47 protein-coding genes and 1 riboswitch (1 of these 48 running past the window's edge) are annotated in these 57,671 nt (G+C 43.2%); of the genes, 24 read left to right on the top strand and 23 right to left on the bottom strand.

From position 1 onward, the window contains the following. Together FN961_RS04800 and FN961_RS04795 are read right to left on the bottom strand one after the other, a co-directional pair. Positions 1-1,267, bottom strand: partial view of a hypothetical protein gene (locus FN961_RS04800; RefSeq protein ID WP_143563415.1) — the 5' portion only. The gene continues 116 nt to the left of window position 1, outside the view; 1,267 of the gene's 1,383 nt are visible here — the first part of the coding sequence; the start codon lies at positions 1,265-1,267; the stop codon falls past the left edge of the window. Position 1,268: 1 nt separating this feature from the next. Then, positions 1,269-2,291, bottom strand: coding sequence for a nucleoid-associated protein (locus FN961_RS04795; protein WP_143563414.1), 1,023 nt, complete (start codon positions 2,289-2,291; stop codon positions 1,269-1,271). A gap of 1,099 nt (positions 2,292-3,390) precedes the next feature. Here FN961_RS04795 and FN961_RS04790 point away from each other — a divergent pair. Then, the gene (locus tag FN961_RS04790) at positions 3,391-4,137 is read left to right on the top strand and encodes an arginine N-succinyltransferase (RefSeq protein WP_143563413.1); all 747 of its coding nucleotides are present in this window, start codon (positions 3,391-3,393) and stop codon (positions 4,135-4,137) included. Between the two features lie 144 nt (positions 4,138-4,281). Here the strand turns inward: FN961_RS04790 and FN961_RS04785 are convergent, their stop codons facing one another. The 4 genes from FN961_RS04785 to FN961_RS04770 form a co-directional block, all read right to left on the bottom strand. Then, positions 4,282-4,527, bottom strand: a complete 246-nt coding sequence (locus FN961_RS04785) for an HP1242/YdcH family protein (RefSeq protein WP_143563412.1) — start codon at positions 4,525-4,527, stop codon at positions 4,282-4,284. Positions 4,528-4,713: 186 nt separating this feature from the next. Then, positions 4,714-5,079 (bottom strand): DUF4156 domain-containing protein, encoded by a 366-nt coding sequence (locus FN961_RS04780; protein WP_143563411.1) that lies wholly within the window; start codon positions 5,077-5,079, stop codon positions 4,714-4,716. Between the two features lie 219 nt (positions 5,080-5,298). Continuing rightward, positions 5,299-7,221 carry an alpha/beta hydrolase family protein gene (locus FN961_RS04775; RefSeq protein ID WP_143563410.1) on the bottom strand — a complete coding sequence of 641 codons (1,923 nt, stop codon included), beginning with the start codon at positions 7,219-7,221 and terminating at the stop codon, positions 5,299-5,301. Between the two features lie 178 nt (positions 7,222-7,399). Beyond that, positions 7,400-9,082, bottom strand: a complete 1,683-nt coding sequence (locus FN961_RS04770; RefSeq protein ID WP_143563409.1) for an RluA family pseudouridine synthase — start codon at positions 9,080-9,082, stop codon at positions 7,400-7,402. A gap of 478 nt (positions 9,083-9,560) precedes the next feature. On the opposite strand from FN961_RS04770, the gene gshB reads away from it, so the two are divergent. Both gshB and FN961_RS04760 read left to right on the top strand, forming a co-directional pair. Then, complete coding sequence (gene gshB / locus FN961_RS04765) at positions 9,561-10,598, top strand: glutathione synthase (RefSeq protein ID WP_143563408.1); 1,038 nt, start codon at positions 9,561-9,563, stop codon at positions 10,596-10,598. Beyond that, a complete protein-coding gene (locus tag FN961_RS04760; protein WP_143563407.1) occupies positions 10,582-12,576 on the top strand; it encodes a flavohemoglobin expression-modulating QEGLA motif protein in 1,995 nt (664 codons plus the stop codon). Before gshB ends, FN961_RS04760 begins: the two co-directional genes overlap by 17 nt. 72 nt (positions 12,577-12,648) lie before the next feature. On the opposite strand, the gene pyrC is transcribed toward FN961_RS04760, so the two are convergent. Next, complete coding sequence (pyrC, locus tag FN961_RS04755; protein WP_143563406.1) at positions 12,649-13,680, bottom strand: dihydroorotase; 1,032 nt, start codon at positions 13,678-13,680, stop codon at positions 12,649-12,651. Positions 13,681-14,017: 337 nt separating this feature from the next. Here pyrC and FN961_RS04750 point away from each other — a divergent pair, with 337 nt between their 5' ends. Continuing rightward, a complete protein-coding gene (locus FN961_RS04750; RefSeq protein WP_143563405.1) occupies positions 14,018-14,845 on the top strand; it encodes a CLCA_X family protein in 828 nt (275 codons plus the stop codon). A gap of 195 nt (positions 14,846-15,040) precedes the next feature. Continuing rightward, positions 15,041-15,271 (top strand): cytochrome c3 family protein, encoded by a 231-nt coding sequence (locus tag FN961_RS04745; protein WP_143563404.1) that lies wholly within the window; start codon positions 15,041-15,043, stop codon positions 15,269-15,271. 154 nt (positions 15,272-15,425) lie between these two features. On the opposite strand, the gene FN961_RS04740 is transcribed toward FN961_RS04745, so the two are convergent. The 3 genes from FN961_RS04740 to FN961_RS04730 form a co-directional block, all read right to left on the bottom strand. Continuing rightward, complete coding sequence (locus tag FN961_RS04740) at positions 15,426-17,594, bottom strand: cation:dicarboxylate symporter family transporter (protein WP_143563403.1); 2,169 nt, start codon at positions 17,592-17,594, stop codon at positions 15,426-15,428. A 285-nt stretch (positions 17,595-17,879) separates the two neighbouring features. Then, entirely contained in the window at positions 17,880-19,133 is a 1,254-nt protein-coding gene (locus FN961_RS04735; RefSeq protein WP_143563402.1) for a DUF5666 domain-containing protein, read from the bottom strand. 150 nt (positions 19,134-19,283) lie between these two features. Then, entirely contained in the window at positions 19,284-20,186 is a 903-nt protein-coding gene (locus FN961_RS04730; protein ID WP_143563401.1) for a LysR family transcriptional regulator, read from the bottom strand. A gap of 123 nt (positions 20,187-20,309) precedes the next feature. Here FN961_RS04730 and FN961_RS04725 point away from each other — a divergent pair, with 123 nt between their 5' ends. Continuing rightward, on the top strand, positions 20,310-20,837 hold the full coding sequence (locus FN961_RS04725; RefSeq protein WP_143563400.1) for an NADPH-dependent FMN reductase: 528 nt from the start codon (positions 20,310-20,312) through the stop codon (positions 20,835-20,837). A gap of 94 nt (positions 20,838-20,931) precedes the next feature. Here FN961_RS04725 and FN961_RS04720 read toward each other — a convergent pair whose 3' ends face one another. The 4 genes from FN961_RS04720 to FN961_RS04705 form a co-directional block, all read right to left on the bottom strand. Continuing rightward, positions 20,932-21,966, bottom strand: a complete 1,035-nt coding sequence (locus tag FN961_RS04720; RefSeq protein WP_143563399.1) for a DcaP family trimeric outer membrane transporter — start codon at positions 21,964-21,966, stop codon at positions 20,932-20,934. Between the two features lie 37 nt (positions 21,967-22,003). Next, positions 22,004-23,299 (bottom strand): TRAP transporter large permease, encoded by a 1,296-nt coding sequence (locus tag FN961_RS04715; protein ID WP_143563398.1) that lies wholly within the window; start codon positions 23,297-23,299, stop codon positions 22,004-22,006. After that, complete coding sequence (locus FN961_RS04710) at positions 23,299-23,811, bottom strand: TRAP transporter small permease subunit (protein WP_143563397.1); 513 nt, start codon at positions 23,809-23,811, stop codon at positions 23,299-23,301. Before FN961_RS04710 ends, FN961_RS04715 begins: the two co-directional genes overlap by 1 nt. A gap of 108 nt (positions 23,812-23,919) precedes the next feature. After that, positions 23,920-24,987, bottom strand: a complete 1,068-nt coding sequence (locus FN961_RS04705; protein ID WP_143563396.1) for a TRAP transporter substrate-binding protein — start codon at positions 24,985-24,987, stop codon at positions 23,920-23,922. A 364-nt stretch (positions 24,988-25,351) separates the two neighbouring features. Here FN961_RS04705 and FN961_RS04700 point away from each other — a divergent pair, with 364 nt between their 5' ends. Together FN961_RS04700 and FN961_RS04695 are read left to right on the top strand one after the other, a co-directional pair. After that, positions 25,352-26,737, top strand: a complete 1,386-nt coding sequence (locus FN961_RS04700; protein ID WP_143563395.1) for a cache domain-containing protein — start codon at positions 25,352-25,354, stop codon at positions 26,735-26,737. Further along, complete coding sequence (locus FN961_RS04695) at positions 26,738-27,361, top strand: response regulator (protein ID WP_229814772.1); 624 nt, start codon at positions 26,738-26,740, stop codon at positions 27,359-27,361. A 58-nt stretch (positions 27,362-27,419) separates the two neighbouring features. Here FN961_RS04695 and FN961_RS04690 read toward each other — a convergent pair whose 3' ends face one another. The 3 genes from FN961_RS04690 to FN961_RS04680 form a co-directional block, all read right to left on the bottom strand. Next, on the bottom strand, positions 27,420-27,794 hold the full coding sequence (locus FN961_RS04690) for a cupin domain-containing protein (protein WP_143563394.1): 375 nt from the start codon (positions 27,792-27,794) through the stop codon (positions 27,420-27,422). Positions 27,795-27,884: 90 nt separating this feature from the next. Continuing rightward, on the bottom strand, positions 27,885-29,462 hold the full coding sequence (gene lsrK, locus FN961_RS04685; RefSeq protein ID WP_143563393.1) for an autoinducer-2 kinase: 1,578 nt from the start codon (positions 29,460-29,462) through the stop codon (positions 27,885-27,887). A gap of 83 nt (positions 29,463-29,545) precedes the next feature. Then, entirely contained in the window at positions 29,546-31,261 is a 1,716-nt protein-coding gene (locus tag FN961_RS04680) for a bifunctional aldolase/short-chain dehydrogenase (RefSeq protein WP_143563392.1), read from the bottom strand. A gap of 221 nt (positions 31,262-31,482) precedes the next feature. Here FN961_RS04680 and FN961_RS04675 point away from each other — a divergent pair, with 221 nt between their 5' ends. Continuing rightward, a complete protein-coding gene (locus FN961_RS04675) occupies positions 31,483-32,775 on the top strand; it encodes a sigma-54-dependent transcriptional regulator (RefSeq protein WP_143563391.1) in 1,293 nt (430 codons plus the stop codon). A 170-nt stretch (positions 32,776-32,945) separates the two neighbouring features. Further along, the gene (locus FN961_RS04670; RefSeq protein ID WP_143563390.1) at positions 32,946-34,280 is read left to right on the top strand and encodes a metal-dependent hydrolase family protein; all 1,335 of its coding nucleotides are present in this window, start codon (positions 32,946-32,948) and stop codon (positions 34,278-34,280) included. Between the two features lie 82 nt (positions 34,281-34,362). Here the strand turns inward: FN961_RS04670 and azu are convergent, their stop codons facing one another. Continuing rightward, entirely contained in the window at positions 34,363-34,851 is a 489-nt protein-coding gene (gene azu, locus FN961_RS04665; RefSeq protein WP_143563389.1) for an azurin, read from the bottom strand. Between the two features lie 330 nt (positions 34,852-35,181). Here azu and FN961_RS04660 point away from each other — a divergent pair, with 330 nt between their 5' ends. Then, a complete protein-coding gene (locus FN961_RS04660; protein ID WP_143563388.1) occupies positions 35,182-35,529 on the top strand; it encodes a DUF805 domain-containing protein in 348 nt (115 codons plus the stop codon). A gap of 226 nt (positions 35,530-35,755) precedes the next feature. Here FN961_RS04660 and FN961_RS04655 read toward each other — a convergent pair whose 3' ends face one another. After that, on the bottom strand, positions 35,756-36,979 hold the full coding sequence (locus tag FN961_RS04655; protein WP_143563387.1) for a M56 family metallopeptidase: 1,224 nt from the start codon (positions 36,977-36,979) through the stop codon (positions 35,756-35,758). Beyond that, positions 36,979-37,353, bottom strand: a complete 375-nt coding sequence (locus FN961_RS04650) for a BlaI/MecI/CopY family transcriptional regulator (RefSeq protein WP_143563386.1) — start codon at positions 37,351-37,353, stop codon at positions 36,979-36,981. The genes FN961_RS04655 and FN961_RS04650 overlap by 1 nt, the downstream gene beginning before the upstream one ends. A 195-nt stretch (positions 37,354-37,548) precedes the next feature. On the opposite strand from FN961_RS04650, the gene FN961_RS04645 reads away from it, so the two are divergent. The 4 genes from FN961_RS04645 to FN961_RS04630 all read left to right on the top strand — a co-directional run bounded on the left by FN961_RS04645 (position 37,549) and on the right by FN961_RS04630 (position 42,526). After that, positions 37,549-38,220, top strand: coding sequence for a hypothetical protein (locus FN961_RS04645; protein ID WP_185972727.1), 672 nt, complete (start codon positions 37,549-37,551; stop codon positions 38,218-38,220). Between the two features lie 207 nt (positions 38,221-38,427). Then, a riboswitch (cobalamin riboswitch) is annotated at positions 38,428-38,641 on the top strand. A gap of 110 nt (positions 38,642-38,751) precedes the next feature. Further along, a complete protein-coding gene (locus FN961_RS04640) occupies positions 38,752-40,752 on the top strand; it encodes a TonB-dependent receptor (RefSeq protein ID WP_143563385.1) in 2,001 nt (666 codons plus the stop codon). 181 nt (positions 40,753-40,933) lie between these two features. Next, positions 40,934-41,542, top strand: coding sequence for a GDSL-type esterase/lipase family protein (locus FN961_RS04635; protein ID WP_143563384.1), 609 nt, complete (start codon positions 40,934-40,936; stop codon positions 41,540-41,542). Between the two features lie 255 nt (positions 41,543-41,797). Further along, a complete protein-coding gene (locus FN961_RS04630; protein ID WP_143563383.1) occupies positions 41,798-42,526 on the top strand; it encodes an HDOD domain-containing protein in 729 nt (242 codons plus the stop codon). Between the two features lie 98 nt (positions 42,527-42,624). Here the strand turns inward: FN961_RS04630 and FN961_RS04625 are convergent, their stop codons facing one another. Next, on the bottom strand, positions 42,625-43,530 hold the full coding sequence (locus FN961_RS04625; protein WP_143563382.1) for a LysR family transcriptional regulator: 906 nt from the start codon (positions 43,528-43,530) through the stop codon (positions 42,625-42,627). 214 nt (positions 43,531-43,744) lie between these two features. Here FN961_RS04625 and metE point away from each other — a divergent pair, with 214 nt between their 5' ends. Next, positions 43,745-46,051, top strand: coding sequence for a 5-methyltetrahydropteroyltriglutamate--homocysteine S-methyltransferase (metE, locus tag FN961_RS04620; protein WP_143563381.1), 2,307 nt, complete (start codon positions 43,745-43,747; stop codon positions 46,049-46,051). Positions 46,052-46,161: 110 nt separating this feature from the next. Here the strand turns inward: metE and FN961_RS04615 are convergent, their stop codons facing one another. Continuing rightward, positions 46,162-47,709, bottom strand: coding sequence for a glutamate synthase-related protein (locus tag FN961_RS04615; protein ID WP_143563380.1), 1,548 nt, complete (start codon positions 47,707-47,709; stop codon positions 46,162-46,164). Positions 47,710-47,926: 217 nt separating this feature from the next. Here FN961_RS04615 and FN961_RS04610 point away from each other — a divergent pair, with 217 nt between their 5' ends. From FN961_RS04610 to FN961_RS04580, 7 genes are all read left to right on the top strand, one after another. Further along, positions 47,927-48,229 (top strand): hypothetical protein, encoded by a 303-nt coding sequence (locus tag FN961_RS04610; protein WP_143563379.1) that lies wholly within the window; start codon positions 47,927-47,929, stop codon positions 48,227-48,229. Positions 48,230-48,387: 158 nt separating this feature from the next. Beyond that, on the top strand, positions 48,388-50,454 hold the full coding sequence (locus FN961_RS04605) for a protein-disulfide reductase DsbD family protein (protein WP_143563378.1): 2,067 nt from the start codon (positions 48,388-48,390) through the stop codon (positions 50,452-50,454). Positions 50,455-50,611: 157 nt separating this feature from the next. Beyond that, a complete protein-coding gene (locus FN961_RS04600) occupies positions 50,612-51,466 on the top strand; it encodes a DsbA family protein (RefSeq protein WP_143563377.1) in 855 nt (284 codons plus the stop codon). Beyond that, entirely contained in the window at positions 51,466-52,017 is a 552-nt protein-coding gene (locus FN961_RS04595) for a protein disulfide oxidoreductase (protein WP_143563376.1), read from the top strand. The genes FN961_RS04600 and FN961_RS04595 overlap by 1 nt, the downstream gene beginning before the upstream one ends. Before the next feature lie 255 nt (positions 52,018-52,272). Next, positions 52,273-52,485: a peroxiredoxin family protein gene (locus FN961_RS04590; protein ID WP_143563375.1), complete on the top strand. Its 213-nt coding sequence runs from the start codon at positions 52,273-52,275 to the stop codon at positions 52,483-52,485. Then, complete coding sequence (locus tag FN961_RS04585) at positions 52,479-53,135, top strand: gluconate 2-dehydrogenase subunit 3 family protein (RefSeq protein ID WP_143563374.1); 657 nt, start codon at positions 52,479-52,481, stop codon at positions 53,133-53,135. Before FN961_RS04590 ends, FN961_RS04585 begins: the two co-directional genes overlap by 7 nt. Then, entirely contained in the window at positions 53,125-54,825 is a 1,701-nt protein-coding gene (locus FN961_RS04580; RefSeq protein ID WP_143563373.1) for a GMC family oxidoreductase, read from the top strand. Before FN961_RS04585 ends, FN961_RS04580 begins: the two co-directional genes overlap by 11 nt. A gap of 453 nt (positions 54,826-55,278) precedes the next feature. On the opposite strand, the gene FN961_RS04575 is transcribed toward FN961_RS04580, so the two are convergent. After that, positions 55,279-56,826: a leucyl aminopeptidase gene (locus tag FN961_RS04575; RefSeq protein ID WP_143563372.1), complete on the bottom strand. Its 1,548-nt coding sequence runs from the start codon at positions 56,824-56,826 to the stop codon at positions 55,279-55,281. A gap of 357 nt (positions 56,827-57,183) precedes the next feature. Between FN961_RS04575 and FN961_RS04570 the strand changes: the two genes are divergently transcribed. Next, a complete protein-coding gene (locus tag FN961_RS04570) occupies positions 57,184-57,393 on the top strand; it encodes a dodecin (RefSeq protein ID WP_143563371.1) in 210 nt (69 codons plus the stop codon). Positions 57,394-57,671: the final 278 nt, after the last annotated feature.

The raw sequence follows: 57,671 nt of genomic DNA, 5'->3' as shown, positions 1-57,671 counted from the left end.
TAGAATTATCATTCAATGAGTTTGATAATGATTTACTATTAAAAATCTCTTCAATTTCATCTTCACATAATATTTGTTCGTATCTACTTTTTAGCTCACTTACACTTATTTTAATACTTGAATTTTTCTTGATTAGATCGGAGTGAATCATAAAAACATATATAATTGCAGATAAAATAAAGACTATTGAAATAGAAGCGATTTCTGGTGAAAATAAAACATCCGTTTTCTGCTTGCTGATAGACTTTATAACAATAACAGTGAAAAAGTATGAGAGTACTGCTAAAGCTGTATTTCGTGATGTTATTTTGTATTGGTCATATATGTCAAAAGATTTATTTAGTAAGTTAAACATGAACTCAGTTACTTTGTTTTTAATTTCAAAGTACTGTTTTATGTTCTCTTTCATATATACTTGATGGTTTGAAAATAATGACTTTAATAGATTTTGTGAGAAGCAAGTTCTGAAATCATTAGTGTTTGAAAGTGATACTAAATTTCTCAATATTCCAAGTTTGGAAGATGTGTTTGAGTCAGAGAATATCCATTGGTAAATAGTGTATAAAGTGTCAGCTACATCCACGAGTTTATTTTTTTCAGGGTTTTCTATTGAATAACTATTATAACCTTCGAAAATAAATTGAGCATCTGGATTTTCTCTAAACTTCGAACAAAATACTTTTAAACAGAATAGTGATGTTACTTGTATTATATGTCGGTGAAGTAGACTTAGTTCTGATTTTTTTAGTTGTTCTCCAAAATAGAACAGGTTCTCCGGTGTAATAGAAATGGTGTTGCAAATTTCTAAATCACTAAATAGGCGTTTTGTTCTTTTTTTATCAATGGTTGATAGTTTAATATCAATAATGCTATTATTATAGATTGATATATTCTTGTTGTTTAAGAGTGTCTCATTCCAGAATTCTATTATTTTTCTTGTTGATTTTGGTAATGTTTTTATAAATTCTTTCTGATCGATTATTATCAGGCCTGTGACAGTTGTTTTATCAAAAGTACAGGACACCTTTAGCTTTTCATCGTGATCCCATAATAATGGGTTTAGTTTTGAACTTAGTTCCCCCCAGCTGTTTGATTCGTGTATTACTGAGTTGTTCTGATAAAAAATAAATGTAACTTCATGGTTATTAGATAGGAAGTTATATTTGAAAATTTCCTTTTCAACTTCTTGAATGTTAGTGTTTCCTAAAAATAACCACGATACTGAAAATAGATCTACTCTTTCATCTACTTCCTTTACGATATTCATACTATAGCTCTATGCTTTTGAATTCATTGTTATTTGTTTTCACTCTCACGGCTACGTAATTATCTTCACCTTTACTTATATTGTATATGTTATCGGTTCCAGAACGTGTAGTTAGCTCTATATCATTACCTAAATCATATACTTTTTTCGCTTTAGCTCTAACTTCTTTAACATCAATCTCAAAATTACCATCGAATTTGGCTTTTTCTGGAATACTCTCCAATTTTTTTCTAATACTACTCATATCAACCTGAGTGCTCTGAGGTTCGAAATTCCCAATAACGCGTTCGATCATTTCTTCATGATCATAAGATTTAGATGTTTTAAAATATGAAATTAGGTTATTTCTTAGATCTCGATGATCTTCTGGTGAGTCATTTTTAACTTTAGATATGGCTTGTTCTAGTGTGCTAAATGCTTTTTGAGTATTTTCTTTATCGGTATATGTTAAATTACTCTTTAAAAATTCGTCCCACCAGTATCTTGCAATAGCACCATTAGAATCAGCAAGTAAGATACCATCTTTCATGTTGTTATCTTCAATTTCAATAAGGCAAGATTTTAATAATGCTTTTTCTTCAGGTAAGCCTAATGTGCTTTTTAAAGTATCTTTTTCAAGAAACTTTTCAAAGTCTATTTTTGACAACATTAATAATCTAATTGAGCCCATTGAAAAAATAGTTATAACTAAGCTTCCTTTTTTAAGCTCTTTCTTTAGTCGCTCCATCTTCTTGCCATATATTACCTCTGCATCAAGTAGAATTTTTGCGATATTTTCACTATGTAGTTCCCTACTTTCATTGTTAACAACTTTTTCTAGCGCTAACTTTACTGGAGAGCTTAATCCAAATGTAGCTTGCCTCTTTGAGCTACTCGTCCGAGTATTCGCTGCAACTTTTTTCAACAGTTTAAGTAAATCACCATCAGCATGCGAAGCTAGTTCGACTTTATGGCAGCTTTCTTCTTTAACATCAACATCATAAATCGAGTAATACTCAATGATAGGGGTTTGTAGAGAAGACATTTTATTCCTGGTGAACCAAAAATAACTTATTAACCAGAAGTAACATGGCTACTATTGTTAAATCTAGCTGATTTAGTGTTTTCTGGATATGTATATTCGTCACAATTTCGTGATAAATAGATAGGGGAATTTGTTTTAAATCAGTCGCTTGCGTGAAGCGTAAATGACTGGCTTACTCTTTGCGTCTTGGATACATGAGCGGCGAGCTAGTTTCTTCCCTGAACGGCGGTGTCTCTTGTCATCTGCTTATCGCATTTTGACTTTCTCTTGTGAGACTAGAGTCCTTCCTACATTCCCTTATAGGCTAAAGAATACCCTACATATTCTATGGTATTCAATGTGATAGAGTGTATTGTATTGAAATGTATGAAGATTAACTGTTTTTAGGTGATGAGTAGACTCATGTACTATAGAAAGGGGGCTAGCCAGCTTTTTTGTCTGGTAGTTTTGTATCATCTTTACTATTGGCCGTTGCCTTTCTCCGTGGGCCTCCGTGTTCTCCGTGGTGAGTAGCTTTTATCTTGGTATTTAAGCGCCCTTAATCGCTTAAGTTCAAAAGAATGGATCCCGGAACAAGCCCAGGATGACGGCAATGGCAGATGCTCAGTTTGGCTTTTACCGTGAGCGCAGCGTTCTGTTATCCGTAAGCGAAGCGTCCTAGCAGTGAGCTTGCGAACGACCTCGCAGGCACGCAGTGCCGTCCTAGCAGGGCGAAGCCCGACCTTCTCTGCTTAATAAAGGATGACAACTTCGCCCGGGCGTCATGGTGGATGCAAGGAGGATGAAGACGAGCAGTCCTCCTTGCCTAGGTGTTTGTTGGAGACCCACGACGCAGTCTAACTATAAGGATTCAAGCTCGACTCTAATCTAAATGAAGTTTGGAAAATACTCAAAGTCCCCATTAACCTAGAACCCAAAAGGAGATAATGGGAACTATCTAGCCGTTTTCGAAATCGACACTGAATATGTAGATGTGCCCCATTATGCTTATCTGCATTGTCGTTTTAGCCTGAAATGTCGTTGGATAGCACTTCACTGTCCTTTCTTTAGTGACGAGGTTACCATGGTGTTAATTTTATAAGAGGGCAGAGGAACTTAAATGCACACTTGGATCTCGAACAGAAGTACAGGATTGGCTTATCAGAGAGGTCTCTCCGGTGTGAAGGTTTTGCTGATTGTGTTGGTGACGATACTGCTCACTGTTGGGATTACTGTTTTTGTTGTCCGGACTTATATTTTCCCTTCTGAACTGACTCCTGTGACATTAAATGTGAAGGAAGAGTTGAAGCTAGACAACAAACTGCATCAACTCGGTTGGCAGCCAGAGACCAATGCGAGTTCGACCAAAGCGGCTCAAAGAGAGTCGATAAGTGGCGTGAAAACTGATACGACACAAGTCGCTAAGTCTGACATGGATGAGTTAACACCTGAAGCGTATCAGGAGTTAGATGGGGAGCGTCAGGTGAGCTTTAGTGAGAAAGAGGTCAATTCGATGATTGGCAATAACCCTGATTTTGCTCGTCGGGTGGCCATCGATTTTTCTGATAATCTTACCAGCGCAAAAATATTAGTTCCGATCCCAGAAGACTTTCCTTTTATGCCGGGTGAGATCTTGAGAGTGAATGCAGGTATTGATATTCATCTTGACGAAAATCGCCGCCCTGTAGTGGCTTTAGTTGGGGTTAGTTTGATGGGCGTGCCTATTCCGAATGCTTGGCTAGGGAATATGAAAAGGGTTAATTTAGTCGGCGAGTTTGGTGATTCTGGATTTTGGAATGCGTTTGCTGATGGTGTTGAAGACATTCAAGTACGTGATGGCGAACTCTATATAAAGCTCAAAAAGTAATATTGTATGGCAGTGAATACGGCTCGCTTATAGCGGGGTTGGAATAGTCAAAAAATTAAAGAGCCAGTGTATTCTGGCTCATTGTCTACTGTTCGAGGCTTTTGCTCGATACTTTGGCTCTAGACTTTAAGTTAGCAAGCTTGATTACTGTTTTTCAGCGACTAGACACTGGTACAAAGCATCTTTTAATACTGCCCTGTCATGTTTTAATTGATGCATCGCTTCATCATCAATGGGAGCGCCATTTAATTCGAGTTCTCGAATCTCTTTATCAAGCGCATTGTATTTTTTGGTTTGTTTTGCAAAAGATTCATTGCTTTGGGAAAGCATCACAATGAGATCTTTGTGCTCGGGAAACTCGTGGATAAGAGAGTGGTTTTCACCTAACATAAAATCCCCTTTAAATAGGTCAAAAAATTAACAGTACCCGCTATGCTAACCGCAAATCTTGCAAGCTTCAAATATATCATTTCGACAGCTAAATAACTAAAAGCCCCACTTATAGTGGGAATAAATGCTATTTATTCTGCATTTTCAAGTGACTTAGCTATAAACCAAAGGAGGCAACCTCAGGTATTAACTACCTGCATTTTCTGTTGTTGTTTTTTGGATGTTGATACATTTATAAGCATTAGCCATCATGGTCACAGAGCCGGTGAACCCTAAAGGGCGATATAGATAGATGGTATCAGCGCCAAGCAATGCGGCTTTAATGCGCATCTCATTGAGTGTTCCCCACACCATATCTCGGTCAGCATGGAGCCAGTAATCGTAAAAGTGACCTTGAGAGCCTATGACTGTTCCCTTATGCTCACATTGGCTTATAGACTCTGACACATCCCAGAGAACGTTGACTTGGTTAGAGTCATCTGTTGGGAACGTAATACATCCGCTTAAGCCTAACGTTAATAGCAAAACAGTGGCGATGGAAACAGCTTTCATACAACTCTTGACCTGACATTTTAAAAAAAGTAGCAGATAGTAATGGAATACAGATTTACTGGACATCTTTTACGCTGAGATTTGGGAGCTAGACAACATAATGACTCCCGCCTTATAGAGGCGGGAGTCGGGGTTTTATCTACCTTTTACTTTGAGTCGGTTTTTGTTCCCACCACGATTTATACCAATTAAACATGCTTCTTGCTGGTTGGTTCGCGATTACTGCATATGTTTACGTGCAAAGGCCAGACTCTTTTGGTAGAGCTCAATCTTATTCTCGATATTGACGAATCCATGCCCCTCTTTTGGTTTATAAAGCCACTCATAGCTGCTGTTACGTTGATCGAGTGCCTCTTGAAGGTTAAAAGCACTCTGTGGGGGGACGCGTTTATCTCTTCCACCAGTGACGATCATTAAGGGTGTTTGTAGTTTGTCGATATAAGTCAGTGGCGACTCTTTACGCCAGTGTTCTTCATTATCACCATATTTTTCCATTGCGCCTATTGAGACAGAGCTACCGTCCATGTAGTCAGCATTTTTCATTTGATAAAGAAGGTCATAGGCGCCATACATTGGGATTGCGCACTTGTAGAGTTCAGGTTCGATAAGGGGGGACATTAAAGAGGCGTAACCACCAAAACTGCCACCAGTAATACAGACTTTATCATCGCTGATATTCTTTAAGGCTAATGCCCATTTAGTACCGTCTATAATGTCTTCCTGAATCAAAGTGCTGCGCTTTAAATAGGCGACTTTTTTGAAATCTTTGCCATAGCCACCAGAACCTCTGAAGTTTATTTGTAGTACGGCAAACCCATTGTTAGCCCACATTTGAGCGCTCGAGTTATAGTGCCATTTATCTTGCGGTCCATATGGGCCGCCGTGAACATCAACGATGAGTGGGTGTGGAGTCTTATTGGCTTTAGGTAGCGTTAAATAGCCATAGATTTTCTGACCGTCACGGGCGTTGAAATGAATAAGTTTTCTTGCTTTCATCTGCTCTGGATAGATCCAAGGTTTCGCGCTTAACAGATAATTTATCGTATTCTTCTTTTGGTTATACAGATAAAAATCACCTGGGTTTTTATCTGTGATGACTTTCACTATCATCTCTTCATCATCGATGCTGTTAGCTCTGATACTGATGTCTGCATCTGGGAAACTGGCTGAGATTTGTTGATGAATCTTACTAAAATGCGAATCATCTAAATAATGGTATTGCATGCCGTCCATCATGGTTTCAACGGCAACAATATTTCTGCTATCTGGTGAGCGGACATAGGCGTTGATATCTACATCTGGGTGATTAAAAAGTAATGCAATCTCTTTGGTGTCGAAGTTATATTGATATAAGCCTGAAGTACCGTCATTTACCGCTTTGCTCATATAAAGAAGTTTGCCGTCATTGCTTAATGACTTATATGAGTAATCTGAAAGGGGGTCTTTTTTACTGATCTCTAGCCACTTGCCGTTAGTGTAGAAAAACCGTTTAGTTTCACCCTCACTATTTTTACCTTTGGCGATAACGGGAATGCCATCAATATTGGTGACTACGCTTATGTTCCCCATTGGTGTTGTCGCAATTCGGGTTCTTTTTTTGTTGTAGATGTTTACCTTATAAATTTTATCTGATGAGTCTCTGTCGGTGTTCCACTTTGATGAGAGAATAAGAATATGTTTGTCATCATTGGTGAGCATCTGGGCGATATAGCCCCAAGCATTTTCACCGCGTTTAGACGCTGATTTTCCTTGTTGGCTATAGCCGTATAATTGAGTTCGTTTGCTACCATCTATATTGGCGGCAAATATCTCACCTCTATAGAACTTTCTCTCTCTACCTTGAACCTCATACTGTTTGGTGTAGACCAGACGTTCATTATTGCCCCAATAAAAGTCTCCAATGTACTCTTTATGGCCAAAGCCGTAGGCTATTAATCTTTTTTTACTCTTGCGTTCAACGACAATCAAAACATTGGTGTCCTCTTTGGGTACCGTTGCAGCAAAGTATTCACCGTTAGGGGAAAGTTTGATGTTAGAGAATTGAGCTGGTTTGGCAAAGTGTTCTAAAGGCAGTACTTCTGCCACGCCTTGAAGGGAGAAAAAGCAAAGTAAAAAGAGGAGTGGAGTGATTAATGTCTTCATGGTTACTCAATTCTGTCTATTGGTAACATCAGAGTAACAATATGCGTGATGGCTAGAATAGTAAAAAATAAAAAAACGACAATGAAACGAGAATAAATCGATAAACGTGGATTATGGCAATACACGTTTATCGTGGAAGGGGAGATGCTTTTTTGCTACAGCATCTCTTCGTTCAATTTTAGAATTCGGCTTCAACGCTAAAGGTCATTAACTCTTTGGTGCTAGGGTGGTTGAGCACTAAGAGTTCAGCGTGTAAGTGTAATCTATTGGCTTTTATGCCATATAAATCGTCACCGATTATAGGCATGTTTAATCCCTGAACATGGGCACTATGAACCCTAAGTTGATGGGTTCGTCCTGTTTTAGGGGATAGATAGACCTTCGTTTTGCCATCTTTACGGCTAATAACTTGCCACTTCGTTTCTGCGGGTTTGCCATGTTCAAAGCAGACTAACTGTCTAGGTCTGTCGTCGAAATCACCGCGCATGGGCAGGTTGATAATTCCTTCGTCTTGTTCAAGCAAACCCGACAGTAGCGCGACATAGCGTTTTTTAATCGTGCGAGCGATAAATTGTGCCTGCAGGCTTTTGTTGGCTTCTTTGGTTAAGGCGATGACCATCAATCCCGATGTCGACATATCAAGTCGATGAACAATAAGGGGGCCCGTGGCGTTAGGGAATTGCTGCTTCATGCGAGAATATACACAATCTTGAATGTTTTTCCCCGGTACCGACAGAAACTCAGGCGGTTTGTTGATGATGGCCATCTCACTGTCTTGATAGATGATGTCGATGGTTTTGCCAATCGCAGGGTTGGTCAGTAATGGATCTTCATCTAAGGTCATTCCTTCAAGCATATGGCCTAAAATAGGTTTGCACTTTCCCTGACAGGCGGCATAAAAATTCTTATGTTGTCTGATTTCTGATTTAGGAGAGCTTCCCCACCAGAATTCGGCGATAGCTATGGGTGTTAAGCCCTGTTTAAAGGCGTAATGTAACAATTTTGGGGCGGCGCATTCGCCAGAACCTGCCGGTGGGGTTTGGTGAACTGTTCCCTTGAAAATCTCCGCTAAGTTTTTTCTTTCGCCTAAGATGTTTAAGAACTGGTATTGTTCAAATAATGCTTGCTGTAGAGCCGCTGACGAGGCTTTTCGCTGGCTTTTGAGCTGTTCGATTGCATCAGTTAATTGGCTTAACTGTTGTTTTGCCCAGTAAACCTGTTCGTTGCAGTGAAGAGTCAGTGCCTTTAGTTGATTTTTATCGTGCACACTCTCTTTACTCAGTTCTAGCTGTAACGCAATCAATTGCGCTTCATTAAGTTCAGCCTTAGCGGCTGTTCTGCGTACTTTGCGTGTCTTTCGCCCCTCAATGACGCTCTGTCTTTGAGCTTCAATTTGAATCTCTGCGGTATTGAGAGTTTTGGATAAGTGAATCTGGAGTTGCGCAATTTGTGGATTGGCGCTTAGCTGATTAATTTGTTCTGTAATGGCGTTTATCTTTTTCTGCCCGGCGAGAAAAAAGCTGTCTTGAGTCAGCATATCAAATACTGGCGGAACGAAATTAGGTAGCAGATTCTGGTCGGCAACTTTTCCTGAAAATGCAGATAAATAGCCTATTTCGCCAAGACTATTCTGCACCACTAAAACCCCGAACATTTTACCAATCGCTGAGTCTTCATCGCCTGTATGACCGAAATTATGCTGCCATTGTGTTTGTGTATTCAGGTGTGTTTGGAGCTCTTTTACCGCCACTAAACATAAGGGATGAGGTTCGTAATAAAAAGGAAAAGTGAAATGTTCAGGTAAGGCTAGATCGTCGATAGACTCTTTAAAATGGGTAAAACAGTTTTCAGAGGAGAGCATGGTATTATCTATAGTGATTAGCCTAAACAGCGTTAAGCTATGAGGGCAGGAAGTTGGGACGAATGTTGTGCAATTTTACCCTTTCATCCCTGAGAGTTCAATTTTGTTGAGCCTTGAATCACGGCACGCTAATTCGAATGAGTCGTATTAATGGGTGGTGTTTATTGAAGTTCTCCAAAGATTAATGTTTGTTGTACATTTGTATCAAGGTTTTTTTGTATTTAATACATGTAGTTACAGGGTTATTTTTTTTATCTAGTTACGCATTAATTTATAAGTATTTTAAGTTAATGTTTTGGTGTAAATTACGCGGCCTTATCTAGCCCTGCGTTAGCTAAATCTAATTAAAATCCGATTGTTTCAGTCTCCTATTTTTTGAGATCTCAATCACTATGTAATGTATTTGAATCCTCTAGTTACTCACTAAGCCTTTATGTGGCAAAGATCGTTAGAGCATTCGCTATCAAAGGAATTTGTAATGAACATTTTATTTCTGATGTATCCATGGAGCAGTGTTGAGCCTGAAACAGACTCAACCTTAAGAATGATCCATGAGTGTGTATCTCGAGGCCATACTGTTGCGCTGACTACGCCAGATAACTTAACCATGAGAGATTCTGAGGCGAGTGCTTTTTGTCAAATATTCAGCAAAGATGAAGCTGTGCCGAATAACATCGTCTCTTTTTACAAAAGAGCAGTGTTTAAAAAGTCACGTTTGCCGTTAGCGGGTTTTGACACCATTATCATGCGTGCTAATCCGCCTTTAAATCCAATCGCGCTTAACTTTTTAGATTCAGTTCGCGATGAAGTGTTCATCATGAATGATATTGACGGTTTACGTATTGCTAATAATAAGCTGTATACCGCTTCATTTGACGATCCAACTAACGCATTTATTCCTGTTACTCATGTTTCTAAAACCCCTGAGTACTTAGAAGAAGTACTAAGAGAATCTAAAACTGACAAGATGATCATGAAGCCACTTGATGGCTACGGTGGTCAGGGCGTTATTTTAGTTGAGAAGCACGCTCAAAAGAGTTTTCACTCTTTACTTGAGTTTTACATCAACAGTGGCAAGGGCGGCAACTACGTTATTCTACAAGAATATGTAGAGGGTGCTGATGCTGGTGATGTGCGTATTCTCATGCTAAATGGTGAGCCTATTGGCGCTATGAAGCGTATTCCTGCACAAAACGAAGTGCGCTCAAACATCCATGCTGGTGGCAGTGTTGTTAAGCATGTTTTGACCAAGAATGAGAAAGCCTTGTGTAAGCACATCGGTCCTAAATTGGTCAGAGATGGTCTGTTCTTTGTTGGTATTGATGTTATCAGTGAGAAGTTGATTGAAGTGAACGTACAGAGCCCCGGTGGGATCATGCGTATTAACAAACTGAATAACGTTAAGCTGCAAAAGAAGGTTATCGACTTCGTTGAAAGCGTTGTTAACGCTAAAGAAGTGCTAAGTCAGCGTAAGACTGAATTCAGAAAGGCGATTGACGATGCTCACGTTATCTGAATTTGAGTGTATTGAGTTAATCAAAAAGGGTGAGTGCTTTCAAGCTGAAGTTGAGGGCGGTGCATTCATCGTCAAAATCGACGAGTACTCCCCTATGGTCTGTACCGCGATTCATAACGGTCACAGATTAAGAGATGATCTCAAAAAAGCTTTTTTGCTGAGCAAAGATGAACGGTTTTATGAAGAAGACCCTTATACCGATGAGTTAGTCTCTTCATTTCCTATCGTCTTGATCGGAAATGACTCACGCTTTGAATATGATCTCAATCGTGCAAAAACCTTGTCGACTTATTATAAAACTGCATGGAATAAGCAAGTTTGGGATAAGCCCTTATCGCCTAAGCAAAGGGCGTTTAGCCATGCTAAGCATGAGTCATTTTATAATGTGCTGGAAGCCATTATTACGCGATTAGAGATGATGTTTAATAACAGCATCATTTTCGATATGCACTCATACAATCATCAACGGATTGAAAAGGACACGCCGACGTTTAATATCGGCTCAGGTCAGATTGATGTTGAGCGATGGGGCTCGATCTGCCAGCATTTTGAATGCGAGTTAAATAAGATAACCCTGCCTAACTTAGATGTTAGGGCGGCGACTGATGAAGTTTTTCAGGGACGCGGTTATCTAATTGCTCACATTAACGCTCACTTCGACAATACATTGGTGTTACCTGTTGAGGTGAAGAAGGTGTTCATGGATGAGAGCAAAGGAGAGGTGTATCCCCTTGTTCTTGAAGAGTTAAAGGCGGGTGTTAAACACGCTATTTCAGAAACTGCCGCTCACTTTATGCGTCGCTTTGGTAAGCGTAAAAAAGTGAGAAATGTGGATCTGCTTTCCTCTTCATTGGCACCTGACATTCTTAACTTGGACAAGCAGTTATATTCGCTTTGTCGAAGTGTAGAGACACTGAAATTTATTAACCCAGTTAATATTGGCAGTGAACGGAAGAAGTTCTTTAGTAAGAAAGGGCTTGTTGCACCTGAATTTAATTATAAGCAGTTGAATATCAATCCTTATCAATTCAGGGAGCAGCTGTATAAGCTTCCTGTTGAAGGTGTGATGGATGCCGATATTCAGCAACTATATCGCCATGTTATCGATAATTTGGCGACGAAGATTGAGCTTATTTCTTCGATTGGCAGTGATAACTTTGTTTACAACTCATTGAAATACTATGGTGAGCCCGATAAGAATGATTTGGCTAATGCTGAGTTTATTCTGCGTGCACCTATGATTGAAGGTGAAGAGGAAACTGAGTTACATTCGGCAGAGTATGCAGTTGATTATTTCCGGGTTAAAGCTAACGAATGGGGCTTTAATTGTAAAATAGAGCTGTCTTCTCGAATCGTTGCTAAAGCCATGGTTGATAATGATAAAGGCAGCTTACTGATCAACAAAGATGCCGTGTTTACAGCCAAAGAGTTAGTGGCATTTGCTTATCATGAGTTAGGCGTACATATGCTGACGACTGTGAATGCTAAGCGCCAAGATCTGAAGGTGTTCTCATTAGGCCTAACGGGTAACACTCAAGCTCAAGAAGGCTTAGCCATTTACAGTGAATACTGTTCGGGTAACCTGACGCTAAGTCGATTGAAGATCTTGGCACTTAGGGTTATTGCCGTTAACTTGATGCTACAGCAAAGAGAGTTCACCAGTACCTATCAGACATTGGTTCACCAATATGGTGTAAGTAATGATGATGCGTTTACCTTAACGACTCGCGTGTACCGTGGTGGTGGATTCACTAAAGATTATCTTTACCTAAAAGGGTTTAGAGATATTGTGAGTCTAAGCAAAACCATGCCGCTCGATAATTTATTGGTGGGTAAAGCAGGGTTGTTGGATCTACCGACTATCAATGAGATGGTTGAAAGAAACTTATTGATTAAGCCGACATCCTTATTTGATTTGCAGCTTAGCACGCCTCAGCCGCCGTCGATTATCGACTATCTGGTTTCAGCTATTCGTTAATGACTCTTATGAGCATAAAAAAGCCTGCAAATTGCAGGCTTTTTTGTTGGTCTAATTGTGTCGTAATTGGTATTACTTCACTTTCCAGTTGACTTGTTCACCGGCGAAGAAGGGCACAATTGGGTTGCCGTTTGGCAAGATTATCTCACTCGGTACCGTCCAGCTCTCTTTTACAAGCGTCACTGTACTGGTATTTCTTGGCAGACCATAAAAGTCAGGGCCATGAGTACTGGCAAAGCCTTCAAGCTTCTCAATCACACCTAAATCATCAAATACCTGGGCGTACAGTTCCAGAGCACTCCAAGCACTGTAGCAACCCGCACAGCCACAAGCAGACTCTTTACGATGCTTCTCATGAGGGGCTGAATCGGTGCCTAAGAAGAACTTACTCGATCCCGTTGCAACGGCTGCGCGTAAGGCTTCTTGGTGGGTGCTGCGCTTAAGAACCGGTAGACAGAAGTTGTGGGGACGAACGCCGCCCACTAACAGGTCATTACGGTTCAGCAATAAGTGTTGCGGTGTAATCGTCGCCGCGACATTTTCAGATGCTGACATGACAAAATCAGCCGCTTCTTTCGTGGTGATATGTTCAAACACGACTTTAAGAGCTGGGAAAGCATCAACGATGCGTGATAAGTTGCGTTCGATAAACAGGGCTTCACGGTCGAAGATATCAATATGTGATTCGGTGACTTCACCGTGTACCAGCAATAACATGCCTTGTTCAGCCATGGTTTCAAATACAGGAAACAGTGCATCAAGGGCTTTTACCGCTGCATCGGAGTTGGTGGTCGCACCGGCAGGGTAGAGCTTTGCAGCAACAACGCCAGCAGCTTTAGCATCGATAATATCTTGCTTGCTGGTGTCATTGGTTAAGAAAATGGTCATCAAAGGTTCGAAGTTAGACCCTTGTGGACGTGCAGCCAGAATACGGTCACGGTAAGCCATTGCCAACTTTGCATCAGTCACGGGAGGCAGCAGGTTCGGCATAACAATGGCGCGCTGAAATAATCGGGCTGTTGCTGGAACGGTTTCTTGTAACATATCACCATCACGGAAGTGAAGGTGCCAATCATCGGGAGTAAGTAGGGTGATCTGCGTCATCTATAGTTCCTATGCGTTCGGGGCAAGCCATAACTAGCTATTTTCTGCGCGATATTATGTCAGAAATAGGCTTTTCTTGATAGCTGAGATTACATATCTTGTATCATCATATAAAATGACAATCGCGCTGTGTGGGAAGTCGTATTTACTTGAACATTTCTGGGGTCAATAACATGAGCTGTAATCTAGTGTATATCGCGGCAAGTTTAAATATATTAAGAGTGAGAAACTGTTAGATTGTCTTGTTAAGAATTACTATATTAGAGTACGTGACGAGAGCAATTAACCTTGCTGAATAAACTGTAAACTTTAGTGCAAATAAAGTAAGAAGAGCCGAGTGTTAAAACATAAAGAGTATCGAAGAGAGGGGCCGGATTATCGCTTCGGTGAACAGGTTAGTTTTAACGATATTAAACACACCTTTGGGTTAAACCATATTCGGCTTGGCCGTTGGGTCGAAAAAGATGAGCGAGATAAGGCCGCTAACCTCATCTTTGATTCGTTAGCCGATCTTGCTTTTATCCTTAAGCTGCCTCCCCACGCTTTAGGGTTAAGACAAACGTTAAACCTAGCATTTGGTTCTGGTGGGCAAAAAGGCGTTCAAGCACACTATGTTCCAGCACATCGAGAATTAGCTTTAGCGAAGAATGCAGGAGCGGGGGCGTTGGCACATGAGTTTTGGCACGCTTTCGACCACTATATCTCCTCGAAAGCTTATTTCACCTCCCCTGTAGGACACTCTTTTGCCAGTAGTTGCTGGTTGGCTGATGTTTCCCAGATAAAGCACCCATTAAATCAGCGATTAGAGCAGGTATTCACTGTGGCTTTATTGTCTCATGATGGTGATGATACCCATGATTTTGTTAATCGGGCTGTCGCGTTAGATAAGCATTATGGTGGGCAATATTTTGCTAAACCGACAGAGTTAATGGCCAGAGCTTTTGAAGCCTGCATCGAATCTTATCCAGATATCAGTAATCCCTATTTAGTGAATGAAACCTTGAACTCTTCGTTAGCAATCGCGGGCGGATATCCAACACTTGAACATCGCCAATTAATTTTTCCTGCGCTTATTGCTTATTTTGAACCTTTAGGGGTAGCACTAGGGCATGAAAACCAGGCTGGGATATTGACGGAGATCACAGCTTTGAACGATGAGATATGATCTATTCAGCAAGTATTAAGATATCTATTTTTTATTAAGATTCAATTAAGTATTATGGATAAAACTAATATTAAACAGGGAGCGGAGTAATGAGAATATTTATTCCATGCTGCCATAATGCTAAAAGTAACTACCTTTAATTAGGTATGTAACTCATCTAGCCAGGGTTATCCCCCCTATCTTTAAGGAATCACAATGAAATATCTAACTCTGCTTGCTGCTACTCTTCTTTTTGCTGGCTCTGCTGCCGCTGTTGATTGTACTGATTGTCATGAACCAATCGATCAAGCTGTCCACGTAGAAGCTGAAGCGACTCTTGGTACTTGTAACGATTGTCACGGCTTCGCAGATGCACACGAAGTTGATATGGACCTACATGAAGAGTCATTGAAGATGGCTGAGTGTGTAGACTGCCACGGAATGTAATTTCCCCATCTCTGATGGTAAAAAGCGAGCCTAATGGCTCGCTTTTTTGTGTCTGGCCATAAATGTTCCAGACATTTATTGGCATTTCCTCCGTCCTTGGAGGTCAGAACACTTATGCTGTGAGCCATGGATGGAGTACGAACAGTATTTGTGTCTAATCCACCCAGTGCAAAACATCTCTGATAATCGACCAGCGGGGTTTAACTTGAGTTGCGCCTTGCCCTAGCATCCAGTAGTCATAGAGCTTATCTTGATGTCCGTCGACTTTACGTAGCTTCTGCCAGTTATTGACATAGTTGAGTAGTGATTGGTTGTTCTGTGCCACTGCATAAGCGACAGGGTAACGTACGCTATGTTCTAGAATTGCAATGCCGTAACCGGGGAAGAAAAGGGTCCAGGCTGAGCCTGCTTGAGCACTAATGATGACCGCATCGTACTTATCCCCTTTCTGCCTGAAAAAGTTTTTGTATCCAGCAATTTTGATAAATTCCAGATTAGGGAATTTCTTTTTTGCCTCTTCAATCGTGTCGCTGTGCTCTACATAAGCAATGGTTACATTCTCTAATGCTAAGATACTCTCAGTGCTTTTAAAGCGATTGACCATATGATCTTGAGTCGCAATGGCAAGGTTGAGTATGAGCACTGGCTCGGCATAGCTGAGCTTGTCCATTTGCGCGATATCCATGGCGAGCCCTGACATGGCAATATCGAAAAATCCCGCTTTGAGCGATTGCGCTAATTTGTCCTTTTGAAAAGGGATGAATTCAATTTTGACGCCTAAATCTTCCGCCAGTTTACTTGCCATTGCGCTATCAAATCCCACCAATTGTCCGGCATTATTGTAATAACTAAAGGGAACATTACTGGGGATATAGCCCACTTTAAGTGTGCCACGGGCACGAATGTCATCAAGGTTTGCAATGGGGGATGCGGGCGTCTTGCCCAGTTCTGGGAACTGTCTTTTAACTTTAGTAGGCACTTTATCGGCGACTTGCATATTGGCAATGACGCCGCTGGTGACCTCGGGACTATGAATAAACATGCCCATGCCGACACGCAATAGGACTAAAGTGACAGCGATACCCGCAGCAATCCCTAGGCTCATTTTTAGCAGTCTGGCTGGGCTAAGTTTAAGGGATTTGTGAAATAGTGAAGCGGTGAGCAGCGTGAGTGTAAATAGGTTCATCACCGCGGCAATAGAGTTGAATTTACCGGTAATAAATCCCGACATAACGAATAGCTGGAACAGATCTGACGGCAGATGAACCAGATCTAGCATGAAGGGGATAGCGACATAGACACTGCCAAATAGTGACAACAAACCACTGATGGAGAGTGAGGGGATAGTACTGATATCCACTGGAGTACCGTTAAACCAGCCTGCGAAGTAGACAAACAGAATCACCGTTAACTTACCGATATTGGGGAAGGTAAAAGCGATAGGCACTAAGATTTCAATTAACGTGGCTCCATCGTCAGTGAGCTGGTTGTGCTCCTTCAAAATCTGCTTACACTCTTCAATAATCACCGGGATAACAATGAAGATATTGCCTGTTGCGAAGGCGGTTACAATTCCGGCTTTAGAAATGCTCAAGGCCTGATGGAAAGTGATTGGGGTTAATGAGGCGATAATCCAAGGTAATACCCAGAAGGTCAGCAACAGACAAAGCACAAAATAGCTAATCAAATACACCTGCATACTGGCAAACTCATCGACGCCCATGGTGCCTGCTGCTGATGCTGACATGGCAAAAATACCAATGGGAAGCACCTTGACTAAGCCGCGCGTGATACGCGAAAAAATCTCGCTGGTGGTGTGCATAAAGGTCAGTATTTGCTGTTTATGATCCCCCTCCATACCAATAAGGGCCAAGCCCATGGCGATACTAAAAACCACCATCGCAGGCACATAGCCTGCCGCCATCGATTCGAACGGGTTAGAGGGGATATAGAGTTTAAAGTAATCGATTGTTACCGCAGGCTCTATGATACTGGTACTAAAGAAAGAGGCGGATTCTACAAAGGGAAAAGAGAGTGGCATTAACGCTATGATGGCTAAGGCCAACAGCCAAAGCAGTAACATGATCAATCCAGCTCGGCTAAAAATGAGCACTGCAGTACTTTTTTGCAGCTTGCCAATTCCCCCAATGAGAGAGACCAGAATATAGGGCAATACAGTCATCTGCATCAGTAGAATAACGGCATTACCTATGGTGCTAAGCCAGCCAACGGATTCACCGAAAAACAGACCGACACCAAAGCCGATAAACATGGCGACCAACATTTGAGAGGAGCTGGTCATAGACAATATTTTTTTAACCACGAATGAGACCCATATAGTAATTGTTAGTGTATCTCGCCCGTTTAATGCGTAAGAATAGTGGGCGGAAGCTAATGAAAGTTAACAATGTTATTTGATAAACCGTTCAATATTCTAACATGTGTTCTAATGGACTTTTAATATTAGTTTGGGAGCAGGTAGAGACTGTTATGAGGGCGAGTGACAAAGCTGAAGAGGGGAAAAGTGAAATGTGATGCTGGAAAGGTCGCAAAGTAGATAAGCGAGCCTGAACTCGCTTATCGGTAAAGCAATTAGCTTTGTTGGAATTTAATCATCCAGCTTACAATTGGAGATGTTGCTGCCGTCAAAGTCACAATCTGCTTCTATCCATTTGCCGTTATAAGATGAAAGCGAGTTGTCGCTGGTCTCATAACCCCAAAGTGAGTTGTCTTTAACTGGGCCTTCAAGTTTGAGCGTGCTCTCTTTATCTTCAGACTCAATCTCCTTGGCAACGAAACGATTATCTGCGCTGAAGTAATTACCTTCTACTTCAACCCAAGCATCATGTAGGTTGTCCCATGTTAGGCCATCATCGAATTCGGTGTTTGAATCCGTGCTGATAACAATGCCGTTGATTGAAAGTTGGTGACCATCAATCGAGGCGTAACCTTCAACTGTGAACTCTTTGCCTTTAATCCCTTGGTCACTGCCAAACTCGACTTCATCGGCATAAAGGCCGTTGCTGCGTTCAGACAATTCAACTTCAATCCAGCGGCCTGATGCTAACTCTTGACGATTACCATCATCAAACTCAGTGTTGCCATCGACATTAAATTGAATGCGTCCATTAAGCTCAACACGAGTGAAGGTGTTGTTAACCCAAGTTATCACGCCTTCAAGTTCTGCTTTGTGGTAGTCACCTTCATCTTCTATTTCAACTCTTTCGGCGATGAGGTAACCATTAATAAACTGACCGAATGCTTCGACCCAAACACCGTCAGCTAACACGTCATTTTGATCAATATCGGCATTTGAATAATCAACAGTCACATTATTGATTTTGAAATGGGTGCTGGTTAAATCAGTCACTTTGCCTTCAAGTTCAACAGCGATGGTCTGTGGTACTTTACGTACCGAGGTGACCTCTGTGCTGCCATCAGCGTGATGGTAAGTGGTGACCATTACCCAGTCGCCAACCGCAAGTCCTGCAAGGCCATTTGCAGAGTTAAGCTCTATATTGTTGACGATGAAATTATTACCATCAATGTGGCTGATTGCACCAGTAATTGATGGGTCCATCTCGATGGTTGAAAACGTGTCACCTTGGGATGTCGCTTTGATACGCATACCCGGTGCTAAATCGTTCAGGTTAAATACGTCATCCTGATAACCGATAGCAGCATGTTCAGTTGAGGCGGTATAACCGTTAACTGTGATTGTTTGCTGGTTATCAGAGACGCGCTGAACTTGACCCGTTAGTTTAGCGGGTAAGTTAACAGGGCGAGTATTGTCGCTATCACTACTACCGCCACAGCCGATTAAGAAGAGGGTGACTGAACTTGCTACGAGTGTTTTTTTCATGTGTTGATCCACTTTACAATATACTTGGCCTGTTGTTACTCAGAGCCATTTTTTTGGGGGCGGATCATCGGTGTTGAATATTAATCATTACTTAATTTAACGCCTGAAAGTCTGAAAATAGGCGTGTAAATGCGTTAAATTAACCAGAATTCATCTGTTGGAAAGATGATCTACAGTCAAATCAATAAAAGCCCTGACTTTTGGGGATAGATGCTTACGGCTCGGGTAGACGACAAAAACGTCGATATCGACCGCTGGATACTCGGGGAAGAGGATTTCAAGCTTGCCGGTTTCGATGGTGTCTTGCATATAAAACTCAGGCAATCGGCAAACGCCTAAGCCATCTAATGTCATGGCGAACTCCATCTCTCCACTATTACAGAGAACTTTCTGGCGGACATCGACAGAGAAATGCTTGCCTTGTTTGTCAGTATATTGCCAGCGAGCAGGCATTTTTAGATTGGAGTAACAGAGGCAGTTATGGTTGGCTAACTCTTGGGGGTGATAGGGGCGACCGTGTTTCGATAGATATTCAGGTGTGGCAACTGTGTAGGCTTTGCAAGTGTATATCTTTCGGCTGATGAGACTGGACTCTTCTAAATTTTCAGATGCCCTAATGACCAGATCATAGCCTTCGCTAACCACATCAACGCGGCGATCATTAAGATCTAATTCTAAATTCACATTCGGGTAGTTGAGCATATATTGACTCAATATCGGCCGTAAATAGTTATTCGCAAATCCCACCGGACTGCTTATCTTTAAACTCCCTTTTGGGCTGACATCATGCTGAGTCATCAACTGAACAGCTTGCTCTGCGTCACTGACTAATTGTAAGCACTGCTGATGATAGGCGTGACCCTCTGGGGTTAAGCCAATAGAGCGAGTGGTACGGTTAAGTAATCTCACCCCTAAGCGTGCTTCAAGTTTATTGACCTCTTTACTGATATAAGAGGTTGAATGGCCTAAGGCTTCAGCCGCTGCCGAAAAGCCGCCGCTTTTGACCACTTGGGTGAAGATCACAATACCATCAAACAGTTTATTCATAGTCATATGGAAACAGTCTTTAATAAATTAGCTTATTAATCTTTAATAGTGGTTAATATACACTGCTTCTTATTGAGTTGTCAGCCTGAAGGCAATTCGTCTTTTAAATCAAAATAAAGAGAGAAGCGAATGAAATTATTAGCCTTTGCAGCAACCAACAATTCTAAGTCAATCAATAAGCAACTTGCTACCTATGCAGCATCTTTAGTCGAAGGGGCAGATGTTGAAATTCTAGACATTAATGATTATGAAATGCCCCTTTTTAGTCAAGACAGAGAAGAGGAGTTAGGGCATCCTGCGTTAGCACAGCAGTTCTTTGCCAAATTGGGCGAAGCTGATGGCATCATCATCTCGTTTGCTGAGCATAATGGTTCATATACTGCAGCTTATAAGAATCTATTCGATTGGACCTCACGTATCGACCAAAAGGTGTTTCAAGGAAAACCTTTAGTACTGCTTGCTACTTCTCCGGGACCTGGTGGCGCCAATACTGTGCTAACAGCGGCCACGGGTTCAGCGCCGTATTTTGCCGCTGATGTGAAGGCGAGTTTGTCAGTTCCTAGTTTCTTCGACAATTTCGACATGGAAGCCGGCGCAATGCGCAATGAAGAGTTGAAACAGGCTTTGACTGAGGCGGTTAATAAGCTTGCTGACTAACCTGTGAAAAAACCGCTTAGGGGCATACTAAGCGGTAACATTAACTCTCATGTTAAAAGCAAGGTTGGGAGGCCTTGGATGAACTTTCTAGTGTTTACAGTGCATATTTGACTGAAAATTGCAGGTAAGTTGAATCTGCATCGGCATCTGTGACCTCGTAGTTACCCACTTCAACACCCGCCCAAAGTTGTGGGGTGATCTGTTTGATTAGATTGATTCCCCACATCTGTCTCTCTTTGTGTTGAATATCTGTTTCGGCATGGCCATAAAAGAGTGTGCTGCGATAATCCTCACTCCAGAAGTGGCGGTAGGCAGCATAATAGGCTGTGGTCTCTTCAGCTGCAGAAATGTCCCCATCTGGGGTGATGTCTGTGGTGAGTCCTGGAGCGACGTATCGACCTGACTTTCCAAGGTTAACTTGAAAGCGAAAGTCATCTTTTTCACCGATTAAAAACTTACCGTAAAGGTTAAAAGCGGCGGTGGTTTTATCTATGCCGTCACTGTCCAGTTGTCGAACTAACGCAGCAGCCCCAATTTCTCCCCAATCTGCTTTATGTATGTATCGACCCACAATATCGGGAATTGAATCGTTTTTGTTGTCGGCCCCTGTTGTTTCAGGGTTTTCCAATGCGAATTGAAATCCGCCATAGGTGTATCTGATCTGAGTTTGACGGATAAACGCTTCACCAATATGCGGGCCACCAAAATCCAAGGTTTCAGGGATCGCGGTGAGGGGCATAAACGTTGACCATGTTTGACCGACTAACCAATTCTCATATTTGATAAAGGCATGGCGTAGTCTAGGATCGTAATTGTTCACGACCGCCTCACTGCCATCTGAGCCATAAAAATCCATCTCCACAAATCCGCTGACTTTGCCATGGGTGTATGTGGCATTGAATCTGGACTCACGCATGTTGAAGTTCGTTTGCGATGCATCTTCGCTAGTGCTCCCTGTCGCAATCCAAAAAGGACGATAGGGCACCTCACCAGAAACATGGCGTACATCTGCTTTAATATAACCACCAAATTTAAGCTTGTTACCTTCACCGAGATCAAACTCGAATGCGCCATAGCTGGAGGTACTAAACAGGCCTAATGTGATGAGGGTGAGTGTCGAAATTTTCATATCTTTCTCCTTATTTTTAGTTTTTGTTTCACGTTTTTTAATTCAATCGACTGAGGCCAAACAGTTCAGGGAAGCAAACCAGCAGTCCCAGAATAAGCATCTGAATGGCGATAAATGGCAGTACACCTTTATAGATGTCTAAAGTTTTAATTTGTGGTGGTGCGACGCCTTTGAGATAAAACAGACTGAAGCCAAAGGGCGGGGTTAAGAATGAGGTTTGCAGATTCATGGCGATGAGAATCGCCAGCCAGTTCATATTGAGCCCTAATGACAGCGCAATTGGCGTCAAAATGGGCACGATAATGAAAGCGATTTCGATGAAATCGATGAAAAAGCCTAAGATGAAAATGGTCAGCATCGCGATAAGTACAAACGTCCACTGAGCATTGGGCAAAGAGATAAAGAACTCCTCTACAATCGTCTCCCCTCCGCTGTAACTAAACACCATTGAAAACGCTGTTGCACCGATGAGCACGGCAAAGACCATAGAGGATACTTTGACGGTTTCAAGTGCACTGTCGAAAAGTAATTTGAACTTGAATTTGCCGTAAATAATGGCCAACAGCAGGGAGCCAATTCCGCCTAGGGCTGAAGACTCTGTCGGGGTTGCGAGTCCTGTGTAGATAGAGCCTAAAACTGCAACGATTAAAAATAGCGGTGGGATGATGAGTTTAAGTGAGCTCAATACCATGGTTAAGCGAGGTTCATCTACCTCAGTTTTGATTGGTGGTGCAATATTGGGCCTTACGTTAACGATGACTATGATGTAAATCAGATAGGCGACAACCAGTATAAATGAGGGGAGAAGTGCGGCGGTAAACAGATCGCCAACCGGCAATCCCATGACATCGCCTAGAATAATTAGAATAATGGAAGGCGGGACTATTTGGCCCAAGGTGCCGGCAGCGCAAATAATGCCAGTGGCTAATTTAGGATCGTATTTGTGCTTGAGCATCACCGGCAGGGATATCACGCCCATAGCCACAACGCTTGCGCCAACCACCCCTGTTGATGCCGCTAAAAAGAGCCCGACAATGATGGTTGAGATGGCCAATCCGCCCTTGAGTCCACCAAAGAGCTTGCCCATGGATTCAAGCAAGTCTTCGGCTAAATCAGTTTTCTGTAACACTATCCCCATAAAGATAAACAGAGGGACGGCCATCAGAATGGTATTTTGCATTGTGCTCATGATTCGATATGGCATAAACGCAAATAGGTCGACGCCGAGCACCATGATGCCCACTGCTACAGACACGCCAGCGAAGGTAAAGGCGATAGGGAAACCAAAGAATATGGCGATCATCGCGATAAGAAAGAGGGCTAAACCTGTCATTATTTCGCCTCCAATGGTGAGCCGATGAGCACAGATATCTCACCCATAAGGCGATATATTCCAGCGGTGATCACAAAGAAAAAAGAGAGGGGGATGACAGACTTAATTATCCAGAAATAACGGAGTCCTCCAGGATCGGGACTTTTTTCTCCTAATAGGTAGGCATCATTTGCAAATGTTAAGCCAAAATAGATGATCAACAGACTAAAGGGGAAGACGGTGATAAGTATGCCAACCGTGTTAATGATTGCCTGAGTTTTGCGGCTCAACGTATCGTAAAATACGTCAACTCTTACATGCCCATCCTCTTTGAGCGTATAGCCGATACCGAACATGAACATGGCTGAAAAAAGGTGCCACTCAAGTTCTTGCATCGCAATTGAGACGTTATTGAACAGGTAACGCATCACGACATCATAGAAGACATTAAATAACATCAAGATCATCAATATCGCGCAGAGATAGCCAAGATAATCAAGTTGCTTACCGAGTAGAGTGTGTAGTTTTTTCATACGACTTTTCTTATATTTGTTGGCGTTAGAGTCGGCATTGAATACCGAATTGACTTGAGCAATTCCAGTTCATTAAAAGGGCTTGAAGCTGTTCAAGCCCTTAAGTCGTTACTGACTAATCTCTAAGTAGGTTTGATCTGAGATACGTGTCCAGGGACGTGCAATACCTTGATAATGCTCCTGTGATTCGATGATCTCTTTGGTGAGCGGATCAGATTTTTTGAACTGCTCTATCAATTCATCATTTGCCTGTTGGAGCTTGAGCATGACGTTGCTAGGGAAAGTTTTGATCTGGATTTCAGGGTGTTCTTTATGTATTTTTTCTAGGTTAATCGCGTTTTCATGCATTGATTGTGCGTACATGTCATAGGCTGAAGCACGCATAGCGATGACTAAGATCTCTTGCAGATCTTTTGGTAGCGTATTAAAGGCCTTTTCATTGATTAAGAATTGCAGCTCAGTTGCTGGCTCATGCCAACCTGTGTAGTAGAAGGGGGCGACTTTTTGAAAGCCCATGCGTAGATCCAGAGAGGGGCCAACCCACTCCAATGCGTCAATGGTATTTCGTTCAAGTGCGGTATATAGCTCACCTGCTGGGATGTTTACTGGACTCGCGCCCAATTTCGATATCACCTCGCCAGCAAATCCTGGGATCCGCATCTTAAGGCCTTTTAGATCTTCGACAGAATTGATCTCTTTACGAAACCAGCCACCCATTTGATTACCCGTATTGCCACCAGGGAAGGAGAGTAGCCCATAGGGTTGATAGGTTTTCTGCATGAGCTCCATGCCACCGCCGTAGTAGAACCAGGCATATTGCTCAGTTGCAGTCATGCCAAATGGCCTTGTAGTAAAGAACATGGTGTTGAGATCTTTACCTTTCCAATAATAGGAAGCGGAGTGCCCCATCTGATATTGGCCTGCTCGCACCATGTCGAAAATACCTAAAGGCGCTTTATGCTTATTCTTGGAGTCAATGGTGATAACCAGGCGATCGTTAGACATGACTTTCACACGTTGAGCCATGCTTTTAACGGTGTAGCCAAATACAGGAAAGTCTTTCGGCCAGGTTTCGGCTAATCGCCAGCGGTAGGTTTTCTCCATTTCAGCCATCGCAGCTGTTGAGGAAAACATTAGCGTGGAGATGATGAGTGTCTTAAATGCATGTTTGAACATCTTGGTGTCCCATATTTTTATTGGTGGACTGCCAAGTTAGTGATTTTTCCAAAGGCTAGATATTCGTTTTACTACTGAGTTGTCTAAGGGTTATCACGTAGATGGGGAAAGCTGTGATGGTTGTTTTTTATTTATCTTGGTCTTTTAAAGCCGATTTGACGCAGTGAGTTGAAACTTTTTTATAAGTGAAATCTGATTGATTTATCATTTTTAAAAACAGTTCTTTACCTTTTGTTAACATGGTTATGGTTGTTCAAAAATCGTTGGAATTGAGAGGGCTGAAGGGGGATGGAGTTGTAATTTACGGAGTCTAGTGCACTAATATAAAGACAATAATAAAATAAAAAGACAAAGATGGGGCCTGATGCTGGACTTCAAACAGAAGATTATTGCACTCAGTATTCTTCCGCTAGTGCTCTCAATGTTAATTATCGTTTTGGCGTTAAATTACCAATCGGAACTCTTGTCGGAGCAAAGTGGATCTTCCTACAGAGAGAAGATTCTCGAGCTGAGAAAGCAGCAGTTACAATCCAACATAGAGTTAGCATTGGGGGCGATAAGCCATATTTATCAAGCTGCAGATGAACACGATCCCCTTGCCAAAAAACAGGTCGCTGAGATCCTCAACATGCTGCAACACGGTGACGATGGCTATTTTTTTGTTTACAACGAAGAGGGGATTAATATTGTTCATCCTCGACAGCCCTATCGAGTAGGAAAGAATTGGTGGGATTGGGTTGATGCTTCAGGAAACCCGTTAATTCAGATTTTGATTTCGAATGCCGAGCAAGGCGGCGGTTTCCATGAATACCTTTGGGAAAAACCTTCAACGGGGTTAATTGCAAAAAAACTGGCTTACTCAGTCATGCTGGACAAATGGCGTTGGATGATTGGGACTGGGATCTACATTGATGATATTGATCGTGATGTCATTACGCTACAAGAAGAGATTAATGGGTATATTAATCAAACGTTTATTGTCATTTTCGTGCTTACCGTGGCGGGTGTTATCGTGGTGTTCTTTTCCGGTCTGTTCCTGCAAGCAAGTGAGCGAAAATTGGCTGATGGAAAACTTAAAGTCCTGACAAACCGGATTGTCGATAGCCAAGAGGTGGAGCGTCAACGGGTATCTCGAGAGCTTCATGACGGCATTATCCAGATGCTGGTGTCGACTAAGTATGTGGTTGAGAATGTTATTTTTAGGCTCGCTAAAGGCGATTCTGCCACTGAGGAATTGGCTCAATGCGAGCAGTATTTAGACGCCACGATCAATGACGTTCGACGAATATCAAGGGATTTACACCCTAACTTATTAGAAGACCACGGCTTATCTGCAGCCCTTTCAGCCTTGATTGAAGATTATCGAAATCGATTGAATATCGATATCTCTTTCGAACCCTTGGCCATTAAAAAATTGCTGCCAAGTGATGCAAGAACCACCTTGTATCGTATTGCACAGGAGGCGTTAACCAATATCGAACGTCATGCCAATGCGACAGCTGTGACGGTTAAAATCAATGTGAATGAGTCTTGGTTTATTCTGTCTATTACCGACAATGGCTGTGGTTTTGATACTCAAAAACTGAGTCGAAATAAGTCTCCTTTTGTGGGCATAGGATTGAGAAATATGTCTGAGCGTATCAGCTATTTTAACGGAAGGCTTGATATTTACAGCTCTTCATCTGGCACAAAAGTGGTCAGCAAACTACCCAAAAAACTACTCAACTATAGCAATTCAAACAAGAGGTAGATGATGCGAATTTTTATTGTGGATGACCATTCTATTTTTAGAGAAGGATTAATAGCACGCTTATCCATGGATGATGATTTTGTGGTGGTTGGCCAAGCTGCAAATGGCAAAGAAGCCCTTGAAAAAGTGCCTAAGCTGATGCCTGATATTGTGTTGATGGATATCAGCATGCCAGAAATGAATGGCATGGATACGGCTGAGATATTTAAAGATAAGTTTCCTGACATCAAGATCCTCGTGTTGAGCATGCATGATGATAAAGAGTACGTACTGAGTGTGCTTAACCATGGGGTGAATGGTTATGCCCTGAAGGACATCAGTGCTGCTGAGATGTTTTATGCCTTAAGAGTGATCTACAACGGCGGGATATATTACAGTCGAGCCATCTCAGATCTACTGATTAAAAGCAGTCTAGAGCCAAGTAAGAGCACGGTCTTAACCACAAGAGAGCAGACGGTGTTGCGTTTATTAGCATCAGGGTTGAATAATAAAGAGTTGGCAAGAGAGCTCGATATTAGTGTGCGCACCATTGAAACTCATCGACGAAACATAAAAGATAAATTAGCCATCAAAACCAGCGCGGGTTTAGTTCGATATGCCATTGACCACGGGCTTGATGACTAAGGTTCTTTATCGTTAACTTCATTTTATATTGCAGTGTTTAGCGGGTGATAGAAAACGATCACGCTTGCTTAATAAATTCCTGCCCGGGTTGCCAGTCGATATAAACACTGTCTTTCTCTTCCATATAGGGCGCTTTGACGAAGACGGATTTAAAGTTTTTGTCGCTTTCATTGCGAAAAAGATGAGACTCACCGGGTTCGCATCTAAGGTAATCCCCCTCTTTTATCAGCACTCTTACCCCATCCACATAGACGGCGCATTCACCCTCTAATACTAGGAATGACTCTTCCTGTTTGACATGTTTGTGGCAAGGATGAGCTTCACCGGGCGTGATGACCACAATGCCAAAGTCGACTCTTGGGCCATTGGTGACATATTTAGGACCATACTCACCGAAGCGATAGTCATGCTCTGATTCATTCGTTAAATACATAGTGGTTCCTGTTTATTTTTTTGTATTGTTGGCGGTGTTCATTTCAATGTGACTCGACACTTTGTTAGTTTTATCTTGAGTTCATTACTATTACAACCCCGGCGCTTGCCACATTGAGGTGGTTAAGCCCTGATCGACTAAACTCAACTCCTGTTGATATACCTGTAGCCAGCGCTCTTTTAATGCTTGGTAAGTGAGATAGTTATCCATATTAGGCGAGTAGGTTTTTTCCCAAACAACCAACTCTTTGGCAGCGGATTTCATGTCGGCATAGATGCCTATCCCAACACCTGCGGCCATGGCTGCACCTAGTGCAGTGGCTTCTTTAACCTTAGGTATTTTGACTTTTTTACCTGTGACATCGGCTAAAATTTGAGGCCAAAGCACTCCCTTACTGGCGCCACCGGCAAACACTAAGGTGTCATTTTCGACATCATGTTCATTGGCGATGAACGAATGAATTTTTTCAAGGTTGATGGCCGAGACGATACAGGCATTTTCCTCTAGGCTGCGAAAAAGACAGGCTCTGCTACTTTTTTCAGGATCCAAAGACAGATTAATAAAAGAGGGGGCGGCGTGGTACCAGTGGCCGTAGTTCATCGCATCAGAAAATATGGGCAGAATATTGTGGGAACCGACAGGGACTTTCTTGGCCATCTCTTCCAGTAGCGCATACACATCAATACCACGTAGCTCTGCTTCTTGCTGCTCAAGTTGGCAAAAAGTATCCCTAAACCAGCGCATGACTAACCCACTAAAAAAGGTGATCCCTTCAGCTTGTGAAATCCCAGGGATCACATGGGGGTTGATGCGAATTGACATGTCTTCTGGTGGTGGCGTCGATGACGGGATATTAACAACTTGCTGCCAAAAACTCCCGCCTAATACTGCCATGTCGCCCAGTTCCACGACCCCAAGGCCTGCTGCACCCAACTGTACATCACCACCGCCCATGACAACGGAAGTGCCGATAGTTAAGCCCGATTGGCCTGCCGCGAGCTCAGTAACCTCGCCAATTTTAGTGCCAGTTTCATGAACGGGAGGAAAGATGGTTTCATTGACTCCGACCTCGAGTGCCATCTGAGGAAGCCAGTGCCGTTCAGCCAATGAAAATATACCTGTGGTACCAGCATTTGAAGGCTCTGTGGCTATCACGCCGCTGAGTTTCGCCAAAATCCAATCACTGATCATGGTGACCGATGCCGCTTTAGCGTATATCTCTGGGTGATGTTCCTTCAGCCAGAGAATTCTTGGTAAGGCACCGAGTGCAAAAGTTTGACCTGATTGAAGATAATACTCATGTTCAATATCTGTCGTTGCTTCTTTTAAGGCATGAACCTGCTCGGCCGCCCTAGCATCGACATTGGCAACGGCCCAAACTTCTTGCCCCTCTTTGTCGAACAGCACGATTCCTTCTCGCATGCTGGTGGCGGAAATGGAGACTATCTGTTCGGGGGAGATGTCGGCATCTTTGAGCACATATTGAATACAGCGACAAAGCAGTATCCAGTTCTTTTGGCAGTCAAAGCCCATGGAGTTTTCAACTCCCTCTTCGGCGAGGTGTGACCACTCCTCCTGACCCACTGAGATTTGCTGACCTTTACGATCAAACAGTACCGCTCTCCCGCTACCAGTTCCTGCATCTATCGCTAACAGATAGGTTTCCATACTCATCTCCTAATCTACAAAAATGTCGAGGCTAGAGGAAAACGGCTCCTAGCATGTTTTATCTGTTCTTATACTGATTGGTATTAAACCTTAACTTCATCGTTATTTGGCACATATTCAGGAGACAGAATCATCGTAATGGCACTGGTGAGGTTGAATAGACCTGCATGTTTATCTTCAGTCGATCCAATATCTGTATTCACAGAAGAGTTAAGTGCGAGCACATTAATGTTCTCACTGCTCATCACGGGCAGAGTGAGATGATTGACACAAAGCACAGTAGGACAGAGTCCGTGTTCTAAAAAAGCTTCGCAGGTATTGATCAGCATCAGGTTGGTTGAATCATCGTTTAAGCAAACAAGGATATCTAGCCCGCCAAAATCAATGACAGCGGTTTCAGCTGCTTCCTGACATTTATCTAAGGTATCGAAGCCATGATATTCATTCAGATCGAGGACATTCGCGCCCAGCTTTATGAGTTGTTCAACAACTGCTTGCATGACTTCAGTGGCTGCCGGAGTGACCATCACTACCTTGCCTAATAATGGCATATTATTGTTGGCGGCTTTTTTAAGCTTGGCTTGTTCAAGCTCCCAATATTCGACCTCAAATATCTCTTGCGCGCTTAATGCCTGATATTGACTAAATTGTTCAGCCGTTAAAATCGCATCGAAGGTGTGGCTGGTGATGTCTTCAATGATGAGTGCTTCTTTTACGGTTTTACCGAATGAGATGGCGGCCTTTCCCTGCCAAATAGCAAAGTTTGGTGCGTAGTTGAGCATGGTTTGTTCATGCTGGTAGGCCTCAAAATACTCAATATACTTGCTGGCATACTCGCTCAAATCAGCTTCAATATTCTCGCCAAAAATAACAGGGACCCGTTTAGTGCGAATCACATGGTCGGGGGTTAACGGTCCACGAGTCGCGATCTCTTTTAGCTTGGGGTGGCTGGCGATATGACATGAGGGAACAGAGCTATTGAGCAGGGCCACTTGTGCTGCACCTTTTTGCGCCGAAACCAGTTTACGTATTCGAGCCAGCTCGACTAAATCGATGCTGATATCTTGTTCTGGGTAACCGTTTGGTGCCTGTCCACTTGCCTCTTCAACGGCCTCTGATTTCAGGCACAGTTGAGCTTCAATGAATTGCTCCGCTTCCGTGACTAGTTCAATGGTTTTTTCATAGGCTGTTTTGGCATCATCGCTGAAGGTAAACAGACCGTGATTCATCAGGACAATACCTTCTATAGATTGCCATTTTAGATCACGAGTCATCTCATACACTAGCTTTGCCAGTGCAAATCCGGGCATCACATAAGGGATAACGAACACACGTTTGCCATACAGCTCTTGAATCATCGCCTTGCCGTCTGGTGTATTTGTTAACGTAACGATGGCATCAGCATGAGTATGATCGACATAGGCAAAGGGGATGATGGCGTGAAGAATTGCTTCTACTGAAGGGTTAGGTGCACTTGGATCTATCATGGCTGCACGCTGATATTTGACCATGTCGCTGTCGCTAAGTGTTGGCAGCTGAGCCATCTTAAGTAGCACGTCCATCTTTACCGGTGCAAATCCTGCCGCTTCAATGGTCTCAAGATCCCAACCACTGCCCTTAACATAGAGTATCTCTTCGACTTCACCGAAAAGGTTAGTGACTTGGGTTTTTACTGAGGTATTACCGCCTCCATGAAGTACCAGTGCTGGTTCTTGGCCAAGCAGTCTAGAGGTGTAAACCCTGAACGCTAACGGAGTGTTAATTTGATCTGCAATCTCATTTTGCCACAAGCTTTGCATGGTAAGCCCTTTTAAATAAAATGATTATGACGAGCGATGCTGTCTTTGATATTGACTAATAACATAGCACATTCATTTAAAAAATTAAGGCTATTAATGGCTTAGCTTTTAGTGACTGAATATGGCTAATCTTAAGCGGATTGAGTTACGGGTCATCAGCTCGCTTTTTAACCGAAAACTGTCTCACAACTGCTACACTATCAATAAAAAAGGTAGCAGTTATGATGAGTTCGCTAGTGAATCGTTCCGTGATGCTGTGGCCTGAGTCGTTACAGACCGACGTCGATAGGCAACTGCTTGAAAGCCTAGAGCGTTTAGGTTGGCAGTTTCAGACCCGCAGTTTAAAGAAAGGCAGTACGGCTTCGGTTGGACTGGCTTTTATCGATCTTAACTCTTTGGTAGAGTCTAGGGCGGTGCTAGAAAAAGAGCGGCACTGTCAATGGATAGTGATTACTGACCAATCACATCTGAAAGAGGTTGCTAAGGGGCTCTCCTTGAGCAATGTCTATGATTACCATCATAAACCTGTCGATCTCGATATTCTATCCGCCATGATAGGCCATTGCATTGGAATGCAGCAGCTGAATACGTCAGAGCCTCAAGTGCATACAGAGGGGCCGACTAAGTCTCTAGGTCTGCTCTACGAACTTGCGTGTAAAGTGGCAAAAACCGATGTGACCTTGTTGCTTCAGGGGCCATCGGGCAGCGGCAAAGAGTATTTGGCTCGCTATATTCATAAGCACTCAGCCCGACAAACAGGCCCTTTTGTCAGCCTTAACTGTGCAGGAATACAAGCGACATTAGCTCAAGATGAACTCTTTGGTCATGAAAAGGGGGCTTTTACCGGTGCAGATCAACAGCATATGGGGGCTTTTGAACAGGCTAATGGGGGGACTTTACTGCTTGATGAGATAGGCGATCTGCCTATGGAATTGCAGGGCAATTTTTTACAGGTACTTGAGAGCAGGCATATTAAGCGTGTTGGGAGTAGTGTTCAACGGCCAATCGATACCCGTATTTTAGCCGCCAGTCACCGTAATCTGTTTGAGCTGGTTCAAGAGGGGAATTTTCGTTTAGATCTCTACTATCGACTTAATGTTATTACCTTAGAGGTGCCTCCCTTGGCCGCCCGTCAGGATGACATTTTGCCTTTAGCGCGACGTTTTTTATTGGAGTTTGAATCTAATCATCATGTTTCTAAGCAGTTATCGCGAGATGCGGAGCAACAGTTGTGTTTGCATTATTGGCCGGGCAATGTGCGTGAACTACACAATGTGATCACCCAGGCGGCTATCTTGGTGGATGGAGATATTATCTACGCCAAAGATATACAGTTTAGTACGCCGAGTGCTCGCGGCACATCGCTAAAAGAACACTTAGAGCGATCTGAGGCTGAACATATACGCTCGGTATTGTTATCGCATCAAGGCAACCGCAATAAAGCGGCCATACAACTCGGGATCTCACGTCATACCTTATATCGGCGTATTAAGCAGTTAGATATAAAAGCATAATCTCGGTGTAAATCGAATTCCTTCTAAAAAACTTAATGAGTTATCACTTGTAACTTACTCCTAGCTTTGGCAGTTTAAATCAAATCGTTTTGACATCAGTAATACCTGCCAGTGCAAATTGGCTTCACAAGCCCCTAACCGTTTGAGTAGGGGTTACCTTGGGATGGATCATGAAAAATAATAAGAATACAGAGATGAAATTCAGGTCATTGGGCTTATCTACTATTGCTTTCGCTGGCATGACCACATTGATGTTAAGCGCATCAGTAATGGCATCAGACATCACTATTATTCATGCGGGGGAATTACTCGCTATTCCTGGTGAGAAGCCGCTTAAAGAGCAGACGTTAGTGATAGAAGCAGGGATGATAAAAGAGGTTAAAGCGGGATATATAGCCGCTGATGAATTTGGTGATGACGTTAAACTTATCAATCTTAAAGAGCGCTTTGTAATGCCGGGTTTGATGGACATGCATGTGCATCTTCAGGGAGAACTAGGGCCTAAGAATGACAGTGAAAGACTGCGCATGTCAGATGCCGATGTTGCGATCCGCAGCGCTTATTTTGCTAAAAATACTTTGTTGGCAGGCTTTACAACAGTGCGTGATTTAGGGGCTAAACCGGAACAGATTTATGCCTTGAGAGATGGGATAAACAAGGGCTGGGTTGATGGGCCGCGCATTATCGCTTCTGGTGGTGTGTCCGTTACGGGTGGCCACGGTGATGTGGATGGCATGAGTCCAGATTTACTGGACAAATATACCTCTAAAACCATCTGCGATGGACCTTATGATTGTCGTAGCGCCACGCGCCGCGCAATTAAGTTTGGTGCCGATGTGATTAAAATAACATCCACAGGTGGCGTCCTGTCTGATACCAATACTGGTACAGGTCAGCAGATGGCTGATGATGAACTAAAAGAGATTGTTGATACGGCACATGGGCTTGGCCGTAAAGTCGCCAGCCATGCTCACGCGACTCAAGGCATTAATGCCGCATTGCGTGCTGGGGTCGACAGCATTGAGCATGGTAGCTATGCAGATAAAGAGAGCATCAAGCTATTGAAGAAAAATGGCGCTTATCTTGTGCCTACATTACTGGCGGGGGATACCGTGGTAGGAATGGCTAAAACATCTGACTTTATGTCCGATGCGATTAAGGCTAAAGCGAAACGAGTCGGCGCTGATATGACTGAAAACTTTATCGCCGTGCATCAAGCAGGTGTGAAAATTGCTTTTGGCACTGACAGTGGCGTGTCTCAACATGGGACCAATGCGCGTGAGGCGGTGTTGATGCATCAGGCTGGTATGTCGAATGTTGACATACTTAAATCTGCCACGGTAAATGGCGCTGACTTGATCAGTATGTCAGACAAGCTTGGTACGCTTGAAGCGGGGAAATACGCTGATATTATCGCAACGGATATCAGCCCACTTAAGGAGATTGAAGCCTTGTTAGATGTGGACTTTGTGATGAAAGGCGGCCAAGTGTATAAAAATAAGTAACTGAAGTTTGAATGAGAACGGCGATAAGTGTTATTGCTTATCGCCGTTAAAAATTCAGTTTAAGACTCTGTCTTATATAAATTTAAGCGCTAATAGTAAAGTTACCCTGCATAATCGCCCAATGGCCAGGGAAAGAGCAGAAGAACTTGTAAGCTTCTGAAGGAGACATTCCCTCTGTACTGAACGTGATGCTGGTAGAGCTGCCGCCACCGACAACCTCTGTATGAGCAATAGCTCGTGCGTCGCCTTCTTTCACAAAACTGAGTGCAGCACCGGCTCCCATACCTTCATTAGCAACTGCAGACATATCTGCTGCTTTGGTTAACACCCAATTATGCCCCATGGCGGCTTTAGGGAGTTGGCCTGCATGAGTTAAGGTCAGCGTTACCTCTTTACAGCTGGCAGGAACACTAAGTTCTTTAGTGTCGAACTGCATAGCGTCATTGGCACTGATTGCCAACTCACATTCATTTGCATTAGCCATTGCACTAAATGAGAGACCGAATAGTGTTCCCAAACTGATTAAACTCACTGCGCTGATTGTCTTTAAACGTTGGATTGATGTTTTCATGTTAAGTCCTTTCTGATTATTAGGCGTGATAAACACGGCTACATCTTAATGAATTTAAATCTTAATGAGAATCGTTAACATGTAAATTATTTGGAAAAAAGGTTATTCATGTTTGTTCCATCAAATAAAAGGTAAATGCGTTTATTAATGTTGTTGACTTGTGAGTGGTTTTGTAAAAAGCTGTGTGCATTGAAGGTTTCAATTGCAAAAGAGGCAATATGAAACAAATTTGTCTTTATTTTTGTTTATCGTTAGCTGTTTCCTCTTTGGTTTCAAACAGCCTATCGATGAAGTTAAATACCAACCTAAAATTAATTAACAAGGAATAGTATGGAATATTTTATTGGTGGATTAAAAAAGTATGCTGACTTTACTGGTCGCGCTCGTCGTAAAGAGTTTTGGATGTATACCCTGTTTTATATTATTTTTTACGCGATTGCTTCTGCGATCGATGTTGCCTTAGGGACGGTTATATTTTCAGGTGTGTATGCGTTAGCTTTACTGATCCCAACTATAGCGATCGCTGCTCGTCGTTTACACGATACTGGTCGTTCAGGTTGGTGGCAGTTGATTGGTTTTATCCCACTAATTGGCGCAATCGTACTGTTGATATTTTATGTACAGGACAGCCTTGGCGAAAACGAATATGGTGCAAATCCAAAACTCGTAGAAGAGTAATACCAATCAGTATAAGAAGTGTGGGTGTGCGCAGAGAGTACTTATTCTTGCTCACAAGATAGTATAAAAGGGGGCTACGGCCTCCTTATTATTTTTACGTTCAGGTGACATTCCAAGCTTATTACCTGATACTCTTTTTTACCTTTCGCTAGATACAGAAAAAGAGCAACGCGGCCCCTTTCCAAAATGTTACCTCTACAGGTAAGTTTATTGTTAATGTCTCATATTAATGTGCTGTGACCTTGATACGTTCCACACCAGCTTCTGGCTCATCGATAACAAAATCCAGTTGGACCTGTGCGCCTTTTGCGCCATGTGTAGATTTGTTATACATCCACTGTTGTAGGGCTGTAATTGCAGATTGATCAAATACACCGGTTGGGGATGACTTAATCACGCTGACGTTAGATACCATTCCCGCTTTGCTAATATCAAACTCAAGTTGAACATAACCATTTTGGTTCGCTCTAGCAGCTTCTATAGGATATTTAGGCTCGACGCGGGTTAGCGGACGGATATCTTGTCCATGTTTTTTAGCAGATTGTTTTGTTGAATTTTGATGATCGCCTGCCTGCACTTGTTGATTCAGCAGTAACCCCGTAAAGCCTAAACCAAGGGTGAGACCAATAATGGCTAAGGTGCTTTTTCCATGTTGTTTTTTCATCTCTAAGATCCTCTCTTTTAGTATGTGTTTATTTCCGTAGTGGGTGTGAAGCATACCGATACTGGCTTGCTGAGAGTAAGTCAGCAGAGCTCGGCTGTAGGCTATTTTTTCATCGGTATTCATTGATGCAGTGATCTGTGCGTCGCAAGCCAATTCCTGATCGTCTCGAAAGCGACGGTAAGCGATCCAGCAAATAGGGTTAAACCAAAAAATACTGAGTATGGCGTAAGCGATAATATTGATCGCAATATCGCCTCTGTGATGGTGATACTGCTCATGCTCAATGACGGCGCTTTGTTGCTTGGAGCTAAGTTGTTCAAATCCGCTGGGGACAACAATCTTAGGGCGGTGCAGCCCTACCAGCATTGGTGAGTGAATACGTGGATGTTGTATTACTGGGAGCTGAGCATTTAAGGCCGCAAATGGCGTGCTGTGTTCAATAATGTGTGTGAGTTTTCTGGCTTGTAAACCAATGGCAAATAACATCACTATTAGACCAATACACCAGATGATTAGCAGGTTAGGCGTTGATAGAAAAAACGCCGTATTGGCTAATGTGTTATCTGCCAGTACTCGGTAGTGCTCAATCTGTACGATACGAGAACTTGATAATAAATTAGGCACCAAATGGATGAGGACGGAGCCTAATAACAACATCGGAATTGCCATCCACAGTGCATAGGTGTGGTGAGCACCGAGCAGCCTTAGTACTGGCTTGTGACTCAGAAGAAAAAGAGTCGCAATTAAGCTAACGAGTAAGGTTTGTTCCATTAACCAGCTAAACATTATCGTTTCTCCTCTTCCCAGTTATCGATAAGTTGCTTTAGTTCTGCAATGTCATCTGAACTCAGCTTATTCTCTTTGGCAAAGCCTGCTACCAAAGGCGTGAGCTTGCCTGAAAAGACTCTCTCGATGAAAGATTGGCTCTCTTTTAGTTGATATTCACTTTGTTCGATAAGTGGGTAATAGCGATAAGAACGCCCTTGCTTCTCAAACCCAATGGCCTCTTTTTTAACTAAACGATTGAGTAAGGTTTTGACCGTTTTTTCATGCCATTGGTTGCTTATGGCAAGCTGCTCAACCACTTCAGATGAGCCCAAAGGAGACGAACGCCAAAGAAGATTAAGCACTGCTAGCTCGGAATTACTGATCTCTTTCATATCACTTCCTCAAACATGTTTACATTATCCTAAGATTACAGTTGTAATCCTTTGTTTGTAAGATTACAGATGTAATCCTATTTTTCAAGTATTTTATTTAACATATATCCAAAAGTTGTAACTAACTGCTTTATCTCGGCTTTATGCTCAGGGTAAAATACGTTTAAACCAACCTAAACAAGGATGCATAGGTATATGTTTCGCTATCGTGTTAAATCAAGTCACACACCGTTGTTTATTAGCATGATATTAGTGAGTTCCATTGTTCTCCCTTCAGCTGTTGCAGGAAGCAATGCGGCCTCGGGGTCAACGCCTTCCCTTGTTCATCATCATGAACTGTCTATTTTCGATCAGAAGCTTAGCTTTACACTCCCTAAGAATTGGAAAATGGCGTTTTCTGAAAATGAAAATGACATGTACGCGGCTGAATTCACGCCGATGTCGGATGAACTTAGAGACTGGTCTTCGATGTTTTGTGTTCAGGGATTTAAGGGATTAGCTGATAGCTTTGAACCGGAAGAGTTCCTCGACTCGATTGCAGAGAGTTACCAGGAAAACTGCCGAGGAGAGGTTATCTATCAGAAGTTGGGTGAAAGTGAGGTGGACGGGCATACTGGTTATGGCGCGATTATTGGCTGTTCACTTATGCCAAATACCCATAAATCAACTCCGTTTAATACTGGCCCTTATTCATCAGAGCCTAGAGGCGAAATTGGCCACTACACTGCGATATCCGGTGATGAAGACATGTACCTGCTGCATCAATCTATGCGGGGTGAGGTCTTTAATGTGGATACTCCACCGCTAGAATCCAGTAACTACCGCGAGTTTATGGCAACAATAGCTCCGTATGGATTGAGTCAGTAATGGGTATGTGGAGGCAGAAAGCTTGCCTCTCTAACATCTTGTAAAGCGTTAACTTTCGATGTTTGGTTAAGATATTGTCAATCAAAAGTTAGACTTTTATCCATGTAGACGTCTATAATGCCGCGCTCGCATTTCTGCATCAGCAGGTGGTGGGCGTATAGTAATACATTTTTAGTCAATCTTTTGTGGTGCCTGAATCTGCTCCTTGGACTTAATGATAAAGTCGATATTTTTATGGGAGAGAGAAGGATAATCGGGAAGCCTGTGAAAATCTGGCACTGCCCCCGCAACGGTGAAAGGTGAAAGTTAGCCGCGTTTATCTGTGAAAAGAAGCGCAATAACCCCTAACTTGCGCAGATGACCTCTAGGGTTACCTCTGCATAGCCTAAGTCCGGAGACCGGCCCATTAGATGATTTTGAGATTTCGGCGGGCAGATCTCGAGATGCGATAGAGCGCTTAATATATTTGGGCTGAACTCATTTTTGTCGTGACATTTTTGCCCCGTTTTCCTTTCAGGAGTTAAAGGTAAAATGGGTACATTCTTAAATAACAAATCAAATAAAACGTCAATTAAATTATCAAAAGTAGCAGTGCTTGTTGGCAGTGCTCTAAGCCTACCGTTTGCATCCGTGGTCTCGGCTGCTGACACTAAAGAGTCTCAATCATTAAACAGTGTCGATGAAGTGATCACTGTGATTGGCCGTAGTGAAAATACCCCTCTTAATATTGCCGCGAATGTGAATGTGATTGATGCTGCGCAAATAGAGATGAGCGGGGCTGTAAACTTGACCGAAGTGCTTCGTGGTCAAAGTGGCATTCAGATCTCTGATTCAAATTCTGGAGCTGTGTTTTCTCTGCGCGGGTTTAGTTCAGATCAAGCGGCTAATAACACACTGATTTTGATTGACGGACGTCGTTTGAATAATATGGATATTGCCGCGCCTAGCATCAATGCCATTCCACTTAATCAAATCGAACGTGTGGAGATCATGTCTGGCAGCGCGGGTGTGCTTTATGGCGATCAAGCAGTGGGTGGTGTGATTAACATTATAACCAAAGCACCTGATGCGACCGGTGGCAGCATTCAACTTTCTGGTGGCAGCTTCGATACCTATGAAGGAAGAGGAGACGTCTCTGGTGCCATTAATGACGCTTGGCGTTACTATGCGGCAGCGAGTTATAACCAAGGTGATAATTATCGTGAGCATAATGCTAATGAAACCAGCTCAGTGCTTGGTCGACTAGAATATCAAACTAGTAAAAATAACTTCTTTGTTGAAACAAGTTATTACGACAACGAGAGAGAACTTGCTGGTTCGCTTACAAAAGAGGAGTTTGAAAATAATCCTCGTCAAGCAAGCAAGTTATACCCAGATGATAAGCAACATGAAATGACCACGGCTGTGAGAATGGGTTACCGTACTCAGCTAAATTCACAATGGTTACTATCAGCGGATATGAATTACTCCGATACTGACGTTAATTCTGTCAGCTATGGAAGTGCAGGTAAAATTAAACGTTCTTTGTTTGAGTTTAATCCAAAAGCCATCGCTAAATACGCAACCGATAATGGTGACGTTAATATCATTTTCGGCGCAGACATTAGTAAAGGCGATGCAGATTATGCACTGAGTTATATCAACCGAGATAACACTCAGACGTTAGCTAGCGTGTATCTGCAGGCTGATGTGCCGCTCACTTCAACATTGAGCTATGTTGTTGGTGGCCGCTATAGTGATATTAAAGACGAGCTGACTGATGCGAACAAATACCCGAATGGTATTGAGCTCAATAACGATGCTACCGCCTTTGAACTGGGTGTTAATTATCGCCCAAGCCAAGCTAATAGATTCTATATTCGTGCTGACGATAACTTCCGTTTTGCTAAGGTCGATGAGCAAGCATTTACCCCCTATGATGTGATTGGTCTCAAACCACAAACAGGTCGCTCCTATGAAGCAGGTTGGGACTGGACACCAAAATCTCACTCATTACGTTTGAGTGCCTACCGTTTAGATCTTGAAGATGAAATATTCTACGACTCTAATGCCAAGCCTCCTGTTGAAGGTAGCTGGCCTGGCGCTAACGTTAATGCTGACTCTTCACGTCGTTATGGAGCGAGTCTAGATTGGGATTGGCAAGTGACTCAATCAGCCCAACTTGGTCTTGAGTATAACTATATCGATGCCAAATATACTGAGGGTGCTAACGAGGGTAAATACCTCGCTTGGGTTGCTCAAAATACCGGTAGTGGTTATGTCAGTGTTGATTTAACTCAAGATTGGCAGGTGTTTGCAGAGGTTGTTTATACGGGGTCTCGTTATGAAGGTGGTGATGCGAGTAACGCGAGTCCAAAGATAGAAGCTTACTGGTTATCGAATCTAGCCGTTAATTATACCCATGATAATTGGCTTGCCAGTATTCGTGTCGACAATCTGCTTGATGAGCAATATGCCAGTGCTGTTTACTACGGTGGATATTACTCGGGTACTGGGCGTGCGGTACGTCTAACAGCAAGTTATCGATTCTAAGATGACTTTTTGCTGCGCGTGATCGCCTTATTAGAGGGATGAAAATACCTTTCTCGATGTAGGTTGTGACAGTTTGAAAATGCCAGACCTTAGAGTCTGGCTTTTTTATGTGCTAAATTTAGTTTTCTTTGCTCGATCTTGAGCTGACAAGGTTTACAGAGAATATGGAGAAAGAGTCAGAATGACAAAAAGATGGCTGGGGTTGCTGTGTATTGCCTGTTTGTTTTTACAAGGCTGTTCAGGCCCTAAGCTTGAGCCGCTTTCAGCCAATGGGGACATTTTGGCTTTTGGTGACAGTCTGACTTATGGAAAGGGCGCCAATGACGGCGGTGATTACCCAGCGGTTTTGTCAGAGTTGACGGGACTGAGCGTCATTAATGCTGGCGTTTCTGGTGAAACCACCACTCAAGGTTTAGCAAGATTACGTGGCTTGCTTGAACAGTCATCGCCGCAATTGCTTATTTTACTCGAAGGCGGCAATGATTTTTTACGTAATACAGATCCTGATATTACTGAAGCTAATTTAGCGAAGATGATAGAAATGGCAAAGGCTCATTCTATCCCCGTCATATTAATTGCTGTGCCGCAAAAGAGTCTCTTTTTGACGGATGCAAACCTGTATTCTGCGTTAGCCGAAAACTATGATCTAATACTGATTGAAGATACATTGGCTGATCTCTTAAAAAGCCCAGCAATGAAATCTGATACAGTTCACCTAAATCAGGCGGGTTATCGTGCGTTGGCTGAAGCGATTCATTTAAGCTTGCTTGAAGCGGGCGCTTTATACTGATTTGCTATTAAACATCCACTGTTAAACCAAGGTTTGGATATTTATTTGAGGTTAAGGATGACTTAGCCATCGTATAAATTAACCTTAATTGTGGGAATTAAGCGTGGGTGAGTTGACTCTAGGGCAAATTAAAGTAGAAAAAGAGGTAAAGTCACTAATTACGAGAAATGAACTTGACCCTGATAGGCTTTTTATGGGTAAATTCATTAATAAGAGTTAGCGTCTTGAATAATATTAAATTAGGTTATATTGCCCATGACAGATCTTGAGCATCAAGTATTCACTCAAGTACGTGCGATCATCAGTAACGAAGAGCAAGTGATTGGTCGTCGTGGTATTTTAATACCACTTAAAAAAGCCATTATTGCAGATGGTGACATTCGAAATGTCATTGATATCGTATCATCGGATCCCGCATTGGCAGCTCACATGTTGTGGCGCAGTAATTCGGCGGCGAATGCTGATGCCAGTGGAACTAAAAATCGTTCTTTGAAGGATGCATTGATCCGACTTGGTCAAGTTAATATCTACCGCTATGCATTCACTTTTTATCTTAAGGAACGTCTTGATGAACTGCCTCAACCTTATAAGAAGTTAGTGCAGGGTTATTGGGCGTTAACCGAAAGTATCGCGAGTAATGCGGTTGATAGCCTGCATCAAATGCATGAGATTGATATCAATCCAGATGAGGTGCAAACCTTAGCTCTGTTTAGTGTATTTGGTGAAATCATTGCATTAACGGCTTTCGCTTATTTAAATGCAGAGTCTGAAGAATCATTCCCACTGAGCATTATCAAGTCACTTATCGATAATCAGAAACAGACATTGACCATAGAAGCATTTGATTCACTGGGGCTAGATGAAGAGTTACAAGAGGAGTTTATGATTGCGCATAACTTGCGTCAAACCATCAACCCTAACTCACCAGGATTAGTGCTTAGACGTGTATTGTCCATGAGAAATCAGTTACTTAATCCGTTATAAATACAGTAGAGTGCCGAGTTGTAAGTAATAAGAGTTTATTTGTAACTCGGCACTTTTTAGCCCTATCAGCTCGATATCGCGATTGAATTGACTGTTATTTAATTCAATTTATGCTGCTTTGCTAATCCCTCTTTTGCCACCAAGGTTAACCATTGTTGCGCCACTCGTGCGCTTGTACTGTCTTTGCGATAAGCGCCGAAAAGAGGGCGTTTAAGCCCTTCTGGACCTAATTTTATCGAGGTCAAATTCAATCCAAAAGATTCACTGATTGACCAAGTTGGTAATGCGGCGACGCCATCTTTACAGGCGATACGTTGCAGTAGCATCATGGTGAGATCACAGCTTAATTGCTCGCCCGCTTTGACTCCTGCTGGCTCCATAAAATGTCGATAAAGATCTAAGCGCTCTAGGGGGACTGGGTAGCTGATGATGGGCATTCTTTCGAGCTGTTGAGGGGTAACATGGGTCAGACTGGCTAATGGGTGATCATTGGCAATCACGAGTTTAACTTCAAAATCAAACAAGTGTTGATAGGCAATAGCTTGTCCCGGAACAGGGTCTGAGGTTAGCACTACATCAAGATCCCCCATCTCAAGCGCATTAAGTGAGTCGAAAAGATGACGACTTGAAAGATCTAAACTCACTTGTGGAGAGGATGTTCTGAATTGCTCCATCACAGGCATTAGCCAGCGAAAACAGCTATGACATTCAATACCCACTCTAAGCTGACTTCCCTCCTGATTGAGTCCCTGTTTTAGATCATATTCGGTTTCTATTATCTTAGGTAAAATCTCCTCTGCCAAATTGAGTAATCTGACCCCCTCTTGGGTAAAAGAGAGAGGTTTGCTCTTTCTGATAAAGATAGAAGAGTTAATTCTGGTTTCCAATTCTTTGATCTGATGAGAGAGGGCGGACTGAGTCACGAAACGTTTTTTAGCCGCACCCGCCAAACTACCACTCTCCTTTAGGGCTACTAATGTTCGTAAGTGTCTAATCTCAATCATAATATACTTTACCCATAGTGACATGAATCATATTCATGTTGTGCTTGAAATCAATTCCCTTGTCTCAGGACAGACTATCACAATAAACTTCTAGACGTCCAGACGCCTAGGTGGTTAATTGATGATATCTGAGCTTAAGATCTATAAGCACTCAATCGACACCTTGACGCGTTAACCCTGAATTCTGATTATGATAAATCAAAAGGTATACAATATGCAAAATGTCGAGATAGCAAGTTTAGGATTTCCCCGTATTGGTCGTCAGCGAGAGTTGAAATTTGCTCAGGAGAAATACTGGCGAGGTGAGCTAACTCAAGCTGAGTTAGCTTTAGTGGCTAAAGAGCTGCGAAGCACACATTGGAAGTGGCAGGCTGAAGCGGGTGTTAATTTACTGCCTGTCGGAGATTTTGCCTATTATGATCAGGTTCTTACCCTCAGTGCTACGCTAAATGCTATTCCTGAACGTCATCGCGATGAAAGCGAGAGCCAGTCGGGAAAGATAAGCCTAGACACCCTGTTTCGAGTTGCACGTGGACGTGCCCCAACAGGGAAAGATGCTCCCGCTGGTGAGATGACTAAATACTTCAACACCAATTATCACTACATCGTGCCTGAATTGACGGCCGACCAAGAGTTTAGCGTGGCCTTTGAGCAGTTCTTTGATGAAGTGGAAGAGGCAAAAGCATTTGGGTATAAAGCCAAGCCTGTACTGTTAGGGCCTGTTTCTTACTTATTTTTGTCTAAGGCGGTTGGCAGTGATTTTGATAAGCTTTCTCTATTGCCTAAGCTGATTAAAACCTATGCAGACATCTTGGTGCGTTTTAGTGCACAAGGGGTTGAGTGGGTTCAACTTGAAGAGCCTATTCTAGCTCTGGAGCTAGAGGCTGATTGGCAAGCTGCGATAGCATCAACCTATGAAGCACTGAACGACACGTCGGTAAACATTTTGCTTGCGAGTTACTATGGCACGGTTGCACATCATCAGGCATTAATCTCTTCTCTGCCTGTTGCTGGTTTGCATTTGGATTTGGTGACGGCACCTAAACAACTCGCGGTATTTGCAGCAAATCTGCAAGCTGAGCAAGTGATCTCTTTAGGGGTTATTAATGGTCGTAACGTGTGGGCCGCAGATATTGACGTCATTGCCGAGCGTATCCGCCCCTTGGTCAATGATCTTCCTGGACGTGTTTGGATTGCACCTTCTTGCTCATTACTGCATAGCCCAGTGGATCTTGATGTTGAAACCGAGCTGGCTCCTGCGTTAAAGCAACAATTGTCATTTGCTAAGCAAAAACTCACTGAGTTAGCTCAGTTACAAACCTTGCTTAGTCCGCCAGAAAATTGTAGCAACAGAGCTGAAGTCGATGCCATTTTAGCGACGTGTGTTGCAAGGCGAGAAGCCCGTGAAGCCGCGGCTGATAAGCAAGTTATAGATCGCGTTGCAGCGCTCAATAGCGATGACTATGAACGTGAAACTGAGTTTGCTCATCGTCAGACAATTCAACAGCAGAAGTTCAAGTTACCTCTATTGCCTACCACCACGATAGGCTCTTTCCCACAAACACCGGCTATTCGCGGCTTGCGCAGTCGCTGGCGTAAAGGCGAGATCACTGAAACATTTTATAATGACCAACTGCAACAAGTGACGAAAGACACGGTTGAACGTCAGCTTAAGTTAGGTTTAGATGTTCTGGTTCATGGTGAAGCTGAGCGTAATGACATGGTTGAGTACTTTGGTGAGCAGTTAGAAGGTGTGGGGTTCACTCAGTTTGGCTGGGTACAAAGCTACGGTTCGCGCTGTGTAAAACCGCCACTTATCTACGGTGATGTATCTCGACCTAAAGCCATGACTGTTGAATGGGCTGAGTATGCTCAAAGTCTGACGGATAAGCCAGTAAAAGGGATGTTAACTGGTCCTGTGACTATTTTGCATTGGTCTTTTGCCCGTGAAGATATCAGCCGCGAGCAGATAGCCACACAAATAGGCTTAGCGATTCGAGATGAGGTGGTCGATCTTCAAAATGCAGGAATTGGGATTATTCAGATCGATGAGCCTGCTTTCCGTGAAGGCCTACCGTTGAAAAAATCGGATTGGGAACACTACTTAAACTGGGCTGTTGATGCGTTCAAGCTCAGCGCGGCAGGTGTTACCAATGAGACGCAAATTCACACGCATATGTGTTATAGCGAGTTCAATGAAACCATCGCTGCGATTGCGGCCATGGACGCAGATGTGATCACCATTGAAACGTCGCGATCTCGAATGGAGCTGTTAACGGCATTCGAAGACTTTGAATACCCAAATGAGATCGGTCCCGGCGTATACGACATTCACACACCAAACACGCCGACAGTGGATGAGATGGTGACATTAATCGAAAAGGCTGCACGTAAAATTCCGGTGCGCCAACTTTGGGTCAATCCAGATTGTGGACTTAAAACTCGTACCTGGGATGAAGTTGAACCCGCTCTGAAAAATCTAGTTCAAGCAACCAAAGTGCTCAGAAGAAGATTGGGTTAAGTTAATGATGCTGATTGGTATTTTATCACTTTAATGACTTGATGATTAATAGGGTCCTCAGCTTCAATTGAAGCTGAGGACCCTATTGTTTAAACACTTGTGACTCGCATTTATATTGAACCGACTCCCGCATAATTGACACCAGAAAGATGTGCCATCTCCCTGTGCCAGGTGGCCAAGTCGTCTCTGTTAAAGTCGTTCAAGCTATGATGACCACAGGCGCGTGCCATCACTTGCATCAACTCGACCGACGCATTGAAGAAATTGGCTAGTTGTTGGGATGATTTTTCAACATTGAGTCGCTGACGTAGGTCTGCTTTTTGGGTAGCAATCCCCGCGGGACAATTATTGGTGTTACACATGCGAGCAGCAACGCAACCAATCGACTGCATCGCGCTGTTAGAGATAGCGACGCCATCGGCGCCCAGTGCCATGGCTTTGACAAAATCCATGGGGACGCGAAGTCCACCAGTGACGATTAACGTCACCCGTCCACTTGCTCCTTGCTCATCTAAATAGCGTCGTGCTCGTGCCAAAGCCGGAATGGTGGGTACGCTGATGTGATCGCGGAACATCTCGGGGGCTGCACCTGTGCCGCCACCGCGTCCATCGAGAATGATGTAATCGGCTGTTGCATCTAAGGCAAATTGAATGTCTTGCTCAATATGATTAGCACTGAGTTTAAAGCCGATAGGCACACCACCGCTGATTTCACGCACGCGATCGGCGAAGCGTTTAAAATCGGCACTGGAACTTAAGTTGGTGAAGGTCGGTGGTGAAATTGCTGACAGACCTTCTGGTATACCACGTACTTGGGATATTTTGCCCTGATTTTTAATGCCAGGAAGATGGCCTCCTGTGCCGGTTTTTGCCCCTTGACCGCCTTTAAAATGGAAGGCTTGTATGGTGCTCATCAACTCCTCTTTATAGCCAAACTGAGCACTGGCAAGTTCATAGAAATAGCGGGAGTTAGCAGCTTGTTCCTCTGGAAGCATGCCACCTTCACCTGAGCATATTCCGGTGCCTGCAAGCTCCGCTCCAATGGACAGCGCGTTTTTTGCCTCTTCTGAAAGCGCACCGAAACTCATGTCGGAGACAAACAGGGGGATTTTTAATTTTAGTGGCTTGCGAGCTTCTGGCCCTATGATGAGTTCGGTTGAAACCGCCTGATCCTCAAGCAAAGGCTTAGTCGCCATCTGAGCGGTCATTATCTGCAGATCATCCCAATGAGGAAGCAAGTGTCTAGGTACTCCCATGGAAGTCATCGGGCCGTGATGGCCGAGTTTAGACAGCCCATCTCGAGCGAGCTGATGGATAAACTCGACGGTGGGCTCCTCAATTGTTGCCTTTGCAGCGGGGGAAGCGTTATTGCTTGCGACATTAATTATTCCCGGCCCCTCACTGCCTATCTGGCTTGCGGTGAACTGTTTATGACTGCCATCGCAGAAGGGGGCGTTGGCGGTGTGCTTACAAGCGCACAGAAACGTATCACCATCTTGCTCAGCGGTAAAGGCTTTAGGTTTAAATGATGTGCCTGCATGGGAACCATCGCAAAATGGCTGACTTTGAGATTTTCCACAGGCGCAGAAATAGTATTCTTGACCCTTAGTAAGTTCGACTTTTGTAGGTTTATTGTCTGCAATAATAGGCTTGCTCATACCTGTTCCTTAATTGTCGTTTTATTATTTTGGCGTTCAATTTCTAAATTAGGGCAAGTGTGAAAAATGTGCAATCGATGATTGTTTATTCTATAGAGTGACTTCGGCGATAAATATTTCAATTTTGATGAACTATTTCTGCAATTATCCGGTCTTATTTGGCAAGAGTCGTTAGAATGCGATTGAAATTAACTAATAGAGAGTTTGAACACTGAAGATGTTTGCCAGACAACCAGGAAAAGCAAGAAGTTGGACGGTACTCGTGTTTACCGTATTGACACTTTTTTGCCTAACGCAAAACATCAGTGAGTTAGATGGCTTTGAATTTAAAAGCTGTGAATTATCAGAAAAGTCGATGCGTCTGTGTATCGACATAGAAAGCCCTGTTGTACCGCTAACCTTGCTCTTTGTCTTAACGTTAATCTGTGTTTTGACCCGATCCTCTTACCTCCTTCCAGTGTCACGTCAACAGTCCAAAATTCGGCGAATACATCTACGGTTTTGCCGCTTTCAGGAATAAATGCTGACTCCTCTTTATTAATTTAAAAAGTCTTTGATTTACTCATTTATTACTGTTCAATAGGTGAGGCCATTTTGCGTATTAATATTCATCTTGTTCAAGGTGGATGTATGATATTTATTCTCTTGTTTTCAATAGTATAAATGTTGGAGAAAGCATTGAAACATTTAAAAATAATAGTTGGGTTTTGGTTAATCCTGCTGTCCAGCTCTGTATTCGCCCAAACAACGGGTTGGATAGAAAATCCGAATCACCCACCGGTTAAGACCCGGCTTATGCTGACAGGGGAGCTTGATCCTGTCACAAAAACCTTGCCTGCCGTGCTGGAAGTGAAGCTTGATGGTGATTGGAAAACCTATTGGCGTACGCCTGGTGAGGGCGGTATTGCTCCCAGCATAAAGTGGGACAAGTCGACTAATTTAAATCACGTTGAATGGTCCTGGCCAGCGCCTGACAAGTTTTCACTATTAGGCATGCAAACCTTTGGTTACCAAGGTGAGGTGATGTTTCCCTTATTGCTGACCTTAGATGACCTGTCGGCTAACACCCAGTTGCATGGCAAGTTCACCTTATCTTCTTGTACTACCATCTGTGTGCTTACGGATTATGAGATTAACCTCGATTTTACTCCGAATGATCTCAAAGCGGACAGTGACGCGATGTTTGCCTATAACAAGGCGGTATCGAAGGTGCCACAGAAATTAACTCAAGCGCAGTCTGCTGACAGTATTGGGTTAGGTTGGGATAGTGCAAAGTCGCAACTTGAAGTGGTTTTGGATGAAAAACAATGGCAAAGACCGGAGATAATTATCGATGGTGAGCCCGATACTGTCTTTAAGTTAGTCGGTACTCACAAGGTTGAAAAGGAAGACGGTACACAGCAGCTAGTTGCTATTTTTGATGGCGAAAGCTGGCTGGGTGAGCCTGAGTTACTGGATAAAAACTTAAACATTACTGTGGTTGATAGCAATCATGCCATTGAATATTTATCACCTGTAAACGCGACTCAAATTATCGATTCAGGCAACTCTCTATTGACCATTTTATTGTTTGCGTTACTGGGGGGACTCATTCTGAACGTGATGCCTTGTGTATTGCCTGTGTTAGGAATGAAGTTGAGTTCAGTGGTTGCGGCGCCTGATCTACAAAAGAATCAGATCCGTCAGCAATTTCTAGCCTCAGCACTGGGGATTTTGGTCTCTTTCTGGTTGCTCGCAGGCTTTATCTTAGTGTTAAAGCTGACGGGGCAAGCTATTGGTTGGGGCGTGCAGTTCCAAAACCCTTGGTTTATTGGCTTTATGGCGCTAGTTACCTCTGTATTTGCACTGAACATGTTAGGTGCTTTTGAGATTAATCTGCCGTCTAGTTTTCAGACCAAACTGGCAACCACTGGAGGCAACAATAACCGTGGTCACTTCTTACAAGGCATGTTTGCAACTTTACTTGCTACGCCTTGCAGTGCGCCATTTTTAGGTACGGCAGTGGCGTTCGCATTGGGTGCCGATACCCTAAGCTTATTGGTGATATTTACTGCCTTAGCCCTTGGAATGGCAATGCCCTGGTTAGTGGTTGCGGCTTTTCCTCAGGTGGCGGGTTACTTCCCCAAACCTGGACGCTGGATGAGTGTGGTTAAAGTTGTTTTCTCTGTCCTGTTGTTGATCACCAGTTTGTGGCTGATTAGCCTATTGAGCAGCTTTATCGCGGTGAGTTATCTATTTGCTGCCGCCGCAGTTCTGTTGATTACCTTCTTCGTTTTTATGGGTAAAACTCTAGGTGTTGCTGCTGTCATTGCTACGTTTAGCATCACGCTGATGTTGGCCGCAGTGAGCGCATTTATGACTTCTGATCAGTGGGCTAAAACCTTACCGACAGATCTGCAGTGGACGCCATTGAGTGAAGCCTTGATTAATGAGCAAGTTGCACAAGGGAAAACCGTATTTGTTGATGTGACTGCAGATTGGTGCATTACCTGTAAGGCCAACAAGGTTGGGGTGATATTGCAGGATCCCGTCTATAGCGTCCTTAAACAGGACAATATGGTGTTAATGATTGGGGATTGGACCACGCCCTCTGAGCACATTACCGACTACTTGCAGAGCCATAATCGTTTTGGGGTGCCCTTTAACGTGGTTTACGGTCCCAATGCGCCAAATGGCATTGAGCTTCCCGTTATTTTATCGACTAAAGATGTGCTAGCAGCCATAGAGCGTGCATCAGCTAAATAGCGGATGAGTCAGTTCTAATCGATATTTTAAATGCCTGCTATTAGTGCGATTGTTATTAAACAGTCACTAAGCACTAAGCATTGCATTCGGCAGGCAAAATAGAACAAGGCTGTGATTTGTTATCAAGTGCAATTACAGTCACAAATTTGGAGTTATTATGACGTTATTTTCAAATGTAAAAGCAGGTTCAAAGGCCAAGTCGTCGTGTAAAAAGGTGTCTTGGGTAAATCGTATTTTTCAATCTCGTAAGATACAGATGTTGGCTGTCTCAGGACTAACAGCATCGATATTATTGATCTCATCTCAGTTACCTTTTATCCCATCGGCACAAGCTGGGGTGACGAGTTTGAATGCTGAGCAACAACAAGATGTTCGAGCCATCATTAAAGATGCCTTGATTAACGATCCTGATCTACTCAAAGAAGCCATTATTGCTTTGCAAGCTCGTGAGCAACAAGGTGCTGACTCCGCAAGACAAAGCTCTTTAGACGTCAATCATACTGCCATGTATGAAACTAAGAGTGATCCGTGGAAAGGGGCTGAAAATCCTGAAGTCACTATGGTGTATTTTACCGACTTTAACTGCCCATATTGCAAGAAGATTGAACCGTCTCTCAATAAGCTTATCGAGGAATTCCCACAACTTAAAATCATTATCAAGATGGTGCCGCTTCAAGGGGAAAGCTCAAAGATGGCGGTTGAGTTAGCGCAAACGGTCTGGCTCAATGAACCAGAGAAGTACATCAAATTGAAGGATATGTTGATGTCGAGCCCACGTCGGCTGGATGCTGAGTCGATTGCTCAAGTGGCCAAATTGACCGGTACTGAGCAGTGGTTGGGAAAGACTGATGCTGGGGTCGATGAAATGGTGCATAACAATATTAAGTTGATGAGAAACTTAGGTATTGGTGGTACTCCAAGCATGATTTTTGGCGACAAAATCATTCCAGGTTTAGTGTCTTATGATGTATTAAAAGAGCAACTTGAAGAGATGATAGAGGCCAAAGGCTAATGAGTCGTATCGATAATGAAAAGCCGGCTCAGCAAGATAACGAGGCTATTACCCCTTTAAAGCGTGCGCTTGGCAGGCTTAAACAGATAGCGCTGTTTATGCTGTTTGCGATTGTCGTGACTGGCGCCATGGATATCTGGCGTGGTAAAGATATTCCTAGAGATAATTTGCCAGATCTCAAAGGCATCACATTGTCAGGAACGGATATTGATATCGAACAGCTTAGCCAAGATCAGGCTGTATTAGTCTACTTTTGGGGGAGTTGGTGTCCTGTCTGTAACTTTGTGAGTCCAGCGGTGGATACCATGGCAAGTATGTATCCAGTGGTCACAGTGGCAATGAATTCAGGCCCCGATGATAAGATGACAAAGTATCTTGCCCATAAAGGCTACGAGTTTGAAACCATCAACGACAGTGATAATGAGGTTGCTCGAGACTGGTCAGTTCAACTCACTCCCACCTTGATGGTGTTTAAAGATGGTGAGTTGAAACATTACACAACAGGTTTTACGAGCTTGCCTGGCATGTGGTTGCGCATGTTATTCACTTAGTCGCCTAGGGATGTAGCTTCGATTGACATAAACCAATGAGATGGCCGATACGATTGCGTATCGGCTTTTTTGTGTCTATAAAATTGTTCTAAATCAATAAAGGATACAAAACTGATTTATCTTGAACTGTTTTACTTATGCTTACGGTCTGCTAATACATGTTCTTATTGAAAAATATCGAGGTGGTAGAGGTGGACACAAAGATCCTTAGAGGGAAAATCAGCTTACTTTTGGCATTTCTCGACGAATTACCCGATGACGTTTGATCATGATGCAGAGGTGGCGCATCGCTACGGTGTGGTCGGCACGCCAACGAGTTTTTTGATTGATATCAATGGTGTCATCAGACAGGTCGACGGTATCACGGATACTTTGAGTGCCAATATTGTTGAGTGGAACCAGATATCCCCACAAGTTGCACAAGAGCTTATCACCCATAAAGGGTGCAGCAAGGAAAGTGTATGTTAACCGATAAAGGGTTGAAGTCCGGCTCGAACAAACCAGAGCGAGTCAGTGCATATAGCTGTGGACTCAATAGAAGGGCCTTTTTAAGGCAGACTGGCGCAGGCGCGATGTTATTAGGCTTGCTTGGCGCAAAACCTGGTGTGGTGGTTGCGGCTGATAAGGTGGAAGCTGAAACCGTTAGTAGTGAGGAGGATTTTAGCTTCCATGCGCAAGCCGTCATTGAAGCGGTGCAGATGCAACTATTTCCCGATGATGGTGACGGGCCCTCGGCTAGGGACCTCAATGCGTTTCGTTATCTGACTTGGGCGCTAGAAGATCCCGATAACAAAGCCGATGGTGACAAAGTCTTTATTTTACAGGGCGTGGGTTGGCTTGAGGAGTTGGCAAAATCCACTCAAGGGAGCAGTTTCATTAAGCTAGGTGCTAGTGAGCAAGATGCGGTGCTTAAGCAAATATCAAAAAGCAGCGCGGGTGAAAACTGGCTCTCTTTACTGCTCTATTACTTATTAGAATCCCTGACGTTAGACCCTGTTTATGGTGGTAATACTGATGGCATTGGTTGGCAATGGCTGGAGCACCAACCGGGATTTCCTCGTCCAGTGGAAGGCAAAACCTATTTAGATTTCAGTTCGGTGAACCTTAATGAAAAGTAGCAAACAGTTTGATATCTGCATTGTCGGCAGTGGTGCAGGGGCAGGGCCCATCGCTTATGAGCTTGCAAGAGCTGGATTTAAAGTTGGGGTGTTGGAAAAGGGCAAGTGGTTTAAAGAGGAAGACTTTTTTAAAGATGAGCAGCTAGCTCGCCACAGTGTGTTCCGTTCTCAGTTTAAGGATGAGCGTCATACCCTTGAAGAACCCAATGGTGATGGCAGCTGGTCATCGGATACTACGTCGCAGTTTTGGGGCGGCAATATTGTTGGTGGTGCCACTAACTTTATGAGTGCCTACTTTCATCGTCTCAAGCCACAAGATTTTAGGCTTGTGTCGGAATATGGCGCCATTAAAGGTGCAAACAATGTCGACTGGCCAATTAGCTACGATGAGTTAGAGCCCTATTATGCCAAGGTAGAGCAAGTGGTTGGCGTGTCTGGCAAGGTGGTTAATCATCCACAGCTAGAGCCTCGTTCAACTAAGGACTTTCCGTTCCCGCCGACAGCTGAGCATCCGGTCGCTCAGCGCTTTGATATCGCTTGTAAGAGTTTAAAGCTTCATCCATTGCCGATGGCTCGCGGTATTCTCTCTATTCCTTTTAATGGTCGACTCAGTTGTGAGTATTCGGGTTATTGCGGCAATTACGGTTGTCACTCTGGCGCAAAAGCCAGCTCACGGGCTGCCTTATTAGATTCTGCTGTGAAAACCGGTCATTGTGAGATAGTGACTCAGGCTAAGGTTTATCGTCTCAATACCGATGAGTCAGGAAACATCACCTCGGCAGATTATTTTGACCTAGCCGATGGGGATAGCTCAAAACGTGTCACGGCCAAGCTGTTTGTCGTGGCTTGTTATTCCATCGAGAGTGCACGCTTGCTATTGAGCAGCACTGGAGTCAAACATCCAAATGGGATCGGTAATCGCTATCAACAGGTGGGGAAGAACCTGCATTGTTGCGCAGGGGGAACTGGCCATGGTGTGTTTAAGATGGATAAGCTGAAAGAATTAGAGGCCAAACAACTTAAGGTTCGTGGACCCTTCTTTAATCGTGCTTTGCAAGATTGGTATGAAATAGATGATAGTGCGGTTTCAGGCAAACCAATAAAGGGCGGTACGCTAGATTTTGTGTTCGATCCGCCATCGCCTACCGGAGCAACATCTAGCTTGAAGTGGCAAGGAGATAATCTACTGTGGGGTACTCCATTGAAACAGAAAATCAAATCTCACTTTACCCAATCGAAAGATTTCAAGTTTGAGGTGTTTTGTGACTGGCTCACCAATGATGAATGTTATGTCAGCCTGGATACGCAGGAGAAAGATCGCTGGGGGCAAAATGTCGCCAAAGTCAGAGCGGGTTTTCACCCCCATGATGAGAAGGTGGCACAATATCTGGTGGATCGCGGCGTAGAAGTGATGAAAGCCATGGGCGCCCATAAATCGTGGGGCAATGTATTTACCCAGCCCACCTCGAATTTAGTGGCGGGTGGCTGTCGTTTTGGTGATGATCCTAAAACCTCAGTATTGGACAAGAATTGCCGAGTGCATGATTGCGATAACCTCTATGTGACTGATGGTAGTTTTATGCCTAATGGCGGCTCAGTAACCCCTACATTTACCATCTACGCCAATGCATTTCGTGTTGCTGACAAAATGTTGGAACGGATGAGGGCAGATGTTAGTTTGATTTCGTGAGGCGAGATGTACTGAGTCTTATAGATGATTCATGGCATAAATGGGCGGCTCAGTAACCCCTACATTTACCATCTATGCCAATGTGTTTCGTGTTGCTGACAAAATACTGGTGAGGCTACATCCAGATGTTTAAACCTTTATCTGAAATACTTACCATAAAAAAGCCCGGCTAGAGACCGGGCTGTTTATGCATCAAGTGACTTAATCAGAAATTAGATTATTTAACCTGAACTCGGGATAGAGAGTGTCAGGATAATTTCATATATCAATTTAAATCAGCACTTTAATCACCGCCCTTAATTCTCATATAACAAACAGTCTTGCTTGGTGCCGAGATTATTGTCTATATCAAGGCGGGGTTTTGTACGTAATAGCTGGCTATTACTAGAAAGCTCAACACAGATAGGGGCAATAATAGCGGTACTAGGCGGCACGGCTTATCCCTAGTTCAGGTTACTTATCTTGACTCATTATCCAGTGACTAAGCAGACGGACACCGTGTCCAGTTCCTCCTGTTGGCGTAATCCCCACATCTTTTGCAGCAAGGGCGCTACCAGCGATGTCTAAGTGAGCCCACTTGGTGTCGCCAGTAAACTGTTGTAGAAATACGGCTGCTGTCGTTGCTCCGGGTCCACCGTAACCGGCATTTTTAAGGTCGGCAATGGGACTTTTAAGTAGGTCATCATAAGCTAATGGCAGACGCCAGACTTTCTCATCAACAGCGAGTCCTGATATTGTCAGTTCATTAACTAAAGCGTCATCATCACTGAATAAGCCGGTGTAACGTTTACCAAGAGCACGAACTTTAGAGCCTGTTAAGGTGGCGACATCAATCATCACTTGTGGTTGATAGAACTCACGAGCGTACCAGAGACCGTCGGCCAACACTAAACGGCCTTCGGCATCAGTATTTAGCACTTCGACACTTAAGCCTTCAGCGGTCATGACTACATCGCCTGGTGCAAAAGCAGTTTCAGATACCATATTGGCAGCCATCGCCATCACTGCGACTACATTCACGTCAGCTTTTTGAATCGCCATCGCTTTTACTGTGCCTAATACAGCTGCTGCACCTGCCATATCTGATTTCATGCGTGAGATAGAATCACCCGTTGCTTTGATGTTGTATCCGCCAGAGTCAAAAGTGATCCCTTTGCCGACCAGTGCAATCGGAGCCTCATCATTGCCTTGCCAATGAGCGATGACCAGACGGGCGCCTTCAGCTGAACCTCGACCGACGGCATGCAGTGCGCCCATACCTAACTTTTTAATCTGTTTAGGTTCGAGAACCGTCACTTTCACTCCAAGTTTCTTAAGCTCCTTTGCTGCGGCAGCAAACTGTACTGGTCCCATCTCTGTAGGCACTTCAGAGATGAGATCCCGCGCTAGGAATACGCCTTGCTCAATGGCTGATAGCTGCTGGTAACTGGCAGCGGCCTTGACGGGCTCTGCGACCTTAATGGTATAGTTTTTCTCGGCAGGTTTCTTTTCAGATAGATACTTATCGAACTGATAAGCACGTAAATTGATGCCATGAGCAAGTTCAGATGCAAAGCTGGCATTACTGTTTGAGTCGCTGATCCCGGCGGTTAAAATCTTGATGTCATCAGTTGAACTCTTGCTAAGATATGCGGTCACGGATGCGCCAATGTTATTGATTTGCCCTGCATTCATCGCCTTAGTGTCACCTAAGCCAATGACTACAAGGCGGTTAACCTCAATCCCATTGGGCATTAATATTTCAACGACGTGATTCTTTTCACCGGTAAATGCGTCGATTGCTAAGGCTGCTGAAATCTGTTGATTAGATAATTTATCTAGACGGCTTAACTCGCTTGATCGCTGTTCGCCAGCTTGAAATACAATGAGTGTTTCAGCATCTTGATTCTTGCTGTGTTCCACAAACTTAAAGGTTTCTGCTTGTGCTGAAAAGCCACTGAACAGTGCAATACTGATTGAGGTCGTGAGTGTTGTAGCAAGAAGAGTTTTTTTAGTTAGCATAATATCCTCTAGTTGTAAGATGAGCCTGTTGTAGGAAGTGTGATGGTTAACTCATTTTGACATGTTATGTCGAAAGTACGACATCATACTAAAGTCATCACTGATGAAGCAACCAAGCACAAAATACATTACAAATCATCAACAAACGTTACTCAAATAAGGATTGTTTTATCACGGTTTGAATTAAATGATTTGATAGACGGGGAGCATAAATCGGTCTGTTTTTTCTGAATAACAAAGGCTAATTCAAGCTACATCCTCATTAAAGATGGAATAATTCTTAGTTTTAGATAGTATGAAAAATGAACGTTTAAAGTGTTTGTTAGCTAGAGACTACGTCATTATTAGGAGTGCGCTATGAGTCATACCTATAAAATTATCGAGTTAGTTGGTTCATCACCTCTCAGTTCAGATGATGCTATTAAGGCCGCTATTAATACGGCGGGCCAAACTTTAAAGCATCTTCGCTGGTTTGAAGTTGTGGAAACCCGAGGTCATTTGGAGGCGGGAGTGGTCGCACACTGGCAAGTGACGATTAAAGTTGGTTTCACCTTAGAGGATATTTAGAAGACGGCTGGTATTTATACCAATCAGTATAAGAAGTTGATCTACTCAGAGTCTGACGAATCCCCACAAAAAGAGATGAATAAATAATGAGATAGGTGAAATAGTGAGGAACATTCATGGCATTTGGTGATCAAATTTATCGCCAAACAAAAATTACCACGAGTAAATGCCATGAATGCAAAGCAAGTTTTATCAAAATGCCTCACTCTTGTCACCCCATTAATGCACAAAATTCGTCGACAAAGCTTGTTTTCAGCAATTGAAAGCTCAATGAATGG

Origin of the sequence: Shewanella hanedai (assembly GCF_007197645.1) — a bacterium.
Classification (GTDB): domain Bacteria; phylum Pseudomonadota; class Gammaproteobacteria; order Enterobacterales; family Shewanellaceae; genus Shewanella; species Shewanella hanedai.
The sequence above is the reverse complement of the archived record's forward strand: the minus strand, read 5'-3'. Positions and strand labels throughout refer to the sequence as shown.

Coding starts and splice junctions, on each gene's coding strand:
- FN961_RS04575 (WP_143563372.1), bottom strand. CDS start 56,826: ATGCTAACTAAAAAAACTCTTCTTGCTACAACACTCACGACCTCAATC.
- FN961_RS04700 (WP_143563395.1), top strand. CDS start 25,352: ATGCTGGACTTCAAACAGAAGATTATTGCACTCAGTATTCTTCCGCTA.
- FN961_RS04780 (WP_143563411.1), bottom strand. CDS start 5,079: ATGAAAGCTGTTTCCATCGCCACTGTTTTGCTATTAACGTTAGGCTTA.
- FN961_RS04635 (WP_143563384.1), top strand. CDS start 40,934: ATGACAAAAAGATGGCTGGGGTTGCTGTGTATTGCCTGTTTGTTTTTA.
- FN961_RS04630 (WP_143563383.1), top strand. CDS start 41,798: ATGACAGATCTTGAGCATCAAGTATTCACTCAAGTACGTGCGATCATC.
- FN961_RS04785 (WP_143563412.1), bottom strand. CDS start 4,527: ATGTTAGGTGAAAACCACTCTCTTATCCACGAGTTTCCCGAGCACAAA.
- metE (WP_143563381.1), top strand. CDS start 43,745: ATGCAAAATGTCGAGATAGCAAGTTTAGGATTTCCCCGTATTGGTCGT.
- FN961_RS04775 (WP_143563410.1), bottom strand. CDS start 7,221: ATGAAGACATTAATCACTCCACTCCTCTTTTTACTTTGCTTTTTCTCC.
- FN961_RS04695 (WP_229814772.1), top strand. CDS start 26,738: ATGATGCGAATTTTTATTGTGGATGACCATTCTATTTTTAGAGAAGGA.
- FN961_RS04735 (WP_143563402.1), bottom strand. CDS start 19,133: ATGAAAAAAACACTCGTAGCAAGTTCAGTCACCCTCTTCTTAATCGGC.
- FN961_RS04655 (WP_143563387.1), bottom strand. CDS start 36,979: ATGTTTAGCTGGTTAATGGAACAAACCTTACTCGTTAGCTTAATTGCG.
- FN961_RS04615 (WP_143563380.1), bottom strand. CDS start 47,709: ATGAGCAAGCCTATTATTGCAGACAATAAACCTACAAAAGTCGAACTT.
- FN961_RS04690 (WP_143563394.1), bottom strand. CDS start 27,794: ATGTATTTAACGAATGAATCAGAGCATGACTATCGCTTCGGTGAGTAT.
- pyrC (WP_143563406.1), bottom strand. CDS start 13,680: ATGACGCAGATCACCCTACTTACTCCCGATGATTGGCACCTTCACTTC.
- FN961_RS04660 (WP_143563388.1), top strand. CDS start 35,182: ATGGAATATTTTATTGGTGGATTAAAAAAGTATGCTGACTTTACTGGT.
- FN961_RS04715 (WP_143563398.1), bottom strand. CDS start 23,299: ATGACAGGTTTAGCCCTCTTTCTTATCGCGATGATCGCCATATTCTTT.
- FN961_RS04595 (WP_143563376.1), top strand. CDS start 51,466: ATGAGTCGTATCGATAATGAAAAGCCGGCTCAGCAAGATAACGAGGCT.
- FN961_RS04585 (WP_143563374.1), top strand. CDS start 52,479: ATGTTAACCGATAAAGGGTTGAAGTCCGGCTCGAACAAACCAGAGCGA.
- azu (WP_143563389.1), bottom strand. CDS start 34,851: ATGAAAACATCAATCCAACGTTTAAAGACAATCAGCGCAGTGAGTTTA.
- FN961_RS04600 (WP_143563377.1), top strand. CDS start 50,612: ATGACGTTATTTTCAAATGTAAAAGCAGGTTCAAAGGCCAAGTCGTCG.
- FN961_RS04570 (WP_143563371.1), top strand. CDS start 57,184: ATGAGTCATACCTATAAAATTATCGAGTTAGTTGGTTCATCACCTCTC.
- FN961_RS04720 (WP_143563399.1), bottom strand. CDS start 21,966: ATGAAAATTTCGACACTCACCCTCATCACATTAGGCCTGTTTAGTACC.
- FN961_RS04745 (WP_143563404.1), top strand. CDS start 15,041: ATGAAATATCTAACTCTGCTTGCTGCTACTCTTCTTTTTGCTGGCTCT.
- lsrK (WP_143563393.1), bottom strand. CDS start 29,462: ATGGAAACCTATCTGTTAGCGATAGATGCAGGAACTGGTAGCGGGAGA.
- FN961_RS04625 (WP_143563382.1), bottom strand. CDS start 43,530: ATGATTGAGATTAGACACTTACGAACATTAGTAGCCCTAAAGGAGAGT.
- FN961_RS04770 (WP_143563409.1), bottom strand. CDS start 9,082: ATGCTCTCCTCTGAAAACTGTTTTACCCATTTTAAAGAGTCTATCGAC.
- FN961_RS04730 (WP_143563401.1), bottom strand. CDS start 20,186: ATGACTATGAATAAACTGTTTGATGGTATTGTGATCTTCACCCAAGTG.
- FN961_RS04790 (WP_143563413.1), top strand. CDS start 3,391: ATGCACACTTGGATCTCGAACAGAAGTACAGGATTGGCTTATCAGAGA.
- FN961_RS04590 (WP_143563375.1), top strand. CDS start 52,273: ATGACGTTTGATCATGATGCAGAGGTGGCGCATCGCTACGGTGTGGTC.
- FN961_RS04580 (WP_143563373.1), top strand. CDS start 53,125: ATGAAAAGTAGCAAACAGTTTGATATCTGCATTGTCGGCAGTGGTGCA.
- FN961_RS04795 (WP_143563414.1), bottom strand. CDS start 2,291: ATGTCTTCTCTACAAACCCCTATCATTGAGTATTACTCGATTTATGAT.
- FN961_RS04705 (WP_143563396.1), bottom strand. CDS start 24,987: ATGTTCAAACATGCATTTAAGACACTCATCATCTCCACGCTAATGTTT.
- FN961_RS04645 (WP_185972727.1), top strand. CDS start 37,549: ATGTTTCGCTATCGTGTTAAATCAAGTCACACACCGTTGTTTATTAGC.
- FN961_RS04725 (WP_143563400.1), top strand. CDS start 20,310: ATGAAATTATTAGCCTTTGCAGCAACCAACAATTCTAAGTCAATCAAT.
- FN961_RS04675 (WP_143563391.1), top strand. CDS start 31,483: ATGATGAGTTCGCTAGTGAATCGTTCCGTGATGCTGTGGCCTGAGTCG.
- gshB (WP_143563408.1), top strand. CDS start 9,561: ATGAACATTTTATTTCTGATGTATCCATGGAGCAGTGTTGAGCCTGAA.
- FN961_RS04680 (WP_143563392.1), bottom strand. CDS start 31,261: ATGCAAAGCTTGTGGCAAAATGAGATTGCAGATCAAATTAACACTCCG.
- FN961_RS04760 (WP_143563407.1), top strand. CDS start 10,582: ATGCTCACGTTATCTGAATTTGAGTGTATTGAGTTAATCAAAAAGGGT.
- FN961_RS04710 (WP_143563397.1), bottom strand. CDS start 23,811: ATGAAAAAACTACACACTCTACTCGGTAAGCAACTTGATTATCTTGGC.
- FN961_RS04670 (WP_143563390.1), top strand. CDS start 32,946: ATGAAAAATAATAAGAATACAGAGATGAAATTCAGGTCATTGGGCTTA.
- FN961_RS04610 (WP_143563379.1), top strand. CDS start 47,927: ATGTTTGCCAGACAACCAGGAAAAGCAAGAAGTTGGACGGTACTCGTG.
- FN961_RS04640 (WP_143563385.1), top strand. CDS start 38,752: ATGGGTACATTCTTAAATAACAAATCAAATAAAACGTCAATTAAATTA.
- FN961_RS04650 (WP_143563386.1), bottom strand. CDS start 37,353: ATGAAAGAGATCAGTAATTCCGAGCTAGCAGTGCTTAATCTTCTTTGG.